Origin of the sequence: Cohnella endophytica, from assembly GCF_003628305.1 — a bacterium.
Taxonomy (GTDB): domain Bacteria; phylum Bacillota; class Bacilli; order Paenibacillales; family Paenibacillaceae; genus Cohnella; species Cohnella endophytica.
Genome location: NZ_RBZM01000005.1, coordinates 576,716 through 634,386, shown reverse-complemented (window position 1 = coordinate 634,386; position 57,671 = coordinate 576,716). Strand labels below are relative to the sequence as shown.

Sequence of the window (57,671 nt, the reverse complement as noted above, 5' to 3'; positions counted from 1 at the left end):
TTCTGATCGTCCAGGAAGGTTCTCACTTGGTCTTGGTTCAGCGACTTCGAAGTCGAAATATCGACCGACGTTCCCGCGCTGAAATCGATGCCGTAATTCAAGCCTTTAATTCCGAGCATGATCAAACCGATCAGCAGTATAACCGCGGAGACTGTCAGGAATCGACGGCTGGTGTGGACGAAGTCGAAAGTTCTTTTAGAGCGCACCGATTTCACTCTCCTTCACGCTATAATGCGATGGTTTGTTGAAGTAACCGCTCTTGATTAGCAAGGACAACAGATATCTTGGCAGGAATACGTTCGTCGCGATATTGACGACGATACTTGCGATCAGAACGATCGCGAAGCTTTTCACCATGCCGTGTCCCATGAAATAGAGCACGCTGCCGGCGATAAGCGTCGTAATATGCGCATCGATAATCGTACGGAAGCTGTTCTTCGCGCCCGCTTTAAGCGAGGAGGCGATCGTCTTGCCGTTGCGAAGCTCGTCCTTGATCCGTTCCGCCGTAATGATGTTCGAGTCGACGGCGATCCCGATTCCGAGAACGAACGCCGCGATGCCCGGCAGCGTCAATGTCGCTCCCATTAAATAGAACACTCCGAGCAGCAACCAAACGAATACGAGCAGACAGATGCTAGCCACGAGGCCCGGAATACGGTAAAGCACGAGCATGAACACCAGAATGAGCACGGAAGCGAGTCCACCTGCGAACAACGTGTCGTGCAGAGATTGCTTGCCTAGCGTAGCTCCTACGCTTTGCGTATACTTCTCCGTCAATTTGAGCGGCAAGGCGCCCAAGTTGATAATATCCGCGAGGTTTTGGGCTTCGGCGCGATCGCCTTGTCCCGTAATAACGGCAGTCCCCTCGGTCAAAGCGCTTTGAACGACCGGGTCGGATATTTTATCGTCATCCAAGAAAATCGCCAATCTTCTTTCGGCCTCGGTAGGTTTTCCGACAAGCCGCGTGGAAATTTCGGCAAGCTTGCTTTTGTCGTTGACCACGATACGAACCATCGGTTTGTTCAGGTTGTCGTATTCGACCTTAGCCGCGCCTTCTTTGAACTCGTTTCCGTACAGTTCGACTTTACAATACGAACCGTCGGCACAGCCGTCCGAACTGCGGAACTGTAGCTCCGCGGGACGTTTCATCAGATCGCGAATTTTCTCGACGGCAGCGTCGCGTTCCTGGTCGGTCGACCCCGTCGACACGGCGATTTTCAGGCGAATTCTGGTCTGCCCTTCCGTCGTTACCTCCGGCTCCGCGACATTGGTGCGGTTCGCGCGTTTTTCCAGGCTGATCGCGGTTTGTTTAAGCGCTTCCTTCGTTACCTTGCCGCCTTCCGTTAACGGATGCGCTTCGTACAGAATTTCTACTCCGCCTTTTAGATCTAGCCCTAGTTTCGTTCCGTCCAACAGGCCTGGCGTTAAATACCCCATAATCCCGAAGCTGACGAGCACTACGAGCACGAAAGACACTAAGCGTTTCATCTCTCTTGCGGTCCCCTTTCGATTCTCAATGTTCCTATTATAACTACGCGATCAAATGGAAGTCAAAAAGAAAGCCTTCTCGACATGGAGAAGACTCGTTCTCAACTATCAACGATTGCGCATATCGCCCCGATACATGTTTAATGTAATGAAATTCATGAACTGGGTCACTTTCAGAGACAATATATCGTTAACGATTTCATAGAGCGGAGGCGTGCCTTTTTTGTGGTATTTGTCGCTTACGCATTCCCACACGTCTGCTCCGCTCACATGGTCGTAACCGATTAAATGGAACTCTTCCGCTTTGCTCTGGCATAATTGCTCGATCGTCTCGTTCAATTCGGTCTCGCTTAGCTCGGTATCGGCGGTCGCTTGAATCGCTCTTTCTTCGGGTGCTGACCCGTCATGCTCTTCCACTGATGAATTCCCTCCCGGACTGACGGTAAGCGTCGCATTGTTTTTATTCTTCCAAGATAGTTTTCGATGCTCAAGTCTTAATTCCTGCCGATGGCATGAAGAAGGACAACCCGCGCATACATATGGACTAACCCATCTGAGGGAAGAGGGATCCCATTGTCATCGCGCAAGCAAAGTTTTATTCAAGGAGCCATGATCTTGCTCGCCGCCGGCCTCTTGAACCGGATACTCGGATTCGTCCCGCGTATTGCCTTGCCTCGGATGATCGGAGCGGAAGGAGTCGGATTGATCCAACTCGTCTTTCCCTTCACGATCGTCATGTTGACTTTGATCGCCGGCGGCATCCCGCTTGCCGTCGCCAAGCTTGTCGCCGAAGCCGATTCCCGCGGAGATAACCGGTCTGTCGGCACGATACTGCGGGTATCCGTCGCACTGTCGCTTGCCGTAAGTCTCTTCGCCGCCGCGATATGCTTCCTCTTATCCGACTTGATTTCGACGCGAATCATGACCGATGCCCGCGTTCATACGGCATTCTTGACGATGATCCCCGTACTTCCGTTGGTCGCGGTTTCTTCCGTATGGCGCGGATACTTCCAAGGGAAACAAAATATGATTCCTACGGCGTTGTCTCAGACGACGGAAACTCTTTTTCGGATCGCGGCCACGCTTTTGTTCGCTTGGTTATTTTTGCCGTTCGGATTGGAATACGCGGCAGCCGGCGCCGTACTGGGAATGGTGCTCGGGGAATTAGCGGGGCTTGTCGTTCTCTGGCTTCAGCTTCGGAAGGACCGCGTAAAACCGCCTAATGATACTCCTCGCGTTAAGGCTTCCCGAATCGACGAGAGTCCTTTAAAGGCCATATTGCATACCGCCATTCCGGTGACCGGAAGCAAAATGATCGGTTCGTTGTCCTATCTCCTCGAGTCGATCTTGACCGTTCGGAGCTTAGTTGTCGCCGGAGTTGCCGCGGCGGGAGCGACGGCGCAATACGGCGCCCTTCAGGGGATGGTTATTCCTTTACTGCTGTTGCCCGGAGCGCTGACTTATTCGCTGGCCGTATCCCTCGTCCCCTCTCTATCCGAAGCGGCATCGCGGGGAGATTGGGTTACGATCCACGCTCGCTTGCACCAGTCCATGAGGCTTGCCGTCGTTACGGGAGCTCCGTTCGTCGTATTGATGGGTCTGCTTGCCGGTCCGATCTGCACGTTGTTATATGGCGACGACTCGATGGCGGACATGCTGCGATGGCTTGCCCCTTTAGCCGTCTTCCTCTATATGCAAGCGCCGCTGCAAGCCGCGCTGCAAGCATTGAACCGTCCAGGGACCGCTTTGTTTAATACGTTCGCCGGCGCGGCGGTCAAGCTTGCGCTGATCATTCAATTAGCTACAAAACCGCAATTCGGAATCGTCGGAGCGATTATTGCCATAGGGGTCAATATGATACTCGTCACGTTGCTGCATTGGATCAGTGTCGCCCGACTGACGGGATTCCGGATGCATCCCCTTGACTTCCTTAAGGTTCTGCTTGCCATGATCGTTATGAGCGCCGTCGCGCTCTGGATATGGAACCATGACTTGCTTGGGGTCGACGGTCTCAATCTGGCCGTATCCGCATTGCTAGCGACGGTCGTCTATTTATTGCTGCTCGTAGCGTTAAGATTGATCGATCGGCACGACGTTACCCGTATCGGACGTTTTTTTCGGCCACGTGGTCCTAGCTGAAATTATTTTCTATCCACGTACATCTTCCCTTTATAATCGACGCTGCAGAAAAATACATGCTTGAAGTTGTCCACCTCGTAACGCTGCAGTTCGTTTTTTAGCCAGAACCGGGTTTTGCCCAGCTTCTCTAAGTTGTCGTCTTGCACTTGCCCGTCCATGATGAGAGGCAACGGCAATAGTTCGTATCGGATCTTTGGAGTGGCGCCCTCCTTGCGATAGGGGGCGTTCTCCGCCGTTTCGCCTTCGGACTGTTCGGACGATGACGAGGAGTCCTTCATGATAACCGATAATTTTCCCGTCGACTCTAATACCGCAAGCTTCACTTCCTCGATTTCGGTCACCTGGTTTTCCCTCAATTGCAACATAAGATCGTCCAAGTTATATCTTTGACGGAGCATTTCCTTACGATTTATGTGGCCGTCGCGAATTAATACGCTCGGTTTTCCGTCGATAAGCATTCGAATCGGCCTGTTCTTCAGGGAGAGGAACGCGGTCCCGATTTGAACGAGGACAAGCAGCAATATCGGCGCTACGGCCAAATAAACGGATTTATCGGTCGATTCGATTACGATGACGGCGATTTCGGCGATCATGATCGAAATGACCAAGTCGAATACCGATAACTTGCCGATTTCCCGCTTTCCCATTAACCTCATGATCACGAAAATGAAGAAATACATGAACAACGTCCGAAGCAGTATGCCCGCCAGTTCCATGTTCTCCCCTCCGTCTCGCATTATGCCCAGCCCCAATTTTCCGATCAAGGCTGCTCGGACCTTTATTGTCACCGCTCGCGCGAGCGCTCATTCCCTAACGCATCTCGGAAAATATGGTAACTCGCGAAGAACGTCCGCAAACGTTAGTGCCAAAGCCTGTACTAGGTTGCAAACCTGCGCCATAAGCTGATACAAACGAGTATTTTAAAGGAGAGATGTTCCTTGAGTTCTTTTTCACGCATATTCGGTTTACGTAATGCTTCCCCCGTGGCATCCGGGTTGTATTGGTCGGGCATCTGGCTCGCCCTCGGAGCTCTGGCCTTGTCGATTCTGTTGATGGGTTCTTCCGTAAACGAGTCCAACATGCTTCCTTGGGTATTCGGCGTGCACGGATTTTCCTCGCTTGCGGGAGGATTCGTATCGGCCAAACGTTCCGGTCACCGCGGCTGGTATTTCGGGATGGCGAACGGATTCTTATACACCTTGTTGCTAATCATGATTAGTTTCCTCGCTACGGACGCGAAATGGAGCGTTGCCGTCCTCATGTTATTTCTGATTACTTGCCTTGCGGGCGCTTTCGGAGGCATGCTAGGCGTCAATGCTAGCTCCCATCGCCGTTAGTGCAATAATAAATGCGGAATTGTGCTATAATAGTAATATTAATGCATCACGGATCGGTTCGGGGGGCGCGTCATGGTTTTGTTTCACGGCATGGCATCTGTGTCGATCAGCACCGTAATCATGATCGGAATATTACTCTCTTTCGGGACGGGCCGGCAACCGTTCGCAGCTGTTTGGTCGTTTGTTAAATCGCTCGTCGTTTCCCGCAAATACTTGTTTTTCTTCATTGCCGTACTGACTATCATTCTTTTGAATAAAAACGAACTGCAACTCGAGGATTGGATCAATGTCACCTACGATCTCACTCCGTATTTAAGCGGTTGGGAAGGAACTTGGCCGGCGTGGCTGCAATCCACGTTTCATTCCGATATTCTCACCGTAGTTTGCGGGATCTTCTATTTGATCCTTTTTCAATCGGTCACCATCGCCTCAATCGGAATTTACACACATCACAATAACATGAAGCTATACTACGCCGTCTGCATCGCTTTATTGCTCAACTATCTTGTTGCCGTCCCTTTCTACTTATTCGTACCCGTTAACGAAGTATGGTTCGTACATCCGCAAGTCAAGTTCCTCATGTTGGACGTGTTCCCGACATTCGAGCAAGAATACAGAGCCTTGTCGGGAATCAACAATTGCTTTCCCAGCTTACATACCTCGATCTCGGTTACGCTAGCTCTCATTGCCGGCAAATCCGGCATTCGTCGTTGGGCCGTCTTCTCTTGGATCAATGCGGGAGTCATTGTATTCTCGATCTTCTATCTGGGCATCCACTGGTTCACCGACATGGTCGCCGGCGTCTTGCTCGCTTGTTTCGCCTCCTACGTAGGACTCAAATTAGGCGACTGGGCAGCCCATGTCAAACGGGAAGGCACCCTCGAGCACGAGAATACGAAAGTGCTCGCCAGGTCTGCCCACAGCCCGGCGGAATAAACGAATCACTTGCGAAAAAAGCCTTGCCTGAACGGACGCTAGTCCGATTCGGCAAGGCTTTTTTTCGTATCGTTCTCTATTCGCTCTTCTCGTTTGCGCGTGCAGACACGTTGTTAATCGAAGATCGCTCGAAAGTCAATTTCGTTACGTCGTTTACCTTCAATACGATGGTGTCGTCCGAAATTTCCGCGATCGTTCCGTGCAATCCTCCGGCCGTGATGACTTTATCGCCTTTCTTCAAGGCGGTCAACATCGCACCGCGTTGTTTTTGCTTCTTTTGCTGCGGACGAATCAGCAGAAAATAAAAAATGGCGAACATCAAAATAAAGGGCGCCAGGGTAATCCAAATGCTGCTGCCTTCGGCAGCTTTATCCGCTAACCACATCTGTGTTCCCTCCTTTCCTTAGAAACCGCTATCGTTGTGTGCCATTCCGTATTTCTCGAAAAATTCGTCGCGGAATGTTCCGAGCCTGTCTTCGCGAATCGCATCCCGAACCTGTGCCATTAGCTGTACGAGGAAATGAAGATTATGTATCGTCGTCAGTCTTAACCCGAACATCTCGTCTGCCTTGATCAGATGACGAATGTACGCGCGGGAATAATTGCGGCAGGCATAACAGGTGCACTCCGGGTCTAACGGACCGAAATCGTTCGCGTATTTGGCGTTGCGGACGACCATGCGGCCTTGGCTTGTCATCAGCGTTCCGTTGCGCGCGATTCGCGTCGGCAGAACGCAGTCGAACATATCCACCCCTCGAATGCTTCCGTCAAGAAGGGCATCGGGCGAGCCGACTCCCATGAGGTAACGAGGCTTATGGCTAGGCAACAAATGAATCGTCTCTTCCAACATTTCATACATGATCGGCTTAGGTTCTCCTACGCTCAGTCCACCCATAGCATACCCCGGGAAATCCAGGGAAGTCAAATCGCGAGCGCTATTTCGGCGCAGGTCTTTGTGCATTCCGCCTTGAACGATACCGAATAAAGCTTGGTCGCCGGGACGGCCATGAGCCTTCAAGCACCTTTCCGCCCAACGGCTCGTCCGTTCGGTCGATTGCTTGACGTATTCATACTCCGCCGGGTATGGCGGACATTCGTCGAACGCCATCATGATATCGGCTCCGAGCGCGTTCTGCACATGCGTCGCGCTCTCCGGAGTGAGCGACATTCTGTCTCCGTTAATATGGGAACGGAATTCCACGCCTTCTTCCGTAATCTTGCGCATTTCGCTCAGGGAGAAAACTTGAAATCCGCCGCTATCCGTAAGAATCGGCCGATCCCAATTCATGAAGCGATGAAGACCCCCCGCAGCTTTGACCAACTCGTGTCCGGGACGCAAGAAAAGGTGGTACGTGTTGCTAAGGATAATCTCCGCTCCCAGCGCTTTTAGCTCCTCCGGGCTCATGCCCTTGACGGAAGCTTGCGTTCCGACCGGCATGAAAGTCGGAGTATCGATGACGCCATGCGGAGTATGCACTCTGCCTAATCTCGCCCCGGTCTGCGCGCAGGTTTTGATCAATTCGTATGTGACTGCCATTATGAAGTATTCCTCTCTATTGTCAGGTAATGAACATGGCGTCGCCGAAGCTGAAGAAACGGTATTCTTTCTCGATCGCTTCGCCGTATGCCTTAAGCACTTGATCTCGCCCGGCTAGCGCGCTAATGAGCATGACCAGCGTGGAACGCGGAAGATGGAAGTTCGTGATCAATGCGCCGACGATCGTGAAAACGTAACCCGGATAAATAAATATATTCGTCCAGCCGTTGCAGGCTTCGATCTCGCGGCCTTGGAAACGTTGGCCGATCGTTTCGAGCGTACGAGCGGACGTCGTTCCGACCGCCACGACCCTTCTCCCGTCCGCTCTTGCCTCGTTGAGCAGCTTCGCGCTCTCTTCGCTTACCGAGTACCATTCCGAATGCATTTCATGCTCTTCGATGGTATCCGCGGATACCGGACGGAATGTGCCTAATCCTACGTGTAGCGTGATCGGACATAACCGCACGCCCATCTCTTGCAGACGAACCAAGAAATCTTCCGTAAAATGCAAGCCTGCCGTCGGTGCGGCCGCGGAGCCTTCATTGCGCGAATATACGGTCTGATAACGCTCGCGGTCGTCTAGCCGTTCTTTAATGTAGGGCGGAAGCGGCATCTGGCCGAGCCGTTCCAGCAATTCGTTAAAGATTCCTTCGTATTCGAAACGAATGATTCGCGCGCCCATCTCGCCTTCTTCCTCTACGATCGCGGTTAACAGAGGCTTCGCGCCGTCTTGTGCAGTCGCTTTCTCCGCTTGGGGTTCATCTGCCCCGAAGGCAAGCCTAGCTCCTTTGCGAACTCTCTTTCCGGGTTTTACGAGCGTTTCCCAACGGTCCCCTTCGATTCTTCTGAGCAAGAGCAATTCCACTTTGGCTCCCGTATCCGCTTTGACGCCGAACAGACGGGCCGGGAGTACCCGCGTGTCGTTCAACACGAGGGTATCTCCCGGTTTCAAATACTCCGCTAAATCCGTGAAGGAACGGTGTTCGATGCTCCCGTCGTCGCGATGCAACACGAGGAGACGGGAGGAAGTTCTATCCGCAAGCGGAGTCTGGGCGATCAGAGACTCCGGTAATTCAAAATCGTAATCGCTAACATTCATCATTAGGCACCTTTTTCGATCGATACGTTCTTGTAATAGTATTTCAGGATGTATTGGTAGTCATACCCTTGCTCCGCGAAGGCTTTCGCGCCCCATTGGGACATGCCTAGCCCATGTCCGTAGCCTTTACCGGAGAAAACGAACAGGGGCGATGTCGTCACGGCGCGCAGGTTGCCGTTGCCGTCCATGAAGAAAGCATTCGAAGCCGGCAACGAACCGGAGGTGCCGGCTCCTCCGATCACTTGCAACGATCCGCTCTGGCTTGGCACCTCGCGTACCGTGCCGTTGCCGTCGACGATCGTATAACGTCCGGTCTCTTCTACCGAGAATAACGTGCTTTTGAGGGAATTCAACGCCCCGCGAAGATTATCGCCAGCGCCTACGTTAACGGGAACGCCGTTTGCTGCGATTTCCGTCACGCGACCCGATGGACCTCTCTTGGTAACTTCCAACGTTAATAACGGTCCCGTAATCGGCGACTTGGCGCGTTTATTCAACGCGGTCAATAGCTGATCGGGCGTCATCGGATCTTCTATCCAACTGTAATCCGAATACTCGGCTACTTTGCCGAGCTGTACGACCAATGTTCCCGTTCCGACTCTAGCTACGGGCTCAACGGTGGACACGACCTGCGGCTTGGAACGAACGGCGGTTCCTTCGCCCGTCACACGTAAGTATTTAGCGCCGCTCACGTGCGTCTGACCGCTATTCTCAAGCAGATCCGAACGGATATAGCCCGTCTGTCCCGAAGGAAGCGCGACATAATACCAATCAAGCAAGCCTTTCTGCGGACCATCGTCGGGGCTTGGAACGGCAGAGCTCAGGAACGAATTGTCGCCGCCCCAGATCTCGATCGCGTTATCCGCCGTGATGCCTCCGGAGTTCGCGGAGAACACGGCGTTAATCGCCTTTCCTCCCTGCGTCATAACCTCTCCGGCCGTTTGGTTAACGCCCTCGGTCGCGTTCGCGTTCTCGTAACCGATACCGTAATAGGCTTGACTGGTCGTCGTATCGACGACGTTGGCGATCTGGAACCCCATCCCCGAGGATAAAGCATAAGACCTCGCCGCGACCGCTTGCGCCTTCTGCGCCTCGAGCGGCCATTTCGAGCCGATCTCCGCGCCTACGACGGAGTACAAATATTGCTCGTAATCTACTTCGTTCACGACGGCGAGCGACTGGTTCAGCACGCTCATCTCCATGCTTCCGCGATAAGTTCTCTTGTTTCTTTCCGTTAGCAGGATCCCGCCGGAACCCGCCGGTTCCGCGCGCAGCACCGTGCTCGGTCCGGAAGGAATCGCATAAAGCGTTACAGGTTTGTTCGCGCTGCCGTTCAGCGTCATATCCGTGCGCAACGAGGTATAAGGCTCGACTGCGTCCGGAATACGAGCGTTCGCAAAGCCTGCGGCCGCGACCGATTGTTGCAGAGCGGACAAAGCCGTCGCGTCCTTCTCTTGTCCTACTCTCACGACGTAGCTCAACGTACCGTTCTGAGGTTTGAGTGCCGCGAAAGCATCCAAGCCCGCGTTCCCTAATTGCGCGGCGGCCGAAGCCGCCTCAGCCGCGCTAGCGTAAGAACCGGCTTCAACCGCCCAAGGTCCCGCTACGCGCGCGCTTAACAGCGTTTGCACGCCTGCCGCGACCCCGGCGTTCGTCCACTTCGTTAGGGCGGAGGAAGCCTGAGCGGCGGTCGAATAAGCGCCTTCCGTTACTTGATACACGGTTTTTCCCGACTTCGTCAATTGAGTCACGAACGCCGCGTTGGAGGATGCTTGGACTTTCTTAAGGACGGCAATCGCCGCGCCCAAGTCCGTCGTCTCCAGGAGAAGTGCCCGATAGCCGTCCATCGCGAACCTGACGCTCTGGCCGGGAGCAATCGTTCCCGCGGAAATTCCGGTCTGCGGATCGCGCCAAATCAAATTTAATCCGTTAGCGGATTGCAAGGTCGCGACCGGCGTTAACGATTGGTATTTCGTTCCTAAGTTAATAAAGAAGGCTACCCGGATCGTATCCGGCACCTTTACCGCGGCGTGAACGACCGCGCGGGTCGAGCTGGACACTAACGCCGTTAACAGCAGCAACATGAGCAATAAACGGGAATAAGAGCGCTTATCTTGTATGAACATCCGGTTCCCCTCCGTCATGGTGAATCGTGCGATATGGATTCAAATCGTTCATTGCGCGGGAAAAGTCAATCCTAGGTGCTTATAGGCCGCCGCTGTCGCGATTCTTCCGCGAGGCGTCCGTTGCAGAAACCCGATTTGCATAAGATAAGGTTCGTATACGTCTTCGATCGTCTGGCTTTCTTCCCCAATGGAAGCCGCGATCGTATCCAACCCGACCGGCCTTCCGCCGTAATTCTGAATCATGGACCGAAGCATCTTGTGATCGATGGAGTCAAGACCCATCGGGTCGACTTGAATTCTCTCCAAGGCGTCATGGGCTACCGCTTCCGTGATCATTCCGTCTCCCCTGACCTGGGCATGGTCGCGAACCCGCTTCAACAGCCGGTTCGCGATCCGCGGCGTTCCGCGGGACCGTCTCGCGATTTCCCTGGAAGCATCCCCGACTACGCCCACCCCGAATATTTCCGCGGTCCGTGTGACGATAAAAGAAAGCTCGTCCTCGGTGTAGAATTCCAAGCGGCTAACGACTCCAAACCTGTCCCTAAGCGGCGCAGACAGCAGTCCCGCTCTCGTCGTCGCCCCGATGAGCGTGAATTTCGGCAGATCTAACCGAACGGAGCGGGCGCTCGGCCCCTTGCCGATAATGAAATCCAGCGCGAAATCTTCCATCGCCGGATACAATACTTCTTCGACGGTCCGGTGAAGCCGGTGAATCTCGTCGATGAACAGGACGTCGTTTTCCTGCAGGTTCGTCAGAATCGCCGCCAAATCGCCCGGACGTTCGATTGCCGGACCGCTTGTCGTACGGATATGAACGCCCAATTCGTTGGCGATAATATTGGACAGCGTCGTTTTGCCGAGTCCCGGAGGTCCGTACAGCAAAACGTGATCAAGGGGCTCTCTCCGCATTTTCGCCGCTTCTATGTAAACCTTGAGATTGTCCTTTACTTGCGATTGGCCGATATATTCCGCTAAATAACGAGGTCGCAGGCTGTATTCCACCGCTTGGTCCTCCATCATGAGATGCGCGGTGACGATACGTTCTTCTTCCACTGTTCCAGCCTCCTTTCCCGCTTACCTAAATTATCCTTGGAACAATTGTTGAAGCGCGAGCTTGATCAAGACGTCGGGAGATTCTTCGCCGGTTACTTTATCCTTCAAGACGATCCAAGCTTTATCGAGCTCCGCATCCCGATAACCTAGTCCGGCTAGCGCTTCGCGCGCTTCTCCCCATGGAGCACTTCCGCTAGGGGTCGCCTCGTTCTGCAGTCCCGGATCGATCATCGAAGCAATCGCCCAACTCGCATCGATGGCACCGAGCTTATCCTTCAAGTCCAAAATCATTCTTTGCGCCGTTTTCCTTCCGATGCCCGGCAGCTTCGTCAAGAAATTGACGTTTTCTTGCTGAATAGCCGCCACAACCGCTTCAGGTTTGCCCCCGGCAAGCACACCCAAGGCGACCTTCGGACCGATGCCGGATACTTCCAGCAATCTGCGGAAGAGCGCCTGCTCGTCCCGCGTCGTAAAGCCGAATAGATGAATCGCGTCTTCGCGTACGTGATGGTAAATAAACAATTGCACGGGCTCTTCCGTACGCGCGAGTCCGTACGGATTGGGCGTGAATACCCGATAGCCGACGTCATGGACGTCCAGTACGACGTATTCGCTCTCCAAGTGGGCTACTTTGCCCCTAATAAAATCGATCATCAGCGCGTCACTCCGTTCATGCGTTCGTTCAATACGAGAGAATGGGCGTGACAGATCGCCACGGCGAGCGCATCCGCCACGTCGTCGGGCTTAGGAACGACGGACAACTTCAGCAGCATTTTCACCATCTCTTGCACTTGTTTCTTCTCGGCCGCGCCATATCCGACGACCGCTTGCTTGACCTGCATAGGCGTATATTCCGAGATCGGCAGCCCGCGTTGCGCGGCGGCCAGCATGAACACCCCGCGCGCTTGTCCGACGCTGAACGCGTTCGTTACGTTCTTGTTGAAGAACAATTTCTCGACCGCGACCGTATCCGGTTTATATTGATCCAGCAGGTTGCAAGAAGATTCATAGATTTGTACCAACCTGGTTTCCTGAGGCGTGCCCGCCGCAGTCTGTATGCAACCATATTGCACGGGCGTCAGCTTGTGCCCGGTCTTGTCGATGAACCCGAAACCCATAATGGCTATGCCGGGGTCGATTCCCAATACTCTCACGGTTCTTTCCCCCAGTTATAACTTGCAAGCATAATTCATTTAAGTATATCAAATGTTCGCTACCATGAGAACAGAAGGAGAACAAACTCTCTTGCCAATGTTCAAAATAGGACAAAGGACGCACAAAAAAGACGCCCCGGAGAGCGTCTTGCAATCTAATGTTTCACGGCTGCGGCGCGACTTGCGTCCTTATGCTAGCGTATTCGTTCAAAGAGGAGAGGACGCTGTTGTATTCGTCTTTGTCGGCTATGCGAATGCCGTCGGACAACTCCTTCACGCGATCCTCGCTTAAGCGGCTTTCCAGCATATCTACGTCAAGTTGGAAAAAAGTACGAACGACCTTTTCCTGCCACGGAGGACCGTCGAACAACGATAGATTCCCGTCCTTATCGATGCCCATGTACGCGGAGTCGCGGCAAGCGGGGGACAGATCGTCCACCGCTTCCACCATCGTAAGCTTGCCGCTGTTTCGGTCGAAGCTTGCCTCCCACTCCCTGTGCGCTTTTAGCAGATCGGCCGCTTCGGATGCCGCAAGCTTCCCTAGTTTCCGCGTTTCTTCTCCGCATAGATAGGTTCGGTGAAGAATCATTTCGACTTCTCCGTCCCGCTTGCTTAACTCTTTCAACGCCAAGCCCCGCGAGGACATATCGGATTCCAGGGCAGGCTTGTCCGCTTCAGATCCGGCGGGTATCGCTACGGCTTCGACTTGCTGTAATTGGTTTGCGATAACCCTCTGGGCCAGCCAGGAACCGGCCAGGGCGGCCAATAGAAATATCGCCGCGCCGGCACCCAAAGACCAGACGTGTCGGCGTTTTCTCTTCAACGTTTTTTTCAGTTCTTTCAGAATGCGAAAGCGCGACACCGGAATCCCCTTCTCTGCTCGTTTTCCTTATTGTTGCCTGGGAATTCCGGTGCTATGCGCTTATTTTACCATTTTATCCATGGAAGGCTTTCCTTGCGTCTTGGTTTGCTTGGTTTTGAAGCTGCGATTTTCACTCTTGGTTTCGTTTGGCGCTTCTTAGCTGCGGAAGATTTCGTCTGCGATTTCGTTTCCGTCTCGGTCGCTTCTCCGCCGATATCCGAACGGAAGTCCTCTTCGTTTGCCCTCAACGGGCGTAGCGGAGGCATCGCCGGCATTCCAGGCATTCCGGGCATTGTCGGAATCGGCGGAATGCCGCCGTACGCATAAGGCTGGGTCGGCATTCCGTAACCCGCGTTCGGAAGTCCTTCGGATAACGGACTGTAGCCGACAGGGATATCGCCCATCGGAACTCCGGCCAACATCGCCGGATTACCGCCATACGGTCCCGCATAAGGGCTTTGAGAGTACGGAGTCAATCCGTAAGGCATCCTTCCGTCCGCGTATCCCGTTCCCGGATATGCATCTGCATAAGGGAAAAGGCTTTCGTTACCGACATACGAGGCTGGATATACCATACTAGGTCCTCCGCAATTTTTGCAACCGGACGCAGGCATGCCCGCGACGGCTGACGGAGCCGTTGGAGTCGGAGGACTATAGGAAATATCGTAATGCGTGTACAATCCTCCGATATGCCCTTCAAGGTTGCCCACTAACGGAGCAATTCCCATCGGGTTGCCGTAACCGTGGTCATAACCCGCTGGAGCGGTTTCTGGACTGACGACAGGCTGCATTCCATAGCCATGACCGTAATTTTGACCATAGCCTTGACCATAGCCCTGACCATAACCTTGATCGTAGCCGTGACCGTAGCTTTGCCCGTAGCCCTGACCGTAACCGTAGCTTTGCCCGTAGCCCGTCTCGGCGCCGGCTTGGACAGTCGGCATCGGATAGGTCATGTAAGGCACGGTATGCTCGGGCTTGCCGTAAATCGGCTTAGTTTCGGCAATTGGTTGAATAACTACCGGTGCAGGGGCAGGGACAGGGGTAGGCGCGGGCGCGGGTAAAGGTGTGGGTACGGCAGGCGCTACCGGGGCGGGCGCAGGTTTGACTCCTGTTTCCGCTTTGACTCCGGTTCCCTGTTTGTGGCCGGTGTTCGCTTTACCCGGAATTCCGCCCTCATGCATCGATGCGCCGGATTCTCCCGCGCCGGAAGCTTCCGGAATGTTGACTACCTCTCCGGTTAGCAAAGCATTCGGATTTTTCAGCTGAGGGTTCGCTTTGATCATATCGGCCAAATGAATTCCCCACGCTTTGGATAGCTTCCAGAGCGTATCGCCCTGCTGCACGACATGCTGATGGATCACTCCCATCGCGGACTTCGGCTGGGACGGAATTTTCACCTTCATCCCGACTTCGATGACATCGGGATTGCTGATTTCCGGGTTCGCTTTAATTACTTCTTCCAGAGGCACGTTGTATTTCTTGGCGATCAAATACAGCGAATCCCCTTCCTTAACCATATGGATTTTCACGCCGTTCCCTCCTGATAATAGACATCTCCTGGGGGCGGGCGATAGCCCCCGCGCAATCCTTACATCCTATGCAGGCAATGGGCATTTGACATCCATTATCAAAGAAAAACCGGCAGCCTCGAGGCATGCCGGTTCTTATGAAAACTGTGTTAAGAGAGGTTGTTAGCCTTCATACGGCAAACTAGGATACGAACCCAGCAGCCGAACCTGACAACCGATCGCTTCGATCTCGGCGATCGCCGCGGGCAGAAGTACCGTGTCGAGCGAGAGTTCGATATCGATGTAAAAATAGTAACTTCCGAGCTTCTTCTTCGTCGGACGGGATTCGATCTTCGAAAGATTGACCCTGCGCCAAGCGAATGCCGATAACACTTGATGAAGCGCGCCCGGATAGTCCTCGGGGAGCGTAATCAAGATGCTCGTCTTCTGAAGCGGTGCATCCGGTTTCTCATACGGCGTATGCCCGACGAGCAGAAACCGAGTGAAGTTATTGTCGTGATCGGTGACGGCGGATTCGAGCACGTTCAGCTCCGTCTCCTCGGCGGCCAGCCGGGTGCCGAGCGCTGCCCAGCCTTTGCCCGGATTGTCCTTCACCATGCGGACCGCCTCTGCCGTGCTGCTCAGCGTCTCGAGCTCCGCGTGAGGCAGATTGGCGCGAATGAATTGCAAGCATTGCGCCATGGCGACGGGATGGCTCATCACTTTCTTGATCTTGCCCGGCTCCCAACCGCCGTTATCTCCCGCAAGCTCGGCAAGCGAACCGATAAGGTTCTGAACGGACGGGTACACCCATTCCGCGCGGATCGGCAGATCTACTTCGTGAACTAGCCAATCGATATGCAGGCTAACCGAACCATCGATCGTATTCTCGATCGGGATGACACTCCAATCGGTTTCCCCTCTGGCCGTCGACTGGAACACTTCGGAAATCATCTTGCAGTAAACGAAATCGACGTCCTCATGGCGGAACATGTAACGTACCGCCTCATCGGACACTGTGCCTTGCGGTAACAAGGCTACTGATTTGCGGCCGCTCATGCGCTTACCTCCGCTTCGATAAAACTTAGGAATTGACCCGGCTCCTGCGAGAAATCGGGATCGTCTTTGCCGACGACTCGTACTTGCGGTCCGTGCAAGCACGGCTCAAGCCAACGAGTCGTCACTTGGATACCTTCATCGGCCATCGCTTTACGAACAAAGGAAACCAATTGACCGTTGCCGGCAAGCTCGCTTCGCGCCAGCAGCAGAAGCGTTGGCCCCGCGCCGGACAATACCGCGCCGAGCGCGCCATGCTCCGTAGCCTCCCGGAGAATGGTTTCCATGCCCGGAATGAGCGCCGCACGGTAGGGTTGGTGCAGCCGGTCTCTCATCGCGTGCGCCAAAAGATCCAGACGCCCGGAAGCTAGCGCTGCCGTAAGCAGGGAGCTATGGGTAACGTTAAACACGGCGTCTTGCATCGGAATTTGTTCGGGCAACACATTGCGGGCCTTCTTCGTCGATAGCTCGAATTCCGGAATCGCCACGAGCACGTCCATTCCCTTCGGCGGCTCAATGCGCACGTATTCCGCTCTCGAACCGTCCCATGCGGCCGCGATAATCCCTCCGAACAAGGACGCGCCTACGTTATCGGGATGTTTCTCAAGCGCGGTCGCCATCTGGAACAGCTCGTCCTTGGATAGAACGTCGCCGATCAACGCGTTCGCGGCAACGAGCGCTCCGACGATCGCCGAAGCGCTACTGCCTAGTCCGCGCGTCAGCGGAATGTCGCTGCGAATGCCGATGTCGAGCTCCGGGAGAACGACGCCCGCTTTCTCGAACACCGATTGCGCCACGACGTAAATCAGGTTCGACTTGTCTTGAGCGATTCCGCTAAGGTTATCGCCAACTAGCGTAATGCGCGTCGACGACGCCGGAGCAATGCTCACCCATGCATATAGCGATAACGCCATGCCGAGAGAATCGAAGCCCGGGCCGAGATTCGCGGTGCTGGCAGGCACCTTGACGACGACGCGACCCTTAACGGCGTTACTATCCCTATCCGTATCATAAAGCATAATAAGGCTCCTTTAATCCTGAATTCGCAATCCGAACAGACGATAATCGTTAACCTTCTACGCGATATACGCTTTTGATCTCGCGTACGGCGGCCAAGCTTCCGAATGCCTTCAGCACGTGGTTCATGGATGCTTTGCTCGCCTCATGGGTAATAATGATAATTTCCGTGCTCGATTTATTCGGCGCGGAAGGCTGCATGACGGACTCGATGCTCACGTCGCAATCGGAGAATACTTGCGCGATCTGCGCCAGAACGCCGGCGCGATCCTCGACGTGAAGCAACAGGAAAAACTTCGAAGCGATCTGTTCGTCCGTTTTGAGCTTCATTACGTTGTAGGAGAGCTGCGCCTGGCGTCCGTTAACGCCCAGCTTCATGTTTTTGACGACGGCAACCAAGTCCGCGACGACGGAAGTAGCCGTGGGTAGTTCCCCTGCGCCGGCACCGTAGAACATCGTTTCCCCAACCGCTTCCCCGAGCACGTAAACGGCATTGAATACTCCGTTCACGGAGGCGATCGGGTGGCTTTGTTTAATCATCGTAGGCTGAACGCTAACGCTGATCGTATCGTCTTGCCGTTCCGCGATACCAAGAAGCTTCAAGACATATCCTAGACGTTTCGCGTATTGGATATCCTCTTGGGAAACTTGACTAATTCCCTTCGCGCTTACATCGTCCAAGGAAACGTTGGCTCTGAACCCGAGCGAGGACAAGATCGTCATTTTACGCGCCGCGTCGAGTCCCTCCACGTCCGAAGTAGGATCGGATTCCGCGTATCCCAGCTCTTGCGCTTCTTTCAGCACGTCCGCGTAAGCGGCTCCTTCTTGCGACATTTTCGTCAAAATATAGTTGGTCGTTCCGTTGACGATTCCCATGATCTTCGTAATGCGATCCGAGGAGAATCCTTCGATCAGCGTTCGAATGATGGGAATTCCGCCAGCCACGCTCGCTTCGTAGAGCACGTCGCAACCTTTGTCCCGTGCTTTCTGCAGAATCTCTTGGCCGTGAAGCGCCATCAAGTCCTTATTCGCCGTTACGACGTGTTTGCCCCGCTCCAGCGCTTCCAATATATATTCTTTAGACTGGGCGATTCCGCCCATGACTTCCACGATTACATCGATATCGGGGTTACGGACGATTTCCCACGGATCTTCCGTTAGTTTGGAAGCGTCGACGGAGATGCTGCGCGCCTTCGCGCGATCCTTCACCAGAATCTGGGCTATCGTAATCGGGCACCCCACCTGGTTGGACAAATCCTCCTGATGCCCTTCCACAATTCTGACGACTCCCGTGCCGACAGTACCCAACCCAAGCAAACCTACCTTAATCGGCTCCATAATCATTCCTCCGCTCCAACTGTTCCCTAATCCGATTTGATTATTTTAGCTGCGACCGACCACCGTTGCCCGCTTGACCCCGTCCAATGAACGAAGCTTCGTCAGCAGTTCCGGCAATGCTCCGTGAATTAGCGTAGTATCCATTGACACGACGACGTTAGCCATTCCCTGAAGCGGAATGGATTGCGACATCGTCAGCACGTTCCCTTCGCTTGCGGCCAGCATGCCGAGCACTTTGGAGAGCACGCCCGAACGATGCTCCAAATCCATCGAGAGAGTGGCGATCGATTCGCGGGACGTTTGCTCCATCGCGAAGACGCCGTCCTTGTACTTATAATAAGCGCTACGGCTTAGACCCACGCGTTCGGCCGCCTCATGAATCGTAGCCGCTTCGCCCCGCCGCAGTAACTCCTTGGCTTGCTCCGTCTTTAGAATGCCTTCCGGTAGCAAATCCTCGCGGACGACATAATAACGTTCCGCCATCTTGCGTCCTCCTAGGAAAGACGAATGTTTGTATATAGAGGACATTATATCGAATCGATACTCGGGCGGCAATAGGCAATCGAGCTTTCATCGAAATAAACAGAAATAACGTATAGCAAACTGAAAAAGAGGCTTTCGGCGTCGCGATTGCGACGTTCGAAAACCTCATCATGGCTAGCTTGAATAGGAACGTGACTTTATTCGTCGTCGTAGATGTAATCGTCCGCGCCGCCTTCGAAAAATTCGAACTCGAACTTGCCGATGCGAATGATGTCGCCATTCTTCGCTCCCCGCTTGCGAAGCGCGTCGTCGATGCCGTTTCCTCGTAAAATTCTCCCGAACCGCATAACCGCTTCGTAGGAATTGAACTGGGTTTTTCTCATCAGCCTCTCGATCGATTCGCTCTCGATGACGTATACTTCGTTATCCCGCGCAATCTTAAAGTCCAAGTCGCCCTTAGACTCGTATCGGTACACGATGCCTTCCGCCGCCTTAGCCAGCTTCTCGCTCTCTTCGATTTCCGAAAGTTCGGGCAACGAATCCAGCAAATCCGCGACGCGGAATAGCAATTCCTTAATCCCCTGCTTCGTCAACGAAGAGATCGGCATAATGACGATATCCGGATTGATCTCGGCGACCTTCTTGCGGAACTCCGCGAGGTTCTCTTCCGATTCCGGCATATCCATCTTGTTGGAGGCGACGATCTGCGGACGATCCGCGAGCTTCGCATTATAAAGCTTAAGCTCGTCGTTGATCTTCAGCCAATCCTCGAACGGATCCCGGCCTTCCATGCCGGACATGTCCACGACGTGGACGATAATGCGCGTACGTTCGACGTGCCGCAGGAACTCGTGTCCGAGTCCAACGCCCGTGTGAGCCCCTTCGATCAACCCAGGCAGGTCGGCCATGACGAAACTGCGTTCGTCGCCCAGATCGACGACGCCCAGATTCGGGGTAATCGTCGTAAAATGATACGCGCCGATCTTCGGTTGTGCGCCGGACACGACCGACAGCAACGTGGACTTCCCTACGCTCGGGAAGCCGACCAATCCGACATCGGCCATGACTTTGAGCTCGAGAGTAACCCAACGGGCCTGCCCCTCTTCGCCGTTCTCGGCAATGGCGGGCGCCGTATTGACCGCGCTCTTGAAGCGGATATTACCCCGTCCGCCTCTTCCGCCTTTGGCGATAACGACTTGCTGGTCATGACGCGTCAAATCCGCGATCGTCTCTCCCGTATCGTCGTCGACGACGATCGTTCCGGGGGGGACCCGCACGACCATATGGTCTGCATTGGCGCCGTGCTGAGACTTATTGCGGCCTTTCTCGCCTTTATCCGCCTTGAAGTGCTTCTGGTAGCGGAAGTCCATCAACGTGCGCAAGCCCTCGTCCACGCGGAAAATAACATGGCCGCCATGGCCGCCGTCGCCGCCCGCCGGGCCGCCTTCGGGAACGTACAATTCCCTGCGGAAGGAAACGAGTCCGTCTCCGCCGTCCCCGCCTTTAACATAAATTTTCGCTTTGTCCACAAACATGTTGAAATCACTCCGTTATGCCGGCAGAGGGAAATGGATAACCATCGTCCGCGCTTGTCGCGTTTGCTCTGCAGGCTCTTCTCCCTGATCTATTTGCCCTATGCCTTCCACGCATCGTGCCAATTCCTCGGTCACGCTATCGGCCGCGGCAAGTTCGCCTTCGTATTCGAAGGCGATCGAAAGCTCATCAGCTTGACGGTAAAACGCCATTTTTAGGACGTTCTCGCCGCCGGACGGACTTGCCGCCCTAAACCGGAACACGTTCACTAATCCGATAATCGATTTGGACAGCTTCTCCGCCGCATAGGGCATGCGATCGAGATAAAGTCCATCCTGAATGTCCACGTCGAGCCGCATCGTATCGCATACGGTACGGAAAGATAACAGGAAACTCGCAAGCTCCGTAACGCCGATCTGCGAAATCCGGCTATCCTGTTCCATCCGTGCTCTTATTCTGTCCACGACGTCGACTGCTTTATCGGGTTTGTTCAGCCTTAAATATCCGTATAGGATTTGCAGCTCGTTCATCCAATCGTGCCGATGATGGCTGAGCGTCTTTATCGCCGACGATTGCGCCCGCGTCAGCAGACGTTCGCAATGCTCCCGATGGATACGCCTCTCCATCATGACGACCAACGTCCCGATCGCCAATGTCCAAAACGCTAGAAAAATCAACGGCCACCAAGTATCCGGCCAGAGGATTACGGACGTAACGGGCAGGGCTAGCGATATCCATGCCGCAAGTCCCCACAGTGTCCGATTCCTAAACATCATGTGACTTCCCCGTTTCGTTGTTCCTATCGTTTCAAATCCCGGAAACAATGCCCACCCGTCCAGTATAACATGCTAGGATGCGCTTAACCATGACGGGCATTCGGCGGCTTTCGCGCAAAAACCCCGGCCAACGTTCATTGGCCGGGGTTCTGGATGCTCTATTAAACTTCAAGAGCAGCAGCTACAGGAGCCTGCTCAACGGGATAGACGCTAACTTTCTTGCGATCGCGTCCCCAACGTTCGAATTTTACAACGCCTTGCACAAGAGCGAAGAGCGTATCGTCTTTGCCGATGCCGACGTTGTTGCCCGGATGAATCTTAGTTCCGCGTTGGCGGAACAAGATGCTGCCAGCTGTTACGACTTGACCGTCCGCTCTCTTAGCGCCAAGGCGCTTAGAGTGGGAGTCCCGTCCGTTTCTCGTCGATCCGACCCCTTTTTTCGAGGCGAATAACTGAAGATCCAACTTCAACATGGTGTCAACCTCCTTTTTTCTCAAAGGTTTCTTTTATTTTCACGAACTTGCCGTAGGTTTCCACAATAGATTCTAAAGCGGCGACCATTCCTTCCAGCAATAACTGGACCTGATCGTTCCGAATGGGATCGGTGCTTCGGGGAGCTTCCGCCTGGAGCAGACCGGATTTCGAAATCGCGCGCGGCTCTAAGCCCGTCAATTTCTCGATCGCGTTAACCGCGCCAATCGTTACCGCCGATACGCCGGCGCAGACAATGTCCTTGCCGGGATCGTCGTACAAAGCATGCCCCGAAACGGAAAACCGTATAATAGCCTTCTCAACGTCGCGCACGATCGTTATCGTGATCATCTTGGCGCCTCGCTTATGCCTTAATGTTCTCGATCGTCACTTTCGTGTACGGTTGACGATGGCCTTGCTTGCGCTTGTAGTTTTTCTTAGGCTTGTACTTGAAGACGATGATTTTCTCGCCTTTCACGTGTTGCTCGACTTTACCCGTTACCGTCGCTCCGGAAAGGAGTGGGGATCCCGTAGTCAAACCGCCGTCTTTGGAAACGGCCAACACGCGGTCGAAAGTAATGCTTTCGCCTGCTTCTGCGGACAGTTTCTCGATGAAGATCACATCGCCCGCTTGGACTTTGTACTGTTTGCCGCCTGTTTCAATAATCGCGTACATCTGGTGCACCTCCTCATGTCTAAGACTCGCCTCGGTGGGTGTCGGTCGCTCCAGCTTCTAACGGCTGAAACGATGCCGAGCTTGATGACCCGGGAGAGAGCGGTTGTAGCCTGCAAAATCTTCAGATTGCACGCACTATGGGATTGTATCATATCGTTATCCCGATTACAACTTATTTCTCTACGAGTTATCTGACGTATATCTTGCCCTTGCCTTTGCAGGCGGCGCAAGTCTCGTAGAAATAATTCATCGCGTTGTCGCGAGCCTTCTTGCGCGTCATCTCCATCAGGCTCAGGCGCGTCCACCCGACGACCTGACACTTCGTTCGATCGCGTTTGATTCGCAGTTCCAGCTGCTGCTGGATCTGATGGCGATGTTCCTCGGTTTCCATATCGATGAAATCCACGATGATGATCCCGCCGACATCGCGCAACCGAAGCAACCTAGCAACTTCGTCCGCGGCTTCTTTGTTCGTCTGGAATACCGTTTCCTCCAGATCGATGGATCCGGTGTATTTGCCCGTATTCACGTCGATGACCGTTAACGCCTCCGTCTGCTCCCAGACGAGGTAACCGCCGCTAGGAAGCCATATTCGCGACTGAAAGGCGATATCCAGTTGTTCCTTGATCCCGTATTTATCGAATAAGGACTTGGCGTTGGCATCCCGGTATAACTGCACTTTGCTCACGAGAGCCGGCGCCGTCTGGGTGAGGTATGCTCTCGCCGCCTGCGCGCTGACCTCGTCGTCGATGATAAGCTCCTCCGTATCCGGAGTAATCACGTCGCGTACCATCCGTTCTACGAGACCGGCGTCCCGATGCAATTCCGCGGGCGCCGTCGACGCTTGGCTACGGCTCACGATGCCGTTCCAGGAACGCCGCAGCAGGTGCAAATCCTCTTCGAGAGACTCCCGGCTCTCTCCTTCGGCATTCGTGCGGAGGATAACCCCTTCCCCCTCCTCACGGATCGATTCGGCCAAATTTTTAAGCCGCAGGCGCTCCGTATCCTGCTCGATCTTCTTCGATATGCCTATGTAATCCGCTTCCGGCATGTACACGAGCCATCTTCCCGGAATGGAGAAATGCGTCGTCACTCGCGCGCCTTTTCCGCCGAGAGGTTCCTTCATAATCTGCACGAGCAGCTCATCGCCCGGCTTAAGAAGCTCGTTGATCGCCGGTTTTTCCTTTGGCTGCTTGTCCAAGTGCGGGTGAAGTACGTCGTCCACGTACAGGAAAGCGTTCTTGGCCAGCCCGATATCGACGAAAGCCGCCTGCATGCCCGGCAACACGTTAACGACCCGACCTTTGTAGAGATTGCCGATCAGCGAAGTTCCTTCCGTTCGTTCGATAGCGAATTCCGTCAGCTTTCCGTCTTCCAGCAATGCCGATTGGGTAACATTATGCGAACAATGGATAAAGAGCTGCTTCATGCATACCTCCCGAGACGACCTCTTTTCTCCATTTTACATGAAAACGTCCAAGTCCGCATTCCCGGATGTCAAACCCCCGAGAAATCCGTCGATAATCGTCTTCTCCGGAACGACGTTCGCGATTTTTCCCCGCTTCATTACGTAGACGAGATGGTATTGCTCCTTCCTAAGCAAGCCGAGAATGTAGGATAACGGGCGGTCCTCCGCGATAACGATCGGCAGGGAAAGCTTGCCCCGGTCGATGATCTTCTCGGCCCTCTCGCTTCGATGCACGAGAAACCGCAAAAAAACGAAAGGAACGTTCCGCATATACGTCCAGTTTGAGGCGACGAGGAAAAGACCCACCGCCATCAGGTTAAGCTGGAGCAGGCCGCCGTGCAGAAGAGGATAGAGCGATGCCGCCACGATTAAGCAACTAAACAACAGGCTGATTTTCGCGCTCCACAGAAGCGTCCGATGATACGGAAGTCTAAGGCTTATCCAAGCCAGCAGCATTCTTCCCCCGTCGAGCGGAAGAATCGGCAATAAATTAAAAAGGCCGATCAACGCGTTCGCTCGCACGAAATCGTCAGACCAGCCTTTGTCGATCCAGCCGAAATGACCGAGCGCATAGGCGATCCCCGCCAGCAGAACGTTCTGCGCGGGGCCGGCGACAGCCACCCACGCCTCTTCCTTCGGAGGCAGCGAACCCGATTCCTCTACCTCGAGTACCCCGCCGAAAGGAAGCAGCTTCACTTCGCGAATCGTCCACCCGAAATGCAGAGCGGCGATGAGATGGCCCAGTTCGTGCCAGATGACGATGACGAACAAGGTAAATAATTCCGTAAACCGTCCGGTCGCTATCGAAGCGATCATCACGAGCATGAACAACGGGTGAAGACGAAATCCGATTCCCCTCCACTTAATCAAAGGAAACCACATCCGCCGGATCCAGTGCTTTCCCGTTCTGCTGAACCGCGAAATAAAGCACGCCTTCCTCTTGAGCGCCTTCCGAGGAGTGCAGCTTCCCGAGCGTTTGCCCCTTCTCCACCCAATCGTTCGCTTTTACGTCGGACTTCGCCAAATTCCCGTATACGGTTACGTAGTGATTTTGATGCTGCACGATAATCGTCATGCCTCCGTCTTGGTCCGTCGACACTTGTTGCACTCGTCCCGTGTAGATGGCGACTACGTCGCTGCCGCCCGACGCCGCGACCCTGACGCCCGTCCCGTTCTGCGCATAGCTCTGTACGAGTTTCCCTTTAACAGGAAGCGAGGTGTCGGTAGGATTAAGCAGCGCCGTTACCGCTCTTGTATCCGGTTCTTCGCCCTTAAACGGGAAAAATGTCGGAGAACCTCCGAAGGTCGACCCGTACCAGGCCTCGATCGCTTGAAAATCCATATCTCGGGTTACGGAGGATACCAGCCATTCGTGCGCTTCCGCGCTCCCCGGCAATTCCAGTTTCATCCACCCCCATGCCCCGGCGAAAAAAATCAACGCGAACACCGTACGCAACGTTAATCCTTGAATTAGCTTGCTCCAATTGGAGTTCGAAGAATAAGATCCTTCCCGGTTAGATGGATTAGAGGTCGGGGATAATCCTTTCAGCCCTTGCCAGCCGGCCGGCGTACCGGACTTCAATTGCTTTTCCCGCTCTTTCCACCATAGTTCCGGATCCGAGACGTCTGCCGGCGATCCGGGCTCCGGGATTTTAACGTTAGCGACTCCCCGCGGTATCGAAGGCGCAATCGGCAGCTGCATGCGGGTTTGCGTCGTCTGAGACGGATGTTGTGCAGACCTAAGTTGTTGAGGCAACGGTTGCTGAGTCAATGTTTTAGGAGGTACGACAATCAAATCGTCGTTCGTCGTCCGAGAAGGGGTTAAAGGCGACTTGTCCGTTCCACGGTCGTTATCGCCGATAAGTTCGGCCCGTTTCGTATTTGCCGCCGCGTGTTGTTCGAGCAACTGCTGGATACGCTCCCGTCTGCGCTCCCGAACGTTGTTCCGTATAGGCATGGCAAGCCCCCCTTGTCCGCATTCTCTTATCACTGTATGGCGGACGGGCTCGAAATAGACCTCTGGCGAGTTTTGCGATCATGAAGGTATAATCGGGTTATCAAATCAAGTCGGAGGTTTTCATGACCTTATTTATTATCGTCGTTATCGCCGTCGCCGTAGCCAGCTTCGTATTTAACGGCAAACTCTCGCGAGGATCTCGCTCCGGAACCGACAACGGTTTCTATGGCGACAATACCGGCCATTCCGGCATCGGAGCGAACGCGGATTCGACGAACGGCCACAAAACCCACAACCACGCTCATCAGCATCATCATGATACGAGTCACCACGGCCATTCCTGGGACGGAGGGTCGCATACGGGAGGAAGCTTCGACAACGGCGGGAGCGGTTTCGATGGCGGGGGAGATTGAACGGCCACTGCCTCCAGTCAGGTTTTACCGAACTGCGGCGCGTGAACTCCCTCGGCCACTGCCTCCAAACAGGTTTTACCGAACTGCAGCGCGTTAACTCCCTCGGCCACTGCCTCCAGTCAGGTTTTACCGAACTGCAGCGCGTTAACTCCCTCGGCCACTGCCTCCAGTCAGGTTTTACCGGACTGCAGCTCATGAACTCCTCTGACCAGAACATCTAGTCAGGTTTTACCCAACTGTAGCACGCGACCCCCCCGGCCACTGCCTCCAGTCAGGTTTTACCGAACTGCGGCGCGTGAACTCCTTCGGCCACTGCCTCCAATCAGGTCCTACGCTATATTTAATACCCATACAGTAGGCATGCCAAAAAGCCAAAAGACCGGGAGCGAGCTCCCGGTCTTTTGGCTTTTTGTCCGACATCTTACGAGTCGATTTCGTATTTCTCTTGATTTCCCCGAATGCTGAAGATGAGACCGATCGACATCATGTTCAAGAGCAGCGAGGTTCCTCCGTAGCTGATGAACGGCAACGTAATTCCCGTTATCGGCATAAGCCCGATCATCATTCCGATGTTCTGGAAGATCTGGAAGATCATCATCGAAGCGATCCCGATAATGATGAAAGAACCTCGCAAGTCATAGCATTGATAAGCGATCAGAATCATTCGGTAGATGAAGAGGAAATACAGCAGCAGCAACACCGCCGCCCCTTGGAAGCCGAACTCCTCGCCCACTACGACGAAGATGGAATCCGAATACGTGTACGGGATAAAACTTCGTTTCTTGGATTCCCCTTGCATATATCCGTCCCCGGCCAATCCGCCCGATCCGATCGCGATCTGCGCGTATTCGGATTGGCGGCGTTCGTCCGCCGAGGCTTGTTCCGGATGAATGTAAGTGTTGATCCTCTCGTACCAATGGATTTTGTGATGATCGCTCAAATATTGGCGAATATCCGCGTTGTACGTATTAAACAAAGAAACGAACAGGATCAACCCGCCGATGACGGCCGACAACCCGATCATGACGTAACTGTACCTTATGTTACCGATCCACAGCATGCCGAGTACGATGAAAATATAGATCATCGCGTTTCCTAGATCCGGCTGGATCATAACGACCACGAACGGTATGATACTCGTTAACGCGACGTAGGAGACATCCGTGCGCATCCGAAGCGGATCGCCTTGGCGCCTGCCCATAATCGCCGCGAGGGCGATGATAAGGAAAATCTTCATCACCTCGGCCGGTTGAAACAACATGCCCCCGGGCAGCTTGAACCAACTATGAGCACCGTTGATCGACGGCGTGAACAAAACGAGTACGAGCATAATTAAACCGATGGCGTACCAGACGTACCAAATTTTCATGATCAAGCGATAATCGATCAACGTCATAATCAAGACGATTACGAAGCCCAGCGCGTAGAACACGAGCGTTTGCTTGTCCAACCCCTGGAATTTCGGATTGTTGTGCGTAGCGCTGCGTAAAAGGATGGTGCTGATTCCCATAAACAGAAAGAGAATCAGGCTCATCATCCAGTCAATTTTCTTTAATCGGTTTAGCAAGCTCCGATCATCCCATTCCCAAGAACTTCTTTACTTTGCGGAACATGCCAGCCTTCTCTTCCAATTGCGACAAAGGTACGGTCTCTCCAAGAATGCGGCGAGCGATGTTGCGATACGCGATCGAAGCTCGCGAGTTCGCGTTCATCACCGTCGGCTCGCCGGAGTTCGCGGCTTTGATGACCAACTCGTCGTCGGGAACGATTCCGATCAGATCGATCGCGAGCACTTGGCAAATATCTTCGATCTCCAGCATGTCGCCGCTTCGCATCATATTAGGACGAATTCGATTGATGATAAGTTTCGGAGAAGGGAAGTTACTTTTTTCCAGCAGTCCGATCACGCGGTCGGCGTCGCGCACGGCGGCGTTCTCCGGCGTCGTGACGACGATCGCCTGCGAAGCTCCCGCGATCGCATTGCGGAAACCTTGCTCGATTCCCGCGGGGCAATCGATAATAATATAGTCGAAATCCGGCTTCAAGCTTTCGATAATCTGACGCACTTGATCCGGAGAAATATCGTTTTTATCTTTCGTCTGCGCGGCAGGCAGCATGTATAGCTCGTCGAAGCGTTTGTCCTTGATCAACGCTTGATTCACCCTGCAGCGCCCTTCGGCAACGTCGATCAGGTCGTAGACGATCCGGTTCTCCAACCCCATGACGACGTCCAGGTTACGCAAGCCGATATCGGTGTCTACCATGCAGACTTTTTTCCCCATCATCGCAAGTGCCGTGCCCAAATTCGCGGACGTTGTCGTTTTGCCGACGCCGCCCTTCCCCGAGGTCACTACGATCGCTTCTCCCATGCTTCTACACTCCTTTGAACTGCATGACTTCCTTGCGTTGACGGCTGAGGCTGGTCATCTTGTCGATGGCCATCGTTCCGTCGCGTAAAAACGCATACTCCATCCAAGGCTCCGCCGACGTCCATTCGTCCGGCGGACGGCTGATGATCTCGGCGATACGCAGTTGAGTGGGCTTCATCAAGGACGCCGCGATGATTGCGTCGACGTCCCCATCGATACCCGCGTGCACGGCTCCTCTCAAGGCGCCCAAAATATAAACGTCCCCGGTGCATCTAATCGTGCCGCCAGGATTGACGTCCCCGAGCAACAGCAAGTGTCCGCTATACTCCAATGTCTGTCCGGATCTTACGATTCCGGTCATCGTATGGAGGCTAGTGCCCGGAATCTCAACCGGATCTGCCGCTGGTGGATCGCTTTCTATCGATTGGATAAGCAGATTTCCTTGGCGTCGAAGAATCGCGCGAATGCGCTCCTTGTCTTCTTCTTCAAGATGCCTCGCGCCTAACTTAATAAAAATATGAACGATTGGACCGGTGAATTGTTGCACGTGTTTGTCCAATTTGGCGTTAAGCTCGTCAAGCAAGTCTACGAATTCGCATTGGTCGTCCAGCAGAAAGACGAGCCCTTCTTTCGTTCCTTTGATCGTTACGTACGTTTTGCCGGTCACTTGTGTTCCGCTCCTCCCTACGGGTAATGAAATTCTGCCTTGAAGAGCCGAATTCCTGCCTAGCGCGTTTTTCAACGCTTATTCCGGGCTGTCTTCCGCCGAAGAAAGCGAAAGCTTAACAAGATATCGGCGAATCGGAACATAAAAGAGGAGCGCGATCAATAACTGGAGCAACGCCGTAGGAGCGATCTGCCAATAGAATACTTGCGCGTATTGAAGATCGGTCAAACGGAACAGCTTGTAAATAAAGTAGACGATCGAATCTAGCATTAATCCGCTAACGAGCGCGACCCAGGAGAAAAAACCGATCGTAAAGCTTTTCCGTTCGGCAAGGAGCCCCGCCAGATAACCGATCAAGCCCATACCGAAGCCGTAAGGACCGATTAAGTGGCCGTAAGCCAGCGAATCTTGAAGCAATCCGAAGCCGAGTCCGAACATAAAGGCGACATGCCTCCCTCCGAAGCCGGCAACGAAGAGCGTCAGAATAAAGCATAGATGCGGAAGCAACCGCTCGCTCCATTGCGGAGGAACGAGCCACGGTACGATGGAATTTTCGAGCACGAGAAGGATAATCGCGCAGAGGATTACCCAATTGATTCGTATCTTCACTGCCCTTCCTCCTCGGGAGGAACGACTACGAACACCTCTCTCAGATGGTCGAACTTAGTTGCGGGCGTAATAATCGCCGTATAGGTCAGACCGAAATCGCCGACTTGGCTGCTCTTGACGGTTCCGATCAGGATGCCTTTCGGGAATAAGCTTCCAAGCCCGGAAGTAATGACTTGTTCTCCATCCGCGGGTTTGTCGTGCTCGTCGATCTTGGTCATTTGCAATGCGCCGGTTTCATCATCGTATTCTATAATTCCGAATGAATCGGGGTGCCCTAGGAAAGTAGCGGATACCGGCGTTCCTTTAGAGGAGGTTGGATCCAAATCCGTAATAAGCGTAACCGTGGAAGTAAAGGTTTTGACTTTGCTGACCAAGCCGACAAGTCCTTCTACCGTACGAATGGCCATATCGGGTTTGACGCCGTCGCGCGAGCCTAAGTTGATCGTAACCGTCTTCTCGTAAGGATTGGACGTACTCCCGATGACTTGGGCGATCAGATAACGATAGTTATCCATGTTTTTCTGCCGTTCCGTAAAATTCAAATCCTTTTTCAACTGCTTATTGTCAGCTTCAAGCAAGTTGAACTTGATCTGATCCTGCGTGTATTGCGCCACCGTGCGACGCAGCTGCTCGTTTTCCTTATACACGTCGGAAAGCCGGCCGAGGTCGCGGATGAAATCCGCGACTGCTCCGACCGGCCGGTACAAAGTTCCTTGCGCAGTCCCGAAGGCGTCATTGAGGAATTTTTCCGGCCAAGTCAAGCGATTCCGGCCTAAGGAGAATCCCATGAGGGCGATAAATAAAATCAACCCGACCATGAGGATAAACAAACGCTTATTGCGCATGAAACGAAAAATCTCGCCCACCTGCTTTCCCATCCTAGACTCATAGCCGATTCGAAATAGTTAGCGGCTGGATCGGGAAGCTCCGCCTTTGGACTTGAACAGATGAATGTTCTCGAGCGCCCTGCCCGTTCCGATGGCCACGCAATCCAGCGGATTCTCGGCGACGAGAACAGGCATGCCCGTCTCGCGGGTAAGCATCTTGTCCAGATTGCGGAGCAATGCCCCTCCGCCCGTTAAGACGATGCCGCGGTCCATGATGTCCGCGGACAATTCCGGCGGGCACTTCTCCAGCGTTACTTTCACGGCGTCGATAATCGAATTCACGGTATCGGACAGCGCTTCGGTAATTTCGTCGGAAGTGATCGCCAGAGTTTTGGGCAATCCAGATACGAGATCGCGGCCGCGAATTTCGATCGATTCCACTTTATCGAGCGGCATCGCGGAGCCAATCTCCATCTTGAGCTGCTCGGAAGTTCTCTCGCCGATCATAAGATTGTATAACCGCTTAATATACGCGATGATCGCGTCATCCATCTCGTCGCCCGCGATGCGGATCGATTTGCTCGTCACGATGCCCCCGAGGGAGATGACCGCGACTTCCGTCGTGCCGCCGCCGATGTCGACGACCATGCTGCCGGTCGGCTCCCATACGGGCAAGTCCGCGCCGATCGCGGCCGCGAACGGCTCTTCGATAATATAGGCTTCGCGCGCTCCGGCTTGCTTCGTCGCGTCTTCTACGGCGCGTTTCTCGACGGCCGTGATGCCTGACGGGACGCATACCATGACGTTAGGGTGACGGGCGAAAATGGCGCGCGGCTTCTGAGCGCGGCGAATGAAGTACTTGATCATTGTTGCCGTCGTTTCGAAATCCGCGATGACTCCGTCCTTCATCGGCCGGATGGCGACGATGTTGCCCGGCGTCCGTCCGATCATTTTTTTCGCGTCGGAACCGACTGCTTCGATTTTTTTTGTATCGGTACGCAGGGCTACCACTGACGGTTCCCTGACTACGATTCCTTTGCCCTTAATGTAAACTAGCGTGTTCGCGGTGCCCAGATCGATACCTAGATCGCGTGTAAATCCTCCTACCATTCTGCTACCTCCTGCTTTGACCGCGACCGTTATGTTGAGGCCTGGATGGCGCTTCGGTCGTCGGGACAATCCATATTATTATATTACAAGCAACCCATCTCCTTCAAACTAATAAAGCGATTGTCACCGATTACCAAATGATCGAGAAGTTCGATTCCGATCAATTTTCCGGCTTCTCCCAATCGCTTCGTGAGCTGAACGTCTTCCGGGCTTGGCGTTGGATCGCCGCTCGGATGATTGTGGGCGCAAAGAATAGAAGCGCTGCTCCGCCTGATCGCCGCCCGGAATACTTCCCTCGGGTGCACGATCGAAGCGTTCAAGCTTCCGATAGACAAAGTTTGACGGCCGACGACCTGATTTTTCGAATTCATGAATAAACAGACGAAATGCTCTTCCTTGTGATGCCTTAGATCCTCCATGAGAAGATCCGCCGCATCCTGCGGGCATGAGATTTTCGCCATTTCGGGCAAATTGGATCTCGCTACCCTGCGACCAAGTTCAATCGACGCTTGCAACTGCAACGCTTTGGCCGGACCGATTCCGTGAATATGCGTAAGCTCTTCCCATTTGCTCTCCGCCAATTTCCTTAAGCCTCCGCATTCGTTCAGAATGCGCTGGGCCAGATGGACGGCAGACTCGCGGGACGATCCCGTGCGAAGGAGAATCGCCAGCAATTCGGCATGGCTTAGCGACTCCGGGCCATACTGCTGCATTCTCTCCCGCGGTCTTTCCTCGGACGGAAGCTCCCGCAAACGAAACGAACGTTGCTCCATATCGTCGACCTACCTTATCAACGTGCCGCGTCGGCCGCGGAATTGGCTTGGACGTTCAAGGAACCGTAATGCCGAATTGCTCCAACTGGACAGCGAGAAGGGAAACCGGCAAACCTACGACGTTAAAGTAACAGCCTTCGATCGAATCGACGAGCAGCGAGCCGACTTCTTGGATTCCATAAGCTCCTGCCTTGTCCATCGGCTCACCCGTTGCGATATAACGGGAGATTTGCTCGTCGGATAAGTTTCTCATCGTCACTTCGGTGATCCGATGAGCGGTCGAAGTTCGTCCGTCGGACAATCGCGCGCACGTTACTCCCGTGTATACTTGGTGAGTTCGTCCGGCCAGCTCCCGCAGCATCCGAAAGGCATCCTGCTCATCCGTAGGTTTTCCCATAACTTTACTATTCAACACAACGATCGTATCGCTGCCTACGACGATGGAAGATCGATCCCCCGTAAGTTCGAGTTCCGCCTGTACGGCAAGGGCTTTACGAAGGGAGAGGCCTTCGACGATTCCCGCCGGAGACCAGTCGTCCGGAGTGTTTTCGTCGACGTTGCTCGGGATGATCCGGACCGGCAAGCCCAATAAAGCGATAAGCTCCTGCCTGCGAGGAGAAGCGGAAGCGAGCACTAACGTATGACTATCGAAATCGGCGTTAACCATGAGATTGCGAATCTTCCTTTCGAAACTACGTTTTACGGTATAACCAGATGGCGACGATCGCGCCTATGATGCTCAGCAAGCTGAAGTGAATGTTCAGCACCAAGCTGTACTTGATGACAGCCAAATCCGCGGCCGGAGACCAATTGACCTCTATCGTTCGAGTCAAGAAAACCAGGCTCGGGACCTCGCGAAGCCAATTGGCGACCAATGAACCCGCCAATAACCCCAAGAAAACGAACAAAAGCAAAATCCACCCGTTTTTCTTCATATTTCCCCGTCTCCCACCATTTTTTGACACCCGTCTACTTATTATACGTTTCCCGGACAAGCATCACAACGTATAAAACAAAGACAGCCCCTACGATGCAGGCCGTCCCCTTCGAAAGTCCCGATATACGGTTGCTGGCGCGAATTATCCGACTCCGGGACTTTGCAGAATGGAGCGCAGGCGATGATCCGCGAGAAGAGCTTTCATCGTTTCCGTCTGCGCGCTCCAGAGCCCGGCGCGGGAAGGTTTGCTTTGATATGCGTCCATGTGATCCATCGCCGACGTCAGAGCTTGAATGACGGTTTTCCCTTCCGTTCGGGCATCCCCCTGCAACTGATCCGCCGCGTCGATCGCGTTTCTCCACTCGCGTTCCGACTTCCGGAGAACCGCGAAATCCGCATCCTTCAGCTTCTGCGGAGAGGAATCCCGCAAGGCAAGCTCCGAGTATTGGACAAGCTTGCGGGTGAAATCGGCGCTCGCGTTCATGAATAACGCGCCTTGCGCGGATAACCGCTCCGAAGCGACTTTTATCGCTTCTCCTCCAAATGCTTTAATATACACATCCGTATCGGGTAGCTGCGCCGCTATCGATTCCGCTTCGCTCTTCGACCTCGCAGCGGCGGCGTATACGCGATATCCGTCCGAAGAGTCCGCTGCCGATGCGAGCCCCTTATCCTCCAGTTGCTTCACGGCCGTTAACATGCTGTCTTTCGTATGAAATACGCCATATTGCAGCATGTAATAGACGTTCGAATCGAGTTGGAACGTAGATCCTTCGGTTTGCGCTCCGACGGGCCGGGTTTTCTCCTTCGTCCCTGGCGCCTGCAGGGTTGCTTCGGCCGCCGCGGAGGATTCGGCTCCGATTGCTTGGTTCGCCTGCGATTTAGCCTTATTCGATATAGATGAAGCCGGAACTTCCGATTTCCCGGGAAACATCGGCTCGCCCGTAAACAAGCTCAGTACTAAGTAACCGAATAAGGCTCCAGTCGCCACGGCTGCCGCAACGGAGAGAAACACTCTTCCCCAAGAAGGGTTTCTCTCTCGACCGTCATGTTCTCGGGAGTAACGATCCGCCTCACTCGGCTCGGAATGCCTATTCATTTGCTCGTCCTTGCCGTAAATATACCGTGACCATAACCCTGCATCAGGTTCGATCTCCTCAAGATCGATGTGCGGCAACTGCGGCGTACCCGCGGAAATCGATCTTTTATCGACGGGGGAAGCTTCTTTCGGCACGACCGTCAAGTATGGCTCGTAGGAGGCGCCTTTGGATCCCGTCTTGCGAATGATCTCTTCCAACGCATGAATATCGTCTTGGTAGGGGCTATTCCATGCCGTATAATCGCGTTCGCCATGGACGCCCTCCGATTTCGACGAAGGGCGATCGCTAGATTCGGCAGACCGTTCCGGCAACGACGCTAACGGAAAAGATTCCGTCACAAGTTCAGAAATCGTATTCTCGTGCGGAATGTTCGTCGGATTCTCTTTCGGCTTCGACGGTTCGAACCGAAAGGTCATTCTAGCTTTGGATTGCATGCTGCCTCTCCCCTTGTCCCACACTCTAGTAACTTAGAATATGAGAGAAGAGAGAGAAATATGATCGCGCGCCCCGTCTTAAAACGAACTATAATTGCGCAAAAAAGCCGCCGAAATTCCGGCGGCTTCCATTGCTTCATGGCATTAACTTGAGATGACGGCTATTCCCTCTCGCGCAAAATGCGGGAAAGCTCGACGGCCGTTTTCCATATATCGCCCGCGCCCATCGTTAGTACCAGGTCACCCGGAGCGACTTTATGCGCGAGAATATCCAGCACTTCTTCCTTTGTCGGAATGTGGGCTACGTTGGAATTGCTGTTCTGGGAAATCAGCTCTACCAGCTTCCGCGAGTTGATCCCTTCGATCCTCTGTTCTCCGGCCGGAGAGTAAATATCCGTAATGATCACTTCGTCGGCGTCCGCGAATGCCCGGCTGAACGCATCCAATAAGAAATACGTACGCGTATAGCGTTGCGGCTGGAATACGGCGATAATCCGCTTCCCAGTCGTCTTGGCGGCTTGTATCGTAGCTTGGATTTCCGTAGGGTGATGGGCATAATCGTCGATGACCAGCATGTCCTTCACTTCGCCAAGCACCTGGAAACGGCGTTTGGCCCCGCGGAATTCCCGAATCGCAACGGCGATCTCGGCGAAAGGAACTCCCGCTTCGAGGCACGCGATAATCGTCGCCATAGCATTATATACGTTGTGTCGGCCCGGCACCGATAACGTAACCGAACCGAGAACTTGATCCCGATGATTAACGGTAAAGGTCGCGCAACGATCCCCAAGCTCGATGTCGGTCGCGCGGTACTCCGCGTCGTCGGCGTCGATGCCGAAAGTAAGGATTGTCCGGCCTTCGACTTGAGGAAGCAATTCGCGAATGTTGTCGTCGTCCGCGCAGACGATCGCGCAGCCGTCCGGCTTAATATTCTGAAGGAAAGATACGTAAGCTTGCTTTAATTTATTAAAGTCGCCGTCGTAATTTTCCAAATGATCGGCTTCGATGTTCGTCACGACGCCCATGGAGGATTCGTATTGAAGGAACGAACCGTCGCTCTCGTCGGCTTCCGCCACGACGAAGCGGCCTTTGCCGGCCTTCGCGTTCGTGCCGACGTTAACGATCTCCCCGCCGATAATATACGTCGGGTCTTGCCCGCAAGTCTCCATGACCAGGGCGATCATCGACGAGGTCGTCGTTTTGCCGTGCGCTCCCGCAACCGCGATTCCGCTGCGGGCGTTAAGAAGACGTGCCAGCATTTGCGCCCGATGCAGGATCGGAATATTCAGATGCTCCGCTTCCTGACGTTCGACGTTGTCTTTGGGCAACGCCGTTGAATAAACCACAAGATCAGCACCCCGGACTTGCTCGGGTTCGTGACCGATATAGATTTTTGCTCCTTTGGCAGCCAGTTTGTCGATCAATTCCTGGCGCGCCACGTCGGAACCGGATACTTGGTAGCCCATCTCCAGCATGACCCGGGCGATGGCGCTCATGCCATAGCCTCCGATACCGATAAAATGCACATGCTCAGCGGTCCGCAACAACGCTTCACCAGCCTTTTTCAGATTTCGTTCCATCGAGCAACCACGAACGGACGTCGGCGATCAAATACAAAGTGCCGGTAATCACGTTAAGCGTGTCTTCGTCCTCCGGCGATGCCGCATCCGCTTCTTGCAGAAGTTCTAGCGCACGCCGCCAATTCGGCTCAACGATGATATTCCGCGGCCGTCCGAGTTCCTCGCGCAATCGATTCGCGACAACGGCCAGATCGGCAGCGTTCATTTTTTTATGAAAATCGGGTTCCGTGATCACAAGCGTATCCACCATTGGTAGTATATGCCGCAAGGAATGCTCATGATTCTTATTCGGCATCATCGCCATCATCACATTTAAACGATCGAACTTATATACGTCCTTCAACGCATTGCTCAAAGCTTCCATGCCTTCCGGATTATGGGCTCCGTCGATCAGTACGCGAGGGTTCTCGGACACCATTTCCAGCCGGCCGGGCCACTTCGCGTTACGAAGACCTATTACAAGATCCTCGTCCTCGACGATCAACGCGTAATATTGCCGCAGCACTTCCAAAGTCATGATCGCCGTTGCGGCATTCTCTAATTGATGCGCCCCGTTCAACGTTACCGTTAACGATTGTAAGGCACGGAAAGGTCCTTGAAAAGAGAACTTTTGCTCATTTTCCGCGACGGACAACGTTTCGAACGAGAAGGCGTCGCCTAGTCGGTAAACCGTCGACTGACAGGACCGCGCCGTGTCCTTGATAATCTCGATCGTCTCCGGCTGCTTCACCGCGGTAATAACGGGAACTCCCGCTTTAATGATCCCCGCTTTCTCGCGGGCGATGTCGGCGATCGTAGGACCGAGAATGTCCATATGATCGTGGCCGACGTTCGTGATGACGCTGACGACCGGCGTGACGATGTTCGTTACGTCCAATCTACCGCCAAGACCCGTCTCCCATACAACGTAATCCGGATACGCGACCGTCCCGTAATAGAGCAGAGCCAGCGCCGTGGTCACTTCGAAGATCGTCGGAGAACCCCACTCCGTTAAGGCCATCTTCTCTGCTTCGGGTTTCAGGACATTAACCAGGCGCACGAGAATCTCGTCCTCGATATCTTGCCCGTTATATTGCAAACGATTGGAAAAAGAGGTTAAGTACGGCGAAGTAAACGTTCCAACGTCGTACCCGCTCTGTCTGATCACGCTCGTCAAGTATGCGCACACCGAACCTTTGCCGTTCGTCCCGGCAACATGGATGAACTTAAGCCTCCGCTGCGGATTGCCTAACGTCTCCATCAGCCGGGTAATCCGTTCCAGACCGGGACGAATTCCGAAAGAAGTAAGGCTCATAATCCAAGCTAAAGCTTCCTCCGCCGTACGGAAGGAATCGACGCGGGAACTGCCCTCATTCATGCCTAATTCCTCCGTCATCCTTGAAGCTCCGCGATTCTTGCCAGCACTTTGTCCCGCTTGTCGCGATAATCTTGGCCTTTCGCCCGCTCTTGTTCGACGACGTGGGCAGGCGCTTTGGCGATGTAGCCTTCATTGGACAGCTTTTTCTCCACGCGCTCCACTTCGGAATTCAAGTTGTCGACTTCCTTCGTCAACCGAGCGATCTCTTGGCTAATATCGATAAGGCCGGCCAATGGGAAGAATAGCTCGGCTCCCGTAATGACCGCCGACATCGCCTTGTCCGGAGCGGTCAGCTCCCGATCCAGCGTATACGAAGAAGTGTTGCAGAAGCGCTGAACGTAAATTTCGTTGCGCAGGAAAATAGCCTCTTCCGCCGTTCCCGTCGGTTTGAGCCAAAGCTCGATTTTCTTGCCCGGAGACACGTTTACTTCCGCACGCACGTTGCGCACGGCGCGGATCGCTTCCATGAGCAGTTCCATTTCCTTCAACGAAGCCGCCGCTTCGAAATCGGCGCGATATTCCGGCCAAGCCGCCAACATAATCGTTTCGCCCGGCTCGTGCGGCAGATGCTGCCAAATTTCCTCGGACAAATACGGCATGAACGGATGCAGCAAACGAAGCGTGCGGTCCAGCACGTAAGCGAGCACGGACTGGGTGCTCCGTTTCGCCGCCGGATCTTCTCCGTAAAGCGTAAGCTTCGAGAACTCGATGTACCAGTCGCAAAGGTCGTCCCAGATGAAGTTATAGAGCAGCCGTCCGGTTTCCCCGAACTCGTAGCCTTCCATCAGACGGGTAATGTCCCTCGCGGTTTCATTGAAGCGGTGAAGAATCCAACGGTCGGCGGTCGAGAGATCGCCCGTCAGATCGATCTGATCGTACGTAAAGCCTTCCAAGTTCATAAGCGCGAAGCGCGATGCGTTCCAGATCTTGTTCGCGAAGTTGCGAGCCTGCTCCACTTTCTCGAACCGGAATCGCAAATCCTGCCCCGGCGTGCTGCCGGTCGAGATCATAAAGCGCATCGCGTCCGCGCCGTATTGATCGATTACGTCGAGCGGATCGACGCCGTTCCCCAGCGACTTGGACATCTTGCGACCGTCCGCGTCGCGGACGAGGCCATGCATCAGCACATCCTTAAACGGAATGAGATCCGTGAATTCGAGCGCGGTGAATATCATCCGGGCGACCCAGAAATAAATGATGTCGTAACCGGTGACCAGAACGCTCGTAGGATAGTAGTTTTTCAGGTCTTCGCTATCATCCGGCCAGCCCAACGTGGAGAACGGCCAGAGCGCGGAGCTGAACCACGTATCGAGCACGTCGTTGTCTTGTTTCCACGGAGAATCCGCCAGATCCGCGCCTTCCGGCGCTTCCATTCCGACGTAGATTTCTCCCGTCGTCTCGTGATGCCAGGCCGGAATCCGGTGTCCCCACCAGAGTTGACGCGAAATACACCAATCGCGGACGTTCTCGATCCAATTCAAATAGATTTTCTCGAACCGATCCGGCACGAAATTAACGCCCTTGCCGGACTTCTGCGAATCGATCGCTTTCTCGGCGAGGGGCTTCATGTTCACGAACCACTGCGTGGACAAATACGGCTCGACTACGGCGCCGGAACGCTCGCTGTGGCCGACCTGGTGAACATGATCCTCGATTTGGATGCAGATGCCTTGCTCCTGCATGTCTTTAACGATCGCCTTGCGGCAATCGGAACGATCCAAGCCTTCGTAAGGACCGGCATGCTCGTTCATCCGGCCGCCTTCGTCCATGACCGTAATTTGTGGAAGGCCGTGGCGCGCCCCCACTTCGAAGTCGTTCGGATCGTGGGCGGGCGTAATCTTGACCGCGCCGCTGCCGAACTCCTTCTCTACGTAGTCGTCGGCGATAATCGGAATTTCCCGGTTTACGATCGGGAGCAGGATCATCTTGCCGATCAAATCCTTATAACGCTCGTCTTCCGGGTGTACCGCGACGGCCGTATCGCCCAGCATCGTCTCCGGACGCGTTGTGGCGACCGTTATATGCCCGCTGCCGTCAGCCAGCGGATATCGAAGATGATACAGATGTCCGTTAACCTCTTTATATTCGACCTCGATATCCGACAGGGCGGTACGGGCAGCGGGATCCCAGTTGATGATCCGCTTGCCTCGATAAATCAAGCCCTTGTCGTACAGGCGCACGAATACTTCGCGCACGGCTTTGTTCAACCCTTCGTCCAACGTGAAGCGCTCGCGGGAATAATCCAAGCTCAGCCCCATTTTCGCCCATTGGTTGCGAATGTTGTTCGCGTACAGTTCCTTCCAATCCCATACTTTCTCCAGGAAGGCTTCGCGGCCCAGATCATAGCGGCTCTTTCCTTCTTCGCGCAGCTTCTGTTCAACCTTCGTCTGCGTTGCGATGCCCGCATGGTCGGTACCCGGAAGCCATAACGCGTCGAAGCCTTGCATGCGCTTGAACCGGATCAAAATATCCTGCAACGTAAAATCAAGGGCATGGCCGATATGAAGCATTCCCGTTACGTTCGGCGGCGGGATGACGATCGTATATTTCGGTGCGTCGGGACGACGTCCCGCTTGGAAATACCCTTCCCGTAACCATATTTCATACCATTTGCGCTCGGCGCTAGTCGGGTCGTAAGTCGTCGGCATTTCAACGTTAGACCGTTGCTCTAATTCGGACATGAGTGACACTACCTCCAAAAGACATGAATTGAGATATGCAAGGTTCGGCTTCCTGCTTGCGGGCAACTCTCGCAATGGGCCATAAAAACGCAAAAACCTCCCGTCGCAAAGGACGAAAGGTAAACTTCCGTGGTACCACCTTCGTTCCGTCAGGAAACTTGCTCCTATACGGCACTCGCTGCGAAATAACGGTTGCGACCGTCCCGCTTTACTCCGACGTCCCGATGCGGACGGCCTTCATGCGAGAAACTCCAGGGCGACTGTAGCAGACGGATTGTCCGCGGAACCTCTCAGCGCTGCGTGCAGCGGCTCCGCTCTCTGATGGTCTGACTGCTTACTCTTCCCTATCCATGTTGATGCTTTTTATTTTACCCTTGCGCCGTTATAGAGTCAATACGGGCACGCTCGGATGCGCAAACCGGGCCCGTTCCTCTCGCGGACGAGAGAAACGGGCCCAGTCCAAACGTTGAATCAAGGAATGTACAGCACTTGCCCTTCGGACAAATACGGTTCGTGGAGCCTATTGTACAACTGCAGCTCCCTCGGTTGAACGTTATACCTGTTGGCGATCAGATCGAGCGTCTCCTCGCGCTGAACGATGCACATCCTTACCTTTCGGAACGATTGCGCCTGCACGCCGTTATTCAAGAACAACCGCGTCCATTCCAATTCGTCTCCCGAGTTCTGCGCGTCGTTCTTCGCGGCTTGCGCCCTTTCCTCCGCTTGCGCCGCCTCTTGAATTCTCAGTTCGGCTTCACGTTTGGCGCCTTTCTCTCCGAGCTGCGACAGCAATCCGACGCCGAATTGCTGAGGCGCGGCGGATTGTTGAGGTGCAACGGATTCGAGCGGCTTGCCCCCTAGCGCAACCCGCAAATCCGGCTTTTCTTCCGATTGCTGGTCCCCTTGACCATAGGAAGCTAGCGGAGGCTCCGCGTTTGCGTAATTCGATAGCGGTTCCCCTTCGGATAATCGTCGTTCCGTGACGTCTCCCCATTGGGAGGAGACGTCCGGCGGGACTTCCGACACGGCTTGCGCGACTGACTCTTCCGGTTGGCGATCGGTCTCCCTTGGCTCCTCCGAATTCTGGAACATGGACAACCAACCGTTATCCTTCGCCGAGTCGTCGAACGATGGAAGGGGATCCAGTTGTAGGCTCTCCTCGTCCTCCCTTTCTTGCACGGCTAACTCCCCGACATCTAATTCCGCTGGCATGCCGCTCGCATAAGGCGTATACGCAAACGATTGTTCATCGCCGTTCACATATCGTGATTGAGGCTGAGCTGGCGGCGATGGTTCATCCTGTCCTACCTGATGCACGACCGTAAAGCTGTCGTCTCTCCAGATCGGACTTTGGGAAGCCTGGGATTGAAGCCCCCTGAGCGCCAACACCCCCGTTACGTTCAACGATCGTGTCGACAGCAGATCGACGTCGAAATTGTCGATTTCCACGGCTAGCTCGGCTACGCTGTTAATTCGGTTCAGCGGCAACGAAATCTCGACCGGGATCCAATGTTCCAGTTGGGAAGCCTCGGCGGAATCCTGCGACCGGTACACTCCCGTCAGCAACAAATGACCGCGCAATAACACTTGATCGTCCTGAGGAAGCGCCTGCATATGGGGCACCAACTCGATTTCTTCCAGCTCATCGATTGCGGCTACATCGTCCGGCAGATGCACGCGTTCATAAATATCGAAGCGAAGCCCGTTTAACTGGTCCGTCACGACGAAGTCCTCCTTTCGGCATAAGCGCCCGGACTTTCGGTCCGGGCCTTTACAATACCCTAATTATCTATATGCCGGGGATAGGCGAGCATGCCTGAAAAAGACAAACAACCCTCCCCGAAGTTAGAGGACCGCAAGAAAAAAAGACCGCCCGAAAGGTCGATGACCTTAGGGACAGCCCTACGAATGCCGTTTTTAGAGTTTCGATAATGCCGATCTGTGCGCCTCGATCGTCATGTCGATGTCGGCCTCGCTGTGAACGATGGAGACGAACCAACCTTCGAAGGACGAAGGAGCGATATTCACGCCGTTATCGAGCAGCCTGCGGAATACGGTGCGGAAACGCTCCGTGTTCGCGGTCTTGGCGACATCGTAATTGATGACGTGCTTATCCGTGAAGAACGGACATACCATCGAGCCGACGCGGTTGATCGTCATCGGAATTCCCGTCTCGGCCGCGTTGCGTTCAAGACCGGCTTGGAGCCGAGCCGACAATCTCTCCAACAGCTGGTACGCGGATTCGTTCATCAACTTTAACGTGGAATAACCGGCCGCCATCGCCAGCGGATTGCCCGATAACGTACCTGCCTGATAGATAGGTCCTACCGGAGCCATGTGCTCCATAATTTCTCTTTTGCCGCCGTAAGCTCCTACGGGAAGTCCGCCGCCGATCACTTTGCCCAAGCAAGTCAAATCCGGCGTGACGCCGTATAAACCTTGCGCGCAGTTCAAGTGAACCCGGAAACCGGTCATGACCTCGTCGAAAATAAGCAAGCTTCCGTATTGGGAAGTCACTTCCCTCAGTCCGGACAGAAACCCGGGTAACGGCGGAACGACGCCCATGTTGCCGGCAATCGGTTCGACGATAATCGCCGCGATCTCTTCCCCGTAGCGCTCGAAAGCCAGCTTGACGGAAGCCAGGTCATTATAAGGAACCGTAAGCGTATGGGAAGCCACGCTCTCCGGAACGCCGGGGCTGTCCGGCAATCCGAGCGTAGCGACGCCGGAACCCGCTTTAATGAGCAGACTGTCCGCATGGCCGTGATAAGAGCCCTCGAACTTAAGAATCTTGCTTCGTTTCGTATAACCGCGGGCAAGCCGCAGCGCGCTCATCGTCGCCTCGGTCCCGGAATTGACCATGCGCACGATTTCGACGGACGGCACTCGTTCGCACACAAGCTCGGCCATCAGGGTCTCAAGCTCGGTCGGCGCTCCGAAACTCGTCCCTTTTTCGGCGGTCCGCTTGATCGCTTCAACGACCTCGGGGTGCGCATGACCAGCGATAAGAGGGCCCCAGCTCAGCACGTAATCGATGTACGTCTGGCCGTCGATATCGGTAATCCGGCTGCCTTCGCCGCGTTCGATAACCAAAGGCGTAAGCCCGACCGATTTGAAAGCCCGAACCGGGCTATTGACGCCGCCCGGAATGACGCGCTTCGCGCGTTCGAAAGCGGATTTGGACTTGGAATCCGTGCGGATTCGATGATTTTCGCTCATTTTCGTCACGTCCTACTATCAGAATTGGAAAAGGCTATGGTAAACTTGTTGGGACTCGCAATCGTTATAACCATTCCTTGTGGAGCAGGAGAGATACGGATGATCGAATGGCTTAAGAAGGTGTCGCTCTTCGACAACCTTAACGACGAACAATTGGAGCACATCCTTAGAATATCCCACAGGCGCACATTACCGCAGGGGACGACTCTCTTCTACGAAAAAGAGGCAGGTTCGACCTTCTACGTCGTCCTGTCCGGTTCTATCAAGCTGTTTACGAAGAGCCATGCGGGAGAAGAGAAAGTTCTCTCCCTCGTCAACGCCGGCGAAAGCTTCGGAGAGTTATCGTTGCTCGACGGACTGCCGCGTTCCGCGTCCGCTCAAACGCTGGAATCGACGACCGTGCTCGAACTTTCCTCCGAGCAATTCATGGGACTTTTGCAAGATCATTTCGATATTACGCGCGGCATCTTGGCCGAATTATGCCGCAGGCTTCGGGCGACGAACGATCACGTTAACGATCTGACTTTCCTGGATGGGCGTACCCGCGTCCTCAAGAACCTGATCGCTCTGGCCAACAAGAACGGCAAGCGCGACGGGAACCTCATTTCCATCCCGATGTCCCTCAATTACGACGAGCTTGCCCAGATGGCCGGCGTTAGCAAAGCGATTCTCTCCGAGGTCATCCGGGAATTGGAATCGCGCGGCGTCCTTCAGTTCGGCATTAACGAGTATAAGCTGAATTTGGCGAAGCTTCGAGGCTAGGCCGTCTTCGACCGAACTTACTTTTCCTGCAACCAGCGCGCGGCGTCCTTGGCGTGATACGTAATAATCAAATCCGCACCCGCGCGCTTCATGCCGATTAACGTCTCCAGCACGATCGCCCGCTCGTCGATCCACCCTTGCATCGCCGCCGCTTTGACCATGCTGTATTCCGCGCTCACGTTGTATGCCACGATGGGCAAATCATAACGATCCCTCAGCATCCTGACCACGTCCAGGTAAGCCAATGCAGGCTTAACCATAAGGAAATCCGCGCCCTCTTCCACGTCCGTCTGAGCTTCCCTTAACGCCTCGCGCGCGTTCGCGGGGTCCATTTGATACGTTTTGCGGTCTCCGAATTGCGGAGTGGAATGCGCCGCTTCCCGGAAAGGTCCGTAATAAGCGGACGAAAATTTCACGGAATAAGACATAATCGGCGTATTCTCGAAGCCGGCCTCGTCCAATCCTTGGCGGATCGCCGCCACGAAGCCGTCCATCATGTTCGACGGAGCGATGATGTCCGCGCCCGCTCTCGCTTGCGATACCGCCGTCTTCGCTAGCAATTGCAGAGATTCGTCGTTGACGATGTCCGCTCCGCATTCCGAAGTGTGAACCACACCGCAATGCCCGTGATCGGTGAATTGGCACAAGCAAGTGTCCGCGACGACGACAAGTTCGGGATACAAGGTCTTAATCTTGCGGATCGCGCGCTGAACGATTCCGTTATCCTCGAAAGCGGAGGAACCGATCGCGTCTTTATGTTCCGGCACGCCAAAAATCAGCACCGATTGAATGCCGAGTCCGACGATTTCCGCCAGTTCTTGTTCCATCGTATCCAGCGACCAATGATAGACGCCGGGCATGGATGCCATTTCTTCCTTGATCCCTTCGCCTTCCATGACGAAAATAGGCATGATGAAGTCGTTAACCCCGATACTCGTTTCCCGTACCATATTGCGCAAACCTGCCGAGTTTCTTAATCTGCGATGTCTGACCAACGGATATGACATAACTACTCATTCCCCTTTCGTATCGCGCCGTCTGTCGACAAGCGCTTCGACTAACCCATCTATCGTGTACCGTTCAGGAACGACCGTAACCTTCAAACCGTTTTCTTCGGCGGTCTTGGCTGTCACCGGACCTATGCATGCGATTTCGATTCCGCTCAACGCATCGGCCGGGTTGCTTATCCCAAGCCTTCGCAACGCTTCGAGCAGATTGACGACCGTGGACGAGCTCGTGAACGTAATGACATGGATTTCCCCGTTCGCGAGCATTTCCGGCAACCAGGGATCCCTAGGAGCGGATAACGCCGTTTCGTAGACGTCGATCTCGACCGTCCTCACGCCGCGTTCCTTTAATTCCTTCGGCAATATTTCCCGTGCCAGGTCTCCCCTAGGAAGCAGCGCTAGCTGTCCCGGCTCGATCAGTCCGTCCAAGCTGTCGAGCAAGCTTTCCGCGCGGAAGCTCTCCGGCAGAAGATCGGCTCGAACGCCTCGTGCGGCCAGCGCTTCCGCGGTCTTCGGTCCGACGGCGGCGAATTTAGCACGACTGAACTTGCGAATGTCCACCCCGTGCTTGTTCAACCATTCATAGAAGTAATCGACGCCGTTCACGCTCGTCAAAATAACCCAATCGTATTCTGCCGCTTGCCCTAAAGCAGACTCGATCGCTCGCAGCTTTTCATCCGAAGTAGGAATTCGCGTCTCGATAACCGGAAACTCGTAGGTTTCCCCGCCAAGCTCGTCGAGCTTGGCAAGCAACTCGCTCGCTTGCGAACGGGCGCGAGTAACGAGAATTCGTCGACCGAACAAGGGCTTATCCTCGATCCAAGCCAGCGTTTCCCGTTGCCGTACGACTTCTCCGACCACGATAACGGCCGGAGGCTTCAAGCCTGCTTCCTTCACTTTGACGTCGATATCCCGAAGCGTGCCGACGACAGTCCTTTGTTCCGCTCTCGTCCCCCATTGAATGAGCGCGACGGGAGTTTCCGGAGATCTGCCGTGCTTGATCAGTTGATCGCTGATGTAGGCGATTTTGGCTACGCCCATCAAGAAGACGAGCGTCCCCGTCGCGTTCGTTACTTTATCCCAATAAATCGTATGTTCGAGCTTATCCGGGCTCTCGTGTCCCGTGATGATCGAGAAGGAAGAAGCCAAATCCCGGTGCGTCACGGGTATGCCCGCGTAAGCCGGAACCGCGATCGCCGAAGTGATGCCGGGAACGATCTCGTAGGGAATGCCGTTCTTCCGCAACAATTCGGCCTCTTCGCCGACGCGGCCGAACACCGTCGGATCCCCGCCCTTCAACCGGATTACGGTCTTTCCTTGCAAAGCCAAGTCGACGAGCAGCCGGTTAATTTCCTCCTGCTTCATCGTATGCCTGTCCGGAAGTTTTCCCACGTATATCCGTTCGGCGTCCGGCCTCGCTTGATTCAGCAACTGCGGCCCGGCCAGCCGATCGAACACGACGACGTCCGAGCGCTTCAGCGCTTCGAGACCCCGAACCGTAATGAGCTTGGGATCTCCCGGTCCTGCCCCGACCAAATAAACTTTCCCCTTGTTCATCGGGTTATTCCCTCGCTTCCGCCAGAATATCGTCCGCGCCGCGGCGAAGCAATGCTTCCGCCACGCTTGAACCGACTTCCGACGAATCCGTCCCGGATACGGATTCCTTAAGCATTCGGCTTCCATCCGGGGAGGCTACCATGCCGTGAAGCACGATCGTGCCATCTATCCGCTCATCCGACTCCAACGCCGCATATGCTCCGATAGGCACTTGGCAACCGCCGTTGAGCAGCCCGAGCAAACGACGTTCGGCGGCTACCGTTCGCTCCGTACGCTTATCGTTCAGAAGGGCCAGCAGCGCCATGACTTCCGTATTATCGCCGCGGCATTCGATGGCCAGCGCGCCTTGCCCTACGGCAGGCAAGCAAATGACCGGATCGAGATATTCCGTAATCCGATCCTTCCAGCCCATTCGGTGCAAGCCCGCTGCCGCGAGGAGAATCGCGTCGAAGCCCTCTTCCTCGAGCTTGCGCAAGCGGGTATCGATATTCCCGCGGATCGATTCGATCTGCAGGTCCGGCCGATGAGCCTTCAACTGGGCGGAGCGACGCAAGCTGCTCGTCCCGATCTTCGCGCCCTGCGGCAGCTCGGCCAGGCTAAGTCCATTGCGGCTGATAATACAATCCCGGGGATCTTCCCGCTCCGGCACGGCCCCGATTACGAGACCTTCCGGCAGTTCGAAAGGCATATCCTTCATGCTATGAATGGCCAAGTCGATCTCGCCGTTCAATAGCGCTTCCTCGATTTCTTTCACGAACAATCCTTTGCCGCCGACCTTGGACAAGGTCACGTCGAGAATCCGGTCGCCGCGGGTAACGATCGGCTTGACCTCGAACGTATAGTCTAGTTGTTCCCTCGCCGACAATTCCTTCAGCTTCTGGACGGTTTGGTTCGTCTGCGTAAGCGCAAGCGCGCTCTGTCTCGACCCTACGATAATATTGCGCATATGTATCTATCCCTTCCGGTCATGTGCTCGTTGCCGCAATCGTTCGATCAGTTGCGCCTTATCCTGGCGAAGCCAGGGAGAATAACGCCATTCCTCCAGCGCGTCGTCGGATACGGCCGCCCGGAGCAGCTCCCGCCGTTCCTCCGAATTTCCGACCTCCGCTTTGACGATCGCGCGGATCGCCTTCAAAGCCTGAGTGCTCTCATTGTATTCCGGACCGTATTTGACGGCAAGTTCCGAGATAATTCGCGCCGACAACGCCGGTCCCGTCCCGGACGCGCTTGCGGTCAATACGAGATCTCCCCGACGTAATACGGCGGGAACGATAAAGTCCCCGCACTCTCCGTCGTCGGCAATATTCGCAGGAACTCCTAATTCCCTAGCCGTCTCCGCTAACCTGCGATTCACGGCCCGATTATCGGTCGCCGCGAATAGGAGAGTCGCTCCGAAGACGTCGCTATCCTCGGCTTCGCGCTCGATCCAACGCACGCGGCCCTCTGAGACCCACTGCTTCATTACGCGTGTTAGCGTCGGACTCACGACCCGTACGTCCGCACCCGCATCCAACAATCCTTGCGTCTTGCGTTCGGCAACCGCTCCGCCGCCGAAGACGACGCATACGCGCCCTTCGAGGTTAAGCATCACCGGATACCATTGCGACATTGGCGAACGCTCCTCCCACGGATGCTAGTCCATGTTCTCGATGCGAAACGAGAAAAGAAATCTAGTTATACCAATTGGTGAAAAGAAGACAACGAATTCGCGAAGAAACCGGCGATCAGCAAAGCGTATCCGAGCAAATTCCATCGGACGACTTTCGAATTATCGTCTCGGGAAGCCAACCTGCGAATTAAGTAAACGATATAGGCCGCTCCCGCCGCGAACGACAGCAGCACCTTCTCGTCTAGCAAATGCATCGGTTCGCCGTCGATAAGCAAGGCCGCGGCCCCCGTCGACAAAGACAGCAACAACAGCGGAACGCCTATCAAGCCCGCCCGGTAAGCGTACTGATCGATCCATTCCAGGCTCGGCATGCGGCTCATGACATGCGACCATTTCTTCGCCTTCAGCCGACGGTGGAGGAAGAGATACATGAGCCCCAGAACGGCCGTAACCGTCAAAATGGCGAACGAGACGGTAATGAGTCCGACGTGCACGAGCAGCAAACGCCTAGCTACTTCCCAGGGTTGAAGTACCGCGTCATGCTTCGGCCTCTCGATCAAGTTCGAAGCGAGCACGGCGAATCCGACGACGTTAACGAGCAAGACGAGTAATTCCGCGCGCATGATCCGATTGAGAATAAATGACGCGGAAACGAGCAACCAGGAGACGAAAAACAAATAATCCCTAAGCGTTAGCGTAGGCACTGAAAATCGATCGAACAGGAGCGCCATCAGAAAAGCTCCCTGCAGCACCCAAACAAAAACAAGCAGCCCTGTTCCGACTTTTCTCGCTTTCCGATTGCCGGAAGCGGCATCGGATACGAAAAAAAGCAAGCTCAGGGCATAAATATAAAGAACGGCATCGGTTAACCAATCTTGAGTTACCATCGGGGCAGCGCCTCCAGATTCCCTGGCGATTATCGAAGCGCGCCAGCCAGTTGAGACAGCAATTTGTCGATGTCCAAGACGGAGCCCGTAGCGGTTGCAGCGGCGGTTGCCGTGCCGGATGAAGATGCACCCGCATGCGACGCTTTTTTGGCTTTCTCTTCGGACTTTTCTTCCGCCCTTACGCGATCGACTTCGTCTTCGAGCGCGAACAGTTGGACGAACAATTTCATGGCTTCGTCTCCGCGCTTCTCGACGGCCGCTTCTTTAATGTGCAAGATCGGATCGTGAATAATCTGGTTCACGATGCTTTTCGTCAGCTTGCGAATGACTTTGACTTGCCTGTCGTCCAGCTCCGGAAGCTTGCGAAGCAAGCTATCGAGCGTCGTCTCCTGGATGCCGGCGGCTTTCTCCTGAAGAGCGCGGATGAGCGGGCTGACCCCTAAAGTCGCATACCATTGCTGATAAGCTTCCTGCTCGAGATCGATCATCTCTTCGATGATCGCGGCCTCCTTGCGACGCTTGGCCATATTCGTTTCGACGATGCCTTCCAGGTCGTCGATATCGTAGAGGTACACATTCGGCAAATCCCCGCAAGCCGGATCGATGTCGCGAGGCACCGCGATATCGATCAAGAACAAAGGTTTTTTCTTGCGGCCGGCCATTGCCGCTTCGATATGTTCGCGAGTAACCACGAAGCCGTTGGCTCCCGTGCTGCTGATCACGATGTCGACGTCCTTCAGTCGCCCTATGGCGGCGTCTAGCGTCATGGCCGTGCCTTCGAACTTCACGGCCAACTCTTCCGCCTTTTCCACCGTACGATTTACAACGAATACTTCCTTGGCGCCGTTAGCGTGAAGGTGCTGCGCCGTAAGCTCGCTCATCTTGCCGGCGCCGACGATCATGACCTTCTTGTCGTCGAAACGTCCGAAAATGCGTTTACCGAGTTCTACCGCGGCGTAGCTTACCGATACGGCGCTCTCTCCGACCGATGTCTCGGAATGCGCGCGTTTGGCTAGCGTGATCGCTTGTTTGAATAAACGATTGAACAACGTACCGGTTGCTTGCTGCTCTTGAGCGAGCAAGAATGCATCTTTGACTTGCCCGAGAATTTGCGTTTCTCCGATTATCATCGAATCCAAGCCGCTGGCGACCCGGAACAGATGCTCTACCGCACGATCGTCCTCGTACATGTAGATATGGGAGTTAAACTCCTTACGCGGGATCTTGAACCATTGCTCCATAAAGGCGCGGATATAATGTCCGCAAAGCTGAAGCCTGTCCACGACCGCATAGATTTCCGTCCGGTTACAGGTCGCCACGATCACACCCTCGAGAAAGCCCGTCGTTTGCTTCAACCCCTGAAGGGCGAGCGGCATCTCCTGTTCGGACAACGCAAAGCGTTCCCTCATTTCGACGGGAGCCGTGCGATAATTCAATCCGACTACGATTAGATGCATGGGTTTTCACCTGACTTTCTGCTTGGGAGTAAGGATGATCCTGTTTATCAACGATTATTATAACATAGTTGGACAGCCTCTTAGCCCTCAAATATGAAAACTTTATGAAAACGGACGCGCCGCTTTTTTCCTATTGTCGTCTTTTTGCCCCATTCGTATTCTATGCATAAGAAAAAGCCATGAGGTATGCTCCTCATGGCTTCGAGTATCGATTATTTAACGAGTTCGGCTTGTTGGATCGTCGGTTCGACGACTTGCAATTCGCCGAGTCCGCGGATTAATTTCTTCGCGTAAGTTTTCTCCGGTTTGATCACTCCGACGAGATAGTCAATTGCAGCTTGCGGATCCACGGTCTCGCCACAAGTATAGCAGTCGATCGCGGCAAAACCTTTTTCAGGATACGTGTGAATGGAGATGTGGCTCTCCGAAAGCAAGACCAGTACGGTAGCTCCTTGAGGTTCGAATTGTTTCGCTTGAACCGAGAGTACCGTTGCGCCGCATGCTTCGGCCGCTTCCACCATGTGCGATTGGAGAAGTTCCGCACTGTTCAGAATATCGATGTTTCCTCCCCATGTGTCAACCGCAACGTGTCGTCCGAAAGTCGAGTATTCCATCTTCCGGTTCCCCCTTCCTAGGAATAAAATGTGAAAATGATTTCATCCGCTAGGACCTACGTCATTCACTTGGAGGGAATTTGCTCTCACCGCATTCCTTGAGTGAATCCTGGTTCCTATTGTATTGAGTTGTCAACGAAACTAAAAATAACATCTATCCGGGGTAAATGCAACAGTTTTTTTTAGGGTTTTTACGCATGCGGCAACCCCCTGTTTTTCCGCGCCCCGTCAGGGGTTTGCGATTTCGTACACGGTCGCCTCGGCATTGCAAAACAATAGAAAAAAGAGCCTGAAAACGGCTCTTTTTGCGATGTCGAAACGTTGATAATGCCTATGCTTCCAACGTGAACAATAAACGGCTATGATACTTCAATCTCTGGTCGATTTCGCCGATTAGCCTCGGCTCCTTCGTCTGATTGCGCATGTCGAGCAACTCGTTGACGGAACCGTGCAGCCGGCTAATTTCTTCCTCGACCGAATACGAATTAAACTGGGATTCCAATCTGCCTAGCGTGTCGCAATGTTCGTACACGGTCCGCAATTGGGCATCTTTGCTTTCGACGATCCGCGCGACGCTTCCTTGAATATAATGGTACACCATCGTAAATCCGCAATAAATCCGATTGACGACCGCGTCTCCTTTGAACGATGAAACCAGCGTGCGCAAAACATTCGTCAGTTTGGGCTGCACGACCCTGCAAGTTAACATGCAGTGATACTGCCCGTTCGTTCTCTCGAAGCTAAGACGAATCGTTTCGCCGCCCGCTTCTTCCTGCAATACGACCTCTTGATTGCCGTTATCCATTACGAAAACTTGCAGTCGAAGCTGCTGGACCTCGCACATGGAAATCAGTCTCGGCATTTCGGCTTCCGTCAGTGTCAGGCTGGTATTGACATACTCCGTGGCTACCCGTTGAGCCATAAAATCTCCTCAATTCCCATTGTCTTGCGATTGTGATACGCGTTAACTAATCTTTATTATACGCGAAATCGCAAGCCGATTCCTGCGGCCCGAACGTGATATTCACGGAAAAAACATGCAAAAATCGTTTCCTCCCGCGATTCATCCGTACTTTTACGTGTTATCCTCAGTTTCCTGCGCGTTGATAAGGGGTTCGGAGGGGGTTTCTTGCGGTAATCCTGCCGCTTTCATGATTATGCTCCATAATTCGTCTCTTCCTTGTCCCGTTTCCGAGGAGAAAAGAACAAGCGGTTCATGTCCTGGCATTCCCAGTGTTTGACGGATCATTTTGACGTGTTTCGGCCATTGCGAACGGGACACTTTATCCGCTTTCGTCGCGACGACCGCCATCGGAATTTCATAATGGGAAAGCCATTCGTACATTTTCTTGTCGTCAGCGGACGGCGGGTGCCGTACGTCCACTAGTTGCAGAACCAGCTTAAGAGGATCGCGGTCCCGCAAATACCGCTCGATCATCTTGCCCCATGCTTCCCGCTCGGATTTGGACACTTTGGCATATCCGTAACCGGGAAAATCAACGAAGTAGAGTTCTCCGAGCTCTCCGTTGATTTTGTAGTAATTCAGCGTCTGCGTCTTGCCCGGCTGTTGACTCGTCCGGGCCAAGTTTTTCCTCAGCAGCATTTTGTTGATCAGGGAAGATTTCCCTACGTTCGAGCGGCCGGCCAGAGAAATTTCCGGCAATCCGTCTTCCGGATACTGGCTCGGGCCAACCGCGCTAATTACGAATTCGCTTTGTTTGATCTTCATAAAGCCTTAAGGTCTCCCATCAATGTGTTCCTAACGGCGGAGCATCCTCCGGCTCGTCGCCCGCCTGGCCCGTAATGGCCGAAGCGCCCGCTTGCAAATCCTCATCATCCTCGCCCGACTCGCCCGCCAAGCGGCCAAGCGGCTCCGATAACGCATGCGCAAGAACTTCATCCATATGCGCAACCGGCACGAACGTCATGCTCTGGCGCACGCTTTCCGGAATGTCGCGCAAATCTCGCTCGTTATCTTTCGGAAGAAGAATTTTCTTGATGCCGGCGCGATGCGCGGCAAGCGACTTCTCCTTCAAACCGCCGATCGGCAGCACGCGGCCTCGAAGCGTAATTTCCCCGGTCATGGCGACTTCGCGGGAAACCCGGCGGTTCGTGAGCGCCGAGATGAGCGCAGTCGCGAGCGTAATGCCCGCGGACGGGCCGTCTTTCGGAATCGCGCCTTCCGGAATATGCACGTGAATATCGTTCTTCTCATGGAACTGCGGATCGATTCCGAAGTCCTTGGCACGGCTTCGCGTATAGCTGAAGGCGGCTTGCGCCGATTCCTTCATGACGTCGCCTAATTGGCCCGTCAGAGTCAGTTTCCCGCTGCCCGGCATGACCGTGACTTCGATCACGAGCGTGTCTCCGCCGACCTCTGTCCATGCCAGGCCCGTAACGGCTCCGATCTGATCTTCCTGTTCGGCCATACCGTGGCGGTACTTCGGCGGTCCGAGTAATTCCTTGAGCTTCTCCTCGTCGACGACGAAAGGAGCGGCTTCGGGATTCGCCACGATCGCTTTGGCGGCTTTGCGGCATACCGAAGCGAGCTGTTGCTCCATATTGCGCACGCCCGACTCCCGCGTATAGTAACGAATGACGGACAAGATGGCGTCGGACTCCATGACGAGCTGACTCTCTTCCAAGCCGTGGTCGCGTTTCTGCTTCGGAAGCAGATGGCGTTCCGCGATTTGTTGCTTTTCCAGTTCCGTATATCCCGGAACGTGAAGCAACTCCATCCGGTCAAGAAGAGGCCTTGGAATATTGTGCACTACGTTCGCAGTCGTGACGAACATAACGTTGGAAAGGTCGAAAGGCATCTCGACGTAATGATCGCTGAAAGTCGAGTTCTGCTCCGGATCGAGCACTTCGAGTAACGCGGACGACGGGTCTCCCCGGAAATCCATCGCCATTTTGTCGATTTCGTCCAGCAGGAAAACGGGATTCGCCGACCCGGCGTTGCGCATGCCTTGCAGAATTCTTCCCGGCATCGCCCCGACGTACGTCCGGCGATGTCCGCGGATTTCCGCTTCGTCGCGCACGCCGCCAAGCGAGATCCGTACGAACTCGCGTCCTAGCGACTTCGCGATCGACTTCGCCAAGGAGGTTTTGCCGACGCCCGGAGGACCGACCAAACACAGGATCGGGCCTTTCAGCTTCTTGACGAGCTTCTGGACGGCAAGATATTCCAGCACCCGTTCCTTGGGCTTATCGAGTCCGTAATGCTCGTCGTTCAGGATTTGCTCGGCTTTGACGATGTCGAGATCGTCCTCCGTCATCTTGCTCCACGGCAGAGCGAGCAGCCATTCGACGTAAGTGCGGATAACCGCCCCTTCCGCGGACGATGCGGGCATTTTCTCCAGTCGATCGATTTCCTTCTCGACTTTGGTTTCGATTTTCTCCGGCAACTCCGCTTCGGCGAGTTGGGCTCTCAGCTCTTCGACTTCGCCCGCGCGGCCTTCCTTATCGCCGAGTTCCTTTTGGATCGCCTTCATTTGTTCGCGAAGGTAATACTCTTTCTGCGTCTTCTCCATCTGCTTCTTGACGCGTTGGCTGATCTTGCGCTCCAACTCCAGCACTTCGCGCTCGTTATTGAGGAAGTCGAGCAGCTTCTCCAGACGAGGACGGACCTCGATCGTTTCCAGTATTTCTTGCTTATCTTTTATTTTCAGCGACAGATGGCTCGTGATCACATCCGCCAACCGGCCCGGTTGATCGATATCGGAAACGGCGGCAAGCGTCTCGGGGGTCACCTTCTTGGATAGGTTGATATAGTGCTCGAACTGGCTCAGCACGGCGCGCATAAGCGCATCCAGCTCCGAGTCGTTCGTCTGGCCTTCTTGAAGCTCGCGGGCGAGCACTTCGTAATATTCGTCGTTCGGCAAATATTGCTCGATCTCGGCGCGACTGACGCCCTCCACCAGAACACGGATCGTTCCGTTCGGAAGCTTCAGCATTTGGCGAACTTTGGCGATCGTTCCGACTTGGTAAATGTCCTCTTGCGTAGGTTCTTCGATGTTGATCTCTGATTGCGAGCAGAGCAAGATCATGTGATCGTCGATCATGCATTGCTCCAACGCTTTGACGGACTTCTCCCTACCTACATCCAGATGGAGCACCATGCTGGGATATACGAGCAGCCCTCTTAGGGGCAGCAAGGGAATCGAACGGCTTTTCTGTTTGCCCGAACCCATAATTGACGCACCTCGCAGTTCTGGAACGAATTCAAACACTCCAGTCATTGTATCAAATGTATTCGCTCGCCGCAAAAAAGGGGTGTTCCGCAAAGACTGAAATCGTCCTTGAGAACACCCCTTTAACTACTGGTTCGGCAATTTCGGTCATCCTTCCGCCGTGCGGCCGCTCCCGTCGAGCGCCGTGGATTCGGCGCGCCCGCCCGCGTGAAGCACCGATCCTGCCGGAGCCGCAGCGAAGGCGTCCGCGGCGACCGGCAGCTCGCTCGATTGCCACTTCGCGTCCATCCAGATCATTTCTTCGCCGAAGACGTATCGGAACGCATCCTCCAGCCGGTCTACGGGAACGACCTTGACCCCTTCGAGGTTCTCGAAGATCGCCTGCCAGTTCTCCTTCGGAATAATGACGGTATCCGCGCCGGATTGGAACGCGGCCTCGACTTTGGCGACGACTCCTCCTACCGGCTTTACCGCGCCGTGGATGCTCACTTCGCCCGTCATGGCAATTTTGTTGTTCACCGGCTGCTTCATCATGGCGGAAGCGATCGCGACCGCCATCGCCACGCCGGCGGAAGGTCCGTCCACCGGCGTTCCTCCCGGAAAGTTGATATGCAAGTCGAAATTGTCCGGCTGGAATCCGCTTCTCTTCAGCACGGTCAGCACGTTGTCCAAAGAGCCTTTCGCCATACTCTTGCGGCGCAGCGTGCGTTGTCCGCCGCCAAGCTCCTCTTCTTCCACGACGCCCGTAATGTTTAACAAGCCTTTGCCCGGAACCGCGGGCGTCGCGGTTACTTCGATCTCCAGCAGCGCTCCCATGCTAGGTCCGTACACGGCCAATCCGTTAACGAAGCCGACCTGCGGCTTGTTCGGTACTTTGCGATCGGGACGCGGAGGTAACTGGCTGCTGTTGACGACCCATTCGACGTCGGCGCCGCTCAGTTCTTCCCGGCTTTCGGAAATGGCCAAACCCGCCGCCAATTGAATGATGTTGACGGCTTCCCTGCCGTTCGTTGCATAACGTTGCACGACTTCGAGCGCATCGGGTCGAGGTTCGAATCCGATTTTCTGGATGGCGTTCTCGGCAATCTGGGCAATCTCGCCCGGAAGCAGCGGCCGGAAGTATACTTCCATGCAACGGCTTCTAAGCGCCGGAGGAAGCTCGTTCGGCGAACGCGTCGTCGCTCCGACGAGCCGGAAATCCGCAGGTAATCCGTTCTGGAAAATATCGTGGATATACATCGGAATATTCGTGTCTTCCGCGTGGTAATAAGCACTCTCGAGGAATACCTTGCGATCCTCGAGCACCTTTAGCAGTTTATTGAGCTGGATCGGGTGGAGCTCCCCGATCTCGTCTATGAACAAGATGCCTCCGTGCGCCTTCGTTACCGCGCCCGGCTTAGGCTGCGGGATACCCGCGACGCCCATTGCCCCTGCCCCTTGGTAAATCGGATCGTGAACCGATCCGATCAACGGATCGGCGATGCCTCTTTCG

Annotated in this window: 56 protein-coding genes (2 of these 56 running past the window's edge); 5 read left to right on the top strand and 51 right to left on the bottom strand. The window is 54.4% G+C overall.

Translation table 11 applies throughout. The annotated features are described in order from the left end of the window. From secF to D7Z26_RS12955, 3 genes are all read right to left on the bottom strand, one after another. On the bottom strand, positions 1-206 hold the beginning of the coding sequence (secF, locus tag D7Z26_RS27790; RefSeq protein WP_120977378.1) for a protein translocase subunit SecF. Its footprint begins 700 nt before the window's first position; the window shows 206 of its 906 coding nt (coding positions 1-206); its start codon is at positions 204-206; its stop codon lies beyond the left edge, outside the window. Next, a complete protein-coding gene (gene secD / locus D7Z26_RS27785) occupies positions 196-1,488 on the bottom strand; it encodes a protein translocase subunit SecD (protein WP_120977377.1) in 1,293 nt (430 codons plus the stop codon). The genes secF and secD overlap by 11 nt, the downstream gene beginning before the upstream one ends. Before the next feature lie 108 nt (positions 1,489-1,596). Beyond that, a complete protein-coding gene (locus D7Z26_RS12955; RefSeq protein ID WP_120977376.1) occupies positions 1,597-1,905 on the bottom strand; it encodes a post-transcriptional regulator in 309 nt (102 codons plus the stop codon). A 192-nt stretch (positions 1,906-2,097) separates the two neighbouring features. Between D7Z26_RS12955 and spoVB the strand changes: the two genes are divergently transcribed. Next, positions 2,098-3,627 (top strand): stage V sporulation protein B, encoded by a 1,530-nt coding sequence (gene spoVB, locus D7Z26_RS12950; RefSeq protein WP_120977603.1) that lies wholly within the window; start codon positions 2,098-2,100, stop codon positions 3,625-3,627. 2 nt (positions 3,628-3,629) lie between these two features. Here the strand turns inward: spoVB and D7Z26_RS12945 are convergent, their stop codons facing one another. Then, positions 3,630-4,343, bottom strand: coding sequence for a DUF421 domain-containing protein (locus D7Z26_RS12945; protein WP_120977375.1), 714 nt, complete (start codon positions 4,341-4,343; stop codon positions 3,630-3,632). A 222-nt stretch (positions 4,344-4,565) separates the two neighbouring features. Here D7Z26_RS12945 and D7Z26_RS12940 point away from each other — a divergent pair, with 222 nt between their 5' ends. Both D7Z26_RS12940 and D7Z26_RS12935 read left to right on the top strand, forming a co-directional pair. Then, positions 4,566-4,964: a TIGR04086 family membrane protein gene (locus D7Z26_RS12940; RefSeq protein WP_120977374.1), complete on the top strand. Its 399-nt coding sequence runs from the start codon at positions 4,566-4,568 to the stop codon at positions 4,962-4,964. A 72-nt stretch (positions 4,965-5,036) separates the two neighbouring features. Beyond that, complete coding sequence (locus D7Z26_RS12935; protein ID WP_120977373.1) at positions 5,037-5,900, top strand: phosphatase PAP2 family protein; 864 nt, start codon at positions 5,037-5,039, stop codon at positions 5,898-5,900. Positions 5,901-5,976: 76 nt separating this feature from the next. On the opposite strand, the gene yajC is transcribed toward D7Z26_RS12935, so the two are convergent. From yajC to D7Z26_RS12830, 21 genes are all read right to left on the bottom strand, one after another. Continuing rightward, positions 5,977-6,285: a preprotein translocase subunit YajC gene (yajC, locus tag D7Z26_RS12930; protein WP_120977372.1), complete on the bottom strand. Its 309-nt coding sequence runs from the start codon at positions 6,283-6,285 to the stop codon at positions 5,977-5,979. An 18-nt stretch (positions 6,286-6,303) separates the two neighbouring features. After that, positions 6,304-7,437: a tRNA guanosine(34) transglycosylase Tgt gene (gene tgt, locus D7Z26_RS12925; RefSeq protein WP_120977371.1), complete on the bottom strand. Its 1,134-nt coding sequence runs from the start codon at positions 7,435-7,437 to the stop codon at positions 6,304-6,306. Positions 7,438-7,459: 22 nt separating this feature from the next. Next, a complete protein-coding gene (gene queA, locus D7Z26_RS12920; RefSeq protein WP_120977602.1) occupies positions 7,460-8,536 on the bottom strand; it encodes a tRNA preQ1(34) S-adenosylmethionine ribosyltransferase-isomerase QueA in 1,077 nt (358 codons plus the stop codon). Between the two features lie 2 nt (positions 8,537-8,538). Next, positions 8,539-10,662 carry a SpoIID/LytB domain-containing protein gene (locus D7Z26_RS12915; RefSeq protein WP_158602292.1) on the bottom strand — a complete coding sequence of 708 codons (2,124 nt, stop codon included), beginning with the start codon at positions 10,660-10,662 and terminating at the stop codon, positions 8,539-8,541. Positions 10,663-10,710: 48 nt separating this feature from the next. Beyond that, on the bottom strand, positions 10,711-11,682 hold the full coding sequence (gene ruvB / locus D7Z26_RS12910) for a Holliday junction branch migration DNA helicase RuvB (RefSeq protein ID WP_158602306.1): 972 nt from the start codon (positions 11,680-11,682) through the stop codon (positions 10,711-10,713). A 63-nt stretch (positions 11,683-11,745) separates the two neighbouring features. Further along, entirely contained in the window at positions 11,746-12,369 is a 624-nt protein-coding gene (gene ruvA, locus D7Z26_RS12905) for a Holliday junction branch migration protein RuvA (RefSeq protein ID WP_120977368.1), read from the bottom strand. Next, a complete protein-coding gene (gene ruvC, locus D7Z26_RS12900) occupies positions 12,369-12,869 on the bottom strand; it encodes a crossover junction endodeoxyribonuclease RuvC (protein WP_120977367.1) in 501 nt (166 codons plus the stop codon). Before ruvC ends, ruvA begins: the two co-directional genes overlap by 1 nt. A gap of 163 nt (positions 12,870-13,032) precedes the next feature. Then, positions 13,033-13,731 carry a BofC C-terminal domain-containing protein gene (locus D7Z26_RS12895; RefSeq protein WP_120977366.1) on the bottom strand — a complete coding sequence of 233 codons (699 nt, stop codon included), beginning with the start codon at positions 13,729-13,731 and terminating at the stop codon, positions 13,033-13,035. A gap of 65 nt (positions 13,732-13,796) precedes the next feature. Beyond that, positions 13,797-15,263, bottom strand: a complete 1,467-nt coding sequence (locus D7Z26_RS27455; RefSeq protein WP_199731699.1) for a LysM peptidoglycan-binding domain-containing protein — start codon at positions 15,261-15,263, stop codon at positions 13,797-13,799. Positions 15,264-15,425: 162 nt separating this feature from the next. Further along, a complete protein-coding gene (gene pheA, locus D7Z26_RS12885) occupies positions 15,426-16,301 on the bottom strand; it encodes a prephenate dehydratase (RefSeq protein ID WP_120977365.1) in 876 nt (291 codons plus the stop codon). Next, positions 16,298-17,317 carry a homoserine kinase gene (gene thrB / locus D7Z26_RS12880; RefSeq protein ID WP_120977364.1) on the bottom strand — a complete coding sequence of 340 codons (1,020 nt, stop codon included), beginning with the start codon at positions 17,315-17,317 and terminating at the stop codon, positions 16,298-16,300. Before thrB ends, pheA begins: the two co-directional genes overlap by 4 nt. Before the next feature lie 49 nt (positions 17,318-17,366). Further along, positions 17,367-18,653 (bottom strand): homoserine dehydrogenase, encoded by a 1,287-nt coding sequence (locus D7Z26_RS12875; protein WP_120977363.1) that lies wholly within the window; start codon positions 18,651-18,653, stop codon positions 17,367-17,369. A gap of 45 nt (positions 18,654-18,698) precedes the next feature. Further along, positions 18,699-19,136, bottom strand: coding sequence for an ACT domain-containing protein (locus D7Z26_RS12870; RefSeq protein ID WP_120977362.1), 438 nt, complete (start codon positions 19,134-19,136; stop codon positions 18,699-18,701). Between the two features lie 197 nt (positions 19,137-19,333). Continuing rightward, the gene (gene obgE, locus D7Z26_RS12865; protein ID WP_120977361.1) at positions 19,334-20,671 is read right to left on the bottom strand and encodes a GTPase ObgE; all 1,338 of its coding nucleotides are present in this window, start codon (positions 20,669-20,671) and stop codon (positions 19,334-19,336) included. A 15-nt stretch (positions 20,672-20,686) separates the two neighbouring features. Continuing rightward, the gene (locus D7Z26_RS12860) at positions 20,687-21,442 is read right to left on the bottom strand and encodes a Spo0B domain-containing protein (protein ID WP_158602291.1); all 756 of its coding nucleotides are present in this window, start codon (positions 21,440-21,442) and stop codon (positions 20,687-20,689) included. 164 nt (positions 21,443-21,606) lie between these two features. Further along, positions 21,607-21,918, bottom strand: a complete 312-nt coding sequence (gene rpmA / locus D7Z26_RS12855) for a 50S ribosomal protein L27 (RefSeq protein ID WP_120977359.1) — start codon at positions 21,916-21,918, stop codon at positions 21,607-21,609. A gap of 4 nt (positions 21,919-21,922) precedes the next feature. Further along, the gene (locus D7Z26_RS12850) at positions 21,923-22,267 is read right to left on the bottom strand and encodes a ribosomal-processing cysteine protease Prp (protein WP_120977358.1); all 345 of its coding nucleotides are present in this window, start codon (positions 22,265-22,267) and stop codon (positions 21,923-21,925) included. A gap of 13 nt (positions 22,268-22,280) precedes the next feature. Beyond that, complete coding sequence (rplU, locus tag D7Z26_RS12845; protein ID WP_120977357.1) at positions 22,281-22,592, bottom strand: 50S ribosomal protein L21; 312 nt, start codon at positions 22,590-22,592, stop codon at positions 22,281-22,283. A gap of 187 nt (positions 22,593-22,779) precedes the next feature. Further along, entirely contained in the window at positions 22,780-24,021 is a 1,242-nt protein-coding gene (locus tag D7Z26_RS12840; RefSeq protein WP_120977356.1) for an Rne/Rng family ribonuclease, read from the bottom strand. A 33-nt stretch (positions 24,022-24,054) separates the two neighbouring features. After that, a complete protein-coding gene (locus D7Z26_RS12835; protein WP_120977355.1) occupies positions 24,055-24,930 on the bottom strand; it encodes a M50 family metallopeptidase in 876 nt (291 codons plus the stop codon). After that, positions 24,923-26,017: a M23 family metallopeptidase gene (locus tag D7Z26_RS12830; RefSeq protein WP_120977354.1), complete on the bottom strand. Its 1,095-nt coding sequence runs from the start codon at positions 26,015-26,017 to the stop codon at positions 24,923-24,925. The genes D7Z26_RS12835 and D7Z26_RS12830 overlap by 8 nt, the downstream gene beginning before the upstream one ends. A 122-nt stretch (positions 26,018-26,139) precedes the next feature. Between D7Z26_RS12830 and D7Z26_RS12825 the strand changes: the two genes are divergently transcribed. Beyond that, complete coding sequence (locus D7Z26_RS12825; protein WP_120977353.1) at positions 26,140-26,430, top strand: hypothetical protein; 291 nt, start codon at positions 26,140-26,142, stop codon at positions 26,428-26,430. A gap of 421 nt (positions 26,431-26,851) precedes the next feature. Here the strand turns inward: D7Z26_RS12825 and D7Z26_RS12820 are convergent, their stop codons facing one another. The 15 genes from D7Z26_RS12820 to hemL all read right to left on the bottom strand — a co-directional run bounded on the left by D7Z26_RS12820 (position 26,852) and on the right by hemL (position 44,093). Beyond that, the gene (locus tag D7Z26_RS12820) at positions 26,852-27,997 is read right to left on the bottom strand and encodes an FtsW/RodA/SpoVE family cell cycle protein (protein WP_120977352.1); all 1,146 of its coding nucleotides are present in this window, start codon (positions 27,995-27,997) and stop codon (positions 26,852-26,854) included. A gap of 7 nt (positions 27,998-28,004) precedes the next feature. Next, positions 28,005-28,799, bottom strand: coding sequence for a septum site-determining protein MinD (gene minD / locus D7Z26_RS12815; protein ID WP_120977351.1), 795 nt, complete (start codon positions 28,797-28,799; stop codon positions 28,005-28,007). Between the two features lie 4 nt (positions 28,800-28,803). Then, positions 28,804-29,466, bottom strand: a complete 663-nt coding sequence (locus D7Z26_RS12810; protein WP_120977350.1) for a septum site-determining protein MinC — start codon at positions 29,464-29,466, stop codon at positions 28,804-28,806. Between the two features lie 78 nt (positions 29,467-29,544). Continuing rightward, positions 29,545-30,075: a rod shape-determining protein MreD gene (gene mreD, locus D7Z26_RS12805; RefSeq protein ID WP_120977349.1), complete on the bottom strand. Its 531-nt coding sequence runs from the start codon at positions 30,073-30,075 to the stop codon at positions 29,545-29,547. Further along, positions 30,072-30,941, bottom strand: a complete 870-nt coding sequence (gene mreC, locus D7Z26_RS12800) for a rod shape-determining protein MreC (RefSeq protein ID WP_233566845.1) — start codon at positions 30,939-30,941, stop codon at positions 30,072-30,074. The genes mreD and mreC overlap by 4 nt, the downstream gene beginning before the upstream one ends. A gap of 39 nt (positions 30,942-30,980) precedes the next feature. Beyond that, positions 30,981-32,012 carry a rod shape-determining protein gene (locus D7Z26_RS12795; RefSeq protein ID WP_120977348.1) on the bottom strand — a complete coding sequence of 344 codons (1,032 nt, stop codon included), beginning with the start codon at positions 32,010-32,012 and terminating at the stop codon, positions 30,981-30,983. Positions 32,013-32,095: 83 nt separating this feature from the next. Continuing rightward, positions 32,096-32,785, bottom strand: a complete 690-nt coding sequence (gene radC, locus D7Z26_RS12790) for a RadC family protein (protein ID WP_120977347.1) — start codon at positions 32,783-32,785, stop codon at positions 32,096-32,098. Positions 32,786-32,840: 55 nt separating this feature from the next. Next, positions 32,841-33,452 (bottom strand): Maf family protein, encoded by a 612-nt coding sequence (locus D7Z26_RS12785; protein WP_120977346.1) that lies wholly within the window; start codon positions 33,450-33,452, stop codon positions 32,841-32,843. 25 nt (positions 33,453-33,477) lie between these two features. After that, complete coding sequence (locus D7Z26_RS12780) at positions 33,478-33,720, bottom strand: DUF4321 domain-containing protein (protein WP_120977345.1); 243 nt, start codon at positions 33,718-33,720, stop codon at positions 33,478-33,480. A gap of 144 nt (positions 33,721-33,864) precedes the next feature. Next, a complete protein-coding gene (locus D7Z26_RS12775) occupies positions 33,865-35,256 on the bottom strand; it encodes an SPOR domain-containing protein (RefSeq protein ID WP_120977344.1) in 1,392 nt (463 codons plus the stop codon). 161 nt (positions 35,257-35,417) lie between these two features. Continuing rightward, positions 35,418-36,800 (bottom strand): UDP-N-acetylmuramate--L-alanine ligase, encoded by a 1,383-nt coding sequence (gene murC / locus D7Z26_RS12770; RefSeq protein WP_199731706.1) that lies wholly within the window; start codon positions 36,798-36,800, stop codon positions 35,418-35,420. A gap of 7 nt (positions 36,801-36,807) precedes the next feature. Further along, positions 36,808-38,211 (bottom strand): bifunctional folylpolyglutamate synthase/dihydrofolate synthase, encoded by a 1,404-nt coding sequence (locus D7Z26_RS12765; RefSeq protein WP_120977342.1) that lies wholly within the window; start codon positions 38,209-38,211, stop codon positions 36,808-36,810. Then, positions 38,208-40,874 (bottom strand): valine--tRNA ligase, encoded by a 2,667-nt coding sequence (locus D7Z26_RS12760; protein WP_120977341.1) that lies wholly within the window; start codon positions 40,872-40,874, stop codon positions 38,208-38,210. Before D7Z26_RS12760 ends, D7Z26_RS12765 begins: the two co-directional genes overlap by 4 nt. 471 nt (positions 40,875-41,345) lie before the next feature. Further along, entirely contained in the window at positions 41,346-42,596 is a 1,251-nt protein-coding gene (locus D7Z26_RS12755; protein WP_120977340.1) for a LysM peptidoglycan-binding domain-containing protein, read from the bottom strand. 195 nt (positions 42,597-42,791) lie between these two features. Then, on the bottom strand, positions 42,792-44,093 hold the full coding sequence (hemL, locus tag D7Z26_RS12750) for a glutamate-1-semialdehyde 2,1-aminomutase (RefSeq protein WP_120977339.1): 1,302 nt from the start codon (positions 44,091-44,093) through the stop codon (positions 42,792-42,794). A gap of 99 nt (positions 44,094-44,192) precedes the next feature. On the opposite strand from hemL, the gene D7Z26_RS12745 reads away from it, so the two are divergent. Next, a complete protein-coding gene (locus D7Z26_RS12745; RefSeq protein ID WP_158602290.1) occupies positions 44,193-44,855 on the top strand; it encodes a Crp/Fnr family transcriptional regulator in 663 nt (220 codons plus the stop codon). 17 nt (positions 44,856-44,872) lie between these two features. Here the strand turns inward: D7Z26_RS12745 and hemB are convergent, their stop codons facing one another. The 11 genes from hemB to lonB form a co-directional block, all read right to left on the bottom strand. After that, on the bottom strand, positions 44,873-45,862 hold the full coding sequence (gene hemB, locus D7Z26_RS12740; protein WP_120977337.1) for a porphobilinogen synthase: 990 nt from the start codon (positions 45,860-45,862) through the stop codon (positions 44,873-44,875). Positions 45,863-45,868: 6 nt separating this feature from the next. Next, positions 45,869-47,419, bottom strand: a complete 1,551-nt coding sequence (cobA, locus tag D7Z26_RS12735) for a uroporphyrinogen-III C-methyltransferase (RefSeq protein ID WP_120977336.1) — start codon at positions 47,417-47,419, stop codon at positions 45,869-45,871. Between the two features lie 4 nt (positions 47,420-47,423). Beyond that, positions 47,424-48,365 (bottom strand): hydroxymethylbilane synthase, encoded by a 942-nt coding sequence (gene hemC, locus D7Z26_RS12730; protein ID WP_120977335.1) that lies wholly within the window; start codon positions 48,363-48,365, stop codon positions 47,424-47,426. A 6-nt stretch (positions 48,366-48,371) separates the two neighbouring features. Next, on the bottom strand, positions 48,372-49,028 hold the full coding sequence (locus D7Z26_RS12725) for a precorrin-2 dehydrogenase/sirohydrochlorin ferrochelatase family protein (protein WP_120977334.1): 657 nt from the start codon (positions 49,026-49,028) through the stop codon (positions 48,372-48,374). Between the two features lie 65 nt (positions 49,029-49,093). Next, positions 49,094-49,915: a cytochrome c biogenesis protein CcsA gene (ccsA, locus tag D7Z26_RS12720; RefSeq protein WP_120977333.1), complete on the bottom strand. Its 822-nt coding sequence runs from the start codon at positions 49,913-49,915 to the stop codon at positions 49,094-49,096. A 29-nt stretch (positions 49,916-49,944) separates the two neighbouring features. Next, complete coding sequence (gene hemA, locus D7Z26_RS12715; RefSeq protein WP_120977332.1) at positions 49,945-51,372, bottom strand: glutamyl-tRNA reductase; 1,428 nt, start codon at positions 51,370-51,372, stop codon at positions 49,945-49,947. A 212-nt stretch (positions 51,373-51,584) separates the two neighbouring features. Beyond that, positions 51,585-51,986, bottom strand: coding sequence for an adenosylmethionine decarboxylase (speD, locus tag D7Z26_RS12710; RefSeq protein ID WP_120977331.1), 402 nt, complete (start codon positions 51,984-51,986; stop codon positions 51,585-51,587). A gap of 331 nt (positions 51,987-52,317) precedes the next feature. After that, complete coding sequence (locus tag D7Z26_RS12705; RefSeq protein WP_120977330.1) at positions 52,318-52,908, bottom strand: non-ribosomal peptide synthetase module; 591 nt, start codon at positions 52,906-52,908, stop codon at positions 52,318-52,320. 153 nt (positions 52,909-53,061) lie between these two features. Continuing rightward, positions 53,062-53,715, bottom strand: a complete 654-nt coding sequence (gene yihA, locus D7Z26_RS12700) for a ribosome biogenesis GTP-binding protein YihA/YsxC (protein ID WP_120977329.1) — start codon at positions 53,713-53,715, stop codon at positions 53,062-53,064. Positions 53,716-53,734: 19 nt separating this feature from the next. Next, positions 53,735-56,179 (bottom strand): endopeptidase La, encoded by a 2,445-nt coding sequence (lon, locus tag D7Z26_RS12695; protein ID WP_120977328.1) that lies wholly within the window; start codon positions 56,177-56,179, stop codon positions 53,735-53,737. Between the two features lie 147 nt (positions 56,180-56,326). Then, positions 56,327-57,671, bottom strand: partial view of an ATP-dependent protease LonB gene (gene lonB, locus D7Z26_RS12690; protein ID WP_120977327.1) — the 3' portion only. The gene runs 416 nt beyond the window's last position; the window shows 1,345 of its 1,761 coding nt (coding positions 417-1,761); its start codon lies off the right edge, out of view; its stop codon occupies positions 56,327-56,329.

Coding starts and splice junctions, on each gene's coding strand:
- tgt (WP_120977371.1), bottom strand. CDS start 7,437: ATGGCAGTCACATACGAATTGATCAAAACCTGCGCGCAGACCGGGGCG.
- hemL (WP_120977339.1), bottom strand. CDS start 44,093: ATGAGCGAAAATCATCGAATCCGCACGGATTCCAAGTCCAAATCCGCT.
- D7Z26_RS12725 (WP_120977334.1), bottom strand. CDS start 49,028: ATGTCGCAATGGTATCCGGTGATGCTTAACCTCGAAGGGCGCGTATGC.
- yajC (WP_120977372.1), bottom strand. CDS start 6,285: ATGTGGTTAGCGGATAAAGCTGCCGAAGGCAGCAGCATTTGGATTACC.
- spoVB (WP_120977603.1), top strand. CDS start 2,098: ATGATCTTGCTCGCCGCCGGCCTCTTGAACCGGATACTCGGATTCGTC.
- D7Z26_RS12875 (WP_120977363.1), bottom strand. CDS start 18,653: ATGGAGCCGATTAAGGTAGGTTTGCTTGGGTTGGGTACTGTCGGCACG.
- hemC (WP_120977335.1), bottom strand. CDS start 48,365: ATGCGCAATATTATCGTAGGGTCGAGACAGAGCGCGCTTGCGCTTACG.
- rplU (WP_120977357.1), bottom strand. CDS start 22,592: ATGTACGCGATTATTGAAACAGGCGGCAAACAGTACAAAGTCCAAGCG.
- yihA (WP_120977329.1), bottom strand. CDS start 53,715: ATGAAGATCAAACAAAGCGAATTCGTAATTAGCGCGGTTGGCCCGAGC.
- D7Z26_RS12785 (WP_120977346.1), bottom strand. CDS start 33,452: ATGGTTAACGCCGATTTCGATAGTCATACGTTAGTGCTCGCTTCCGCT.
- obgE (WP_120977361.1), bottom strand. CDS start 20,671: ATGTTTGTGGACAAAGCGAAAATTTATGTTAAAGGCGGGGACGGCGGA.
- D7Z26_RS12760 (WP_120977341.1), bottom strand. CDS start 40,874: ATGTCCGAATTAGAGCAACGGTCTAACGTTGAAATGCCGACGACTTAC.
- D7Z26_RS12795 (WP_120977348.1), bottom strand. CDS start 32,012: ATGGTAGGAGGATTTACACGCGATCTAGGTATCGATCTGGGCACCGCG.
- ccsA (WP_120977333.1), bottom strand. CDS start 49,915: ATGGTAACTCAAGATTGGTTAACCGATGCCGTTCTTTATATTTATGCC.
- queA (WP_120977602.1), bottom strand. CDS start 8,536: ATGAATGTTAGCGATTACGATTTTGAATTACCGGAGTCTCTGATCGCC.
- lon (WP_120977328.1), bottom strand. CDS start 56,179: ATGGGTTCGGGCAAACAGAAAAGCCGTTCGATTCCCTTGCTGCCCCTA.
- ruvB (WP_158602306.1), bottom strand. CDS start 11,682: ATGATGGAGGACCAAGCGGTGGAATACAGCCTGCGACCTCGTTATTTA.
- D7Z26_RS12935 (WP_120977373.1), top strand. CDS start 5,037: ATGGTTTTGTTTCACGGCATGGCATCTGTGTCGATCAGCACCGTAATC.
- speD (WP_120977331.1), bottom strand. CDS start 51,986: ATGGAATACTCGACTTTCGGACGACACGTTGCGGTTGACACATGGGGA.
- D7Z26_RS12830 (WP_120977354.1), bottom strand. CDS start 26,017: ATGCCTATACGGAACAACGTTCGGGAGCGCAGACGGGAGCGTATCCAG.
- thrB (WP_120977364.1), bottom strand. CDS start 17,317: ATGCTTTATGATACGGATAGGGATAGTAACGCCGTTAAGGGTCGCGTC.
- rpmA (WP_120977359.1), bottom strand. CDS start 21,918: ATGTTGAAGTTGGATCTTCAGTTATTCGCCTCGAAAAAAGGGGTCGGA.
- D7Z26_RS12780 (WP_120977345.1), bottom strand. CDS start 33,720: ATGAAGAAAAACGGGTGGATTTTGCTTTTGTTCGTTTTCTTGGGGTTA.
- minD (WP_120977351.1), bottom strand. CDS start 28,799: ATGGGAGAAGCGATCGTAGTGACCTCGGGGAAGGGCGGCGTCGGCAAA.
- D7Z26_RS12775 (WP_120977344.1), bottom strand. CDS start 35,256: ATGCAATCCAAAGCTAGAATGACCTTTCGGTTCGAACCGTCGAAGCCG.
- D7Z26_RS12945 (WP_120977375.1), bottom strand. CDS start 4,343: ATGGAACTGGCGGGCATACTGCTTCGGACGTTGTTCATGTATTTCTTC.
- D7Z26_RS12915 (WP_158602292.1), bottom strand. CDS start 10,662: ATGTTCATACAAGATAAGCGCTCTTATTCCCGTTTATTGCTCATGTTG.
- D7Z26_RS12825 (WP_120977353.1), top strand. CDS start 26,140: ATGACCTTATTTATTATCGTCGTTATCGCCGTCGCCGTAGCCAGCTTC.
- hemB (WP_120977337.1), bottom strand. CDS start 45,862: ATGTCATATCCGTTGGTCAGACATCGCAGATTAAGAAACTCGGCAGGT.
- D7Z26_RS12705 (WP_120977330.1), bottom strand. CDS start 52,908: ATGGCTCAACGGGTAGCCACGGAGTATGTCAATACCAGCCTGACACTG.
- secD (WP_120977377.1), bottom strand. CDS start 1,488: ATGAAACGCTTAGTGTCTTTCGTGCTCGTAGTGCTCGTCAGCTTCGGG.
- radC (WP_120977347.1), bottom strand. CDS start 32,785: ATGGAGCAACGTTCGTTTCGTTTGCGGGAGCTTCCGTCCGAGGAAAGA.
- D7Z26_RS12850 (WP_120977358.1), bottom strand. CDS start 22,267: ATGATCACGATAACGATCGTGCGCGACGTTGAGAAGGCTATTATACGG.
- ruvA (WP_120977368.1), bottom strand. CDS start 12,369: ATGATCGATTTTATTAGGGGCAAAGTAGCCCACTTGGAGAGCGAATAC.
- hemA (WP_120977332.1), bottom strand. CDS start 51,372: ATGCATCTAATCGTAGTCGGATTGAATTATCGCACGGCTCCCGTCGAA.
- D7Z26_RS12765 (WP_120977342.1), bottom strand. CDS start 38,211: ATGACGGAGGAATTAGGCATGAATGAGGGCAGTTCCCGCGTCGATTCC.
- D7Z26_RS12870 (WP_120977362.1), bottom strand. CDS start 19,136: ATGGCGGAACGTTATTATGTCGTCCGCGAGGATTTGCTACCGGAAGGC.
- pheA (WP_120977365.1), bottom strand. CDS start 16,301: ATGAGCGGCCGCAAATCAGTAGCCTTGTTACCGCAAGGCACAGTGTCC.
- D7Z26_RS12860 (WP_158602291.1), bottom strand. CDS start 21,442: ATGTTTAGGAATCGGACACTGTGGGGACTTGCGGCATGGATATCGCTA.
- D7Z26_RS12745 (WP_158602290.1), top strand. CDS start 44,193: ATGATCGAATGGCTTAAGAAGGTGTCGCTCTTCGACAACCTTAACGAC.
- D7Z26_RS12840 (WP_120977356.1), bottom strand. CDS start 24,021: ATGAAGCAGCTCTTTATCCATTGTTCGCATAATGTTACCCAATCGGCA.
- cobA (WP_120977336.1), bottom strand. CDS start 47,419: ATGAACAAGGGGAAAGTTTATTTGGTCGGGGCAGGACCGGGAGATCCC.